Source organism: Candidatus Lokiarchaeota archaeon (assembly GCA_014730275.1).
Lineage (GTDB): Archaea > Asgardarchaeota > Thorarchaeia > Thorarchaeales > Thorarchaeaceae > WJIL01.
On the sequence record WJIL01000117.1, the window covers coordinates 1 to 57671 of the forward strand.

The following is a 57671-nucleotide window of genomic DNA, read 5'->3' on the forward strand; positions in this document are numbered from 1 at the left end:
CGTTGAGAAATCAGACATAACAAGGCAAAGAATTTTCGTCCCTCCCTGGCAATTGTTTCTATACGATCTTTTGGAATAGCGATTTCTCTGCGGCTTTCTGGACAGAACTGGTGGGCTTCTTCCAAGACTAGTAGAAACGGTGGTATTCGTCCGGATCGTCTAAGATAGAGAAGCTCGTTAGCCAAGTAAGATACGAGGATTTGCTTCTTCTTCAGACTCACGAAGTCACTCAAGTCGATTAGTAGAAGTTTGCCGGGGCGGATTGCTTTCTCGATTCTGGGGGTGGGTTCTTTGCCAAAAAGAGATGTATCGTCCAAATTGAGCAGCCATCCGATGAGGGCTTCTTTGGTGTTCGTATTGATATTATCGTCTTCTCGCACAGTTGTAATGACATCGCGGAGTGTGTATCCGGATCGCGAATGACTGCGCATCCTAGAAATTACTTTGCGGAGTTCGCGTCGCTGAACAGAGCTCATTCCCGCAACAAGAGCCCCAATAGCATCAGCACTGAGAGAAATAACAGGGATTTGGAAGTGGGATGCTCGAATGTGCTCGATATCGAGGTCCAAATTAGATTTCCCAAGGTCATCTCCACTCATTTCCTTCAGGTACGTATACTCGCCATGCACGTCAACAACTACAACAGCGAGTCTTCCTTCTTCTTTAGTTCGTGAGAGCAGCTCCTCGAGTAAGACTGAAACAAAGTACGATTTCCCAGCCCCACTCATTGCCAAGATTGCAAGATGCTTTGATAAAAGGCGGTTCATTGAAGGTACGAATTTGAGATCATGATGTCCAAGCGTCCCAAGATTCAGGCCGTCCTCTTTGTCCAATTTGAGGAAGGCATTCAGTATATCTTCATCTACTCTTGTGACCGTGGCTCCTGGAGGAACTGCTGAATACGGACGAATTGCCCGGTTATCAGCCCAGAATCCGATTACCTGTGTTTGAGCTATTGTATATTGCCAACGATCGGTTGGAAACATAGAACGGAGTGACTGACCACGTGACTGGTATTCTCGTACAGCCTCAGCATGTTCGAAGTAACGATTTGTTCGCACCAAATCATGTACACGAGCTATCACCGTCACGCCTTCTTGCACAACAGAAGAAACAAATTCACCCCGCCGCACAGAGGGTGTTTCATCTTCAAGAACGAAATCAAAAGCATTAACGCTAGGGCCATTACTTGTGCAAACAACGGTTCCAAGCTTTGTTTCTATAGGAGCGTAATCCATCTTATGAACCTCCAAAGGGATTTCGAGAGCGGCGTCTGTTGAGTGTAGAGTAGGTAAGGCCCGATAGGGCGATAAGACGATCAACTATCAAATCAGTTTCCGATTTGCCTATTTTCGCTCGGGCATCAGCTTCTAGAATCGGTGTGGGTACACCATATTCGGGATGCTGCCACGAAAGCGGCAAAATGGCAGACAATGCTTTCTCCATCTTCTTCAAGTCATCATTTTCATTGAGAAGAATCTCAACTCGAATCGGTAAGTCATTCCTTGCTGCTTTTAAATACGTGACCCAAATCGAAGAAGTCCAAGAAGATAAGGCGTGATTGTTATCTTTCCGTTCGTTCGTTATTTCTGCTGATAACGGAAAGGCGAAAGTGCGTTCTCCTTCTTCGAGAAACGTATCAAGGAGATCACAATCTCTTGAAATTTTAAGCAACCATCTGTAGTCTACTCCTTCCATGAGCTCGAAAAGAGCAGGATCTTTGAGAAGATGAGGAAGGATTTCTCCAAGAGTCTTTACAATCCGTGTTGATCGACTATCTTTTACGATCCCCAACAGAATTGTTCGCTTCTTGCTACTTTTATGGAAGAGCTGACGATAAAGCGCAGCAACTTCTTGGAATTTGGAATAAGCCAAAGATTTACGGTTGGGGCGGTCTCGAGGATGAAAAGAGAGGGACCCGTCCATAAGAACAAGATCTGCATGATACTCGTCAATTAGTCCAATGGCAACCTGTAGCTCACTTCGTATACGCTCAAGCGAGGCAATTTGATCCAGTTCTGAAGTTGATATTTTTTGCGTGAGAGGCCTAACTTCTGGATTTGGAAATGGCTGAGGGAAGAACTCAACATTTGGGCCTTCTTCGAATCCAAATCCAAATACTACACCAATTCCTCGAGTGAAAAGAAGATCCATTGAACGAAACCGTTTTCGAACTAACCCCCCATCAACACCTGCAACCTTAAGTCCTGAAAGACTAGTTGGTTTCACAGTATTGATTAGAACCGTTTCAGGAAGACCAGCAGAAACCGAAGGAAAACGAGCCAAATCAATATCATTCTTTATCTGATTCATGACCTCTCCGAAGGCTCTACGGGTTTTCTCGATCTGCTCTATCTCCTCGACTAAATCGGATAAAGCGCGATCAAGAGATTCATCCATAGCTACTTGCCTCTCTTTTTCCTTTGTTCTAGCGCGGCCTTAATGAACTGAACGTATAGTGGATGCGGTTCATCGGGGCGAGATTTAAACTCAGGATGATACTGAACGCCAATCCAGAAAGGATGCTCATCTATCTCTATAGCGTTGATTATTCTACCAGTTCCATCATAAGCAGAAACCACCAAACCCTTGTTCTTCATTTTATTCACATAACGGTCAATAAGATGGAATCGGTGCCGAAAACGCTCCCGCGTCCTTGATGTATTGTATACTTCGTGAAGATGAGTGCCTTCCACAATTCGCACCTCTTGGCCTCCAAGACGCATCGTTCCACCTTTGCTTTCAATTGATTTTTGTTCGTCCAAGAGATCTATTACGGGATAGAGACTTGCTTCATCTACCTCCGTAGTATGAGCACCATCCCAGCCCATTACTTCCCTGGCAAAAGCGACTGTGCCCAACTGAGCACCATAGCAAATCCCTAGAAACGGCATTTTCGATTCCAGCGCCACTGTAGCAGCATATATCATGCCTTCAACACCGCGTTCACCAAATCCAGGAGTCAATAGAACACCGTCTACCGAATCCAAATCTGATTCAATAGATTCTTTGCCAGAACAATCTTCCGTCTCAATCCACTTCCTTTCAACCTTGGCACCGAGAGCAGCAGCTGCATGTGATAACGCGACATTTATGCTCTTGTATGAGTCGCTAAGTGTGGTGTATTTCCCAGGCATGCCAATTACGACCTTCTTTGTTGGCGTTTCAAAGGATTGGACCATTTCTCTCCACATATCTGTTTGAGGTTCCTTTTGTTCCATACCTAGATGATCTATGAGAATGTTTCCAAGATTCTGTTCCTCAAAGAATAATGGCAAACGATAGATTACGGGGATATCGGGATTTGAAATCACTCGGTCTTCAGATACATTGCAGAATAATGCAATTTTGCTCTTCTCGGGTTCACCCAATTCGCTTTCTGCCCTGCAGACTATCACGTCGGCTTGTAGACCTAATCCTTGAAGTGTGCGAACACTGTGCTGGGTAGGTTTTGTTTTGAATTCACCAGTAGATTGAAGAAAAGGGACAAGAGTAACGTGGACAAAGGCAACTCGATTTCTACCAACGTCAATAGCCAATTGTCTGACTGCTTCTAGAAATGGCATTGCTTCAATGTCACCAACAGTCCCCCCGATTTCCACGAGTAGAACATCAGGAACTGGTTTCTTCCTAACTACATCCCATATTCGCGATTGGATTTGATCGGTTACATGGGGAATAATCTGAACGGTACGGCCTAAGAAACTGCCTTTTCGCTCACCTAAAATCACCGAAGTATAAATCTGTCCAGAGGTTATATTCTGTGAAGGGTGAACCTGCATACCTGTAAACCGTTCATAGGTGCCAAAATCTAGGTCGATTTCAGATATCTTAAATTCAAAATCGCCAGCTGGATTAAATATCCAGGGTTCGTCAGTAACAAAGACCTCGCCATGCTCAATTGGATTAAGCGTTCCGGGGTCAATATTGAGATATGGATCGATTTTGATTATTCGAATATTGTAGTCTCTGAACTGAAACAGCTTCGCTAAAGACGCGGTTGTTACACCTTTACCAATTCCCGATAGTACTCCACCCGTTACGAATACGAAACGTGTTTCAAAGCTTTGATTACTCAAACAAATATCCTCACATTCAGGGCAGGAATGTAGCTTCCCCGGTTTTACACTCGCAAACTCCTATTGCTGTTTAAGTTATTCGTTACTAGGTTATGCTCCAAACAATGTTTGCAACTCTAACTAGGTGAAGCCAGTAAACTTGAACGCATAGCGCTATCAAAAATCATTCTGAATGCCTGCATAATATTTGTTCCATCAAGTGCAACACTATGTAGTACCTCAACTGAAGGAGGTATGCCAAGCTTACTTCGAAATTCTGTCTCATGCACAGTATCTGGCAAGTCTTGCTTATTCAAGCATATTACAATAGGAAGCGATTTGTTTTCCAGATTAAGCATTGAGTTGAGTTCATGCCAGCTTTCTAGATTTGCGTCTAGTAGATGCCTTTGTGAATCTGCAATGAAGATAAGACCGTCTGTTCCCACGAGGACAGTTTCTCTTGTAGATCTGTAGAAATCTTGTCCAGTAGCAGACCATATATGAGTATCAATTTTCCAATCATTCTCTAACAGAAATGGTATGGAACCGTAATCGCAAAACATGGTTCGACCAACCGTATTTTCTATTGATGCGAGTTCATCAATATAGTCAAATGAAGAAAAAAGCCAACGGATTGCGGTTGTTTTGCCACTCATGGCAGGACCATAGAAAACAATTTTCAAAGATATCGTTTTTGAGCTATAATCAACAATCACTTCTGTATCACCATATCCATTGTTTTGTGTTTATCCGCCCCACATGCTATCGACCCAAGCACCGAGACCAGAGAATCGCCCGTTTCTTACACAGTCAGTGAAGTCTTCATGCCACTCTGCATGTATTAGCTGTAGAAGTGAATCTATGTCACCATCTTCCCAACCAATTGCCTCACAAAGGCTTCTGTAATTGAGAGTTGTAGGAGCACCTAGCTCCCTAGCAAGTCTAACTCTAGAAAGTATTGTAGCTGCTCGTCGTGCAGCATGAATGTACTTGTTTACCTCCTCATCAAATACATCACTTGTCAGTTTCTCCGCCTCATCCTCCAATTCCAAGACGATTCGCATTATATGATCGGACACATTCAAGTCACGGAGAGACTTGCTAAGCAATCTACGAATTCGCTCAAGAGATTGACTCCTCTTGAGGGTTATTTTCTTCACAATACTCCTTTCGAGCTCCAAATTGCCTTTGGGAGGGCGCGCAAGCGAGAAGGACATAACAGAGGGGGATTTCACTAAGAGTGTTCCAATGTTGCCGCAGTATTCCAACGCTTTCGTCTCAATAATTGAGACCGCATTCTTAGCGTGTGATTCAGTAACCGAATTTGACATAGGAACTGCGATAATCCAACTTGAGAAATTGGATATCCGTTCAATCATTAAGCCGATATTACAGGAGAAACAACAGAAAATGCTCCGGTCTACATGAGAATTATGTTTTTCCTCCGTCCAAACAGCCTGGAGTTCATCTTGGGTAGTGAAGTGGCGCCAAAAAACCATCTGGTGGCGCTGTGGACAAAGTAACGCTAGACTTGATACCAAATCGTCAAGCAATGCGGTATCTAGACCGCGTACCAATAAGGGAATTCTATTGAGAATAGTATTGAGTACCTGGGGAAACTGCTCATCGAGAATCTCAATTAGTTGCATCACAGAATAGGTCATTAGTCTCGCCTCGCCACCGTTAATTCACTATCGGGCCTCTTAGAGAAAAGCAAATCACGCAAGTCATCAGGTAGCGAGGGACTAGAAACAGATGCAGATTTCAAAGCTCGTCTGAGTTCCGCAATGTAATGCTTCAGAAGCAGTCGCATAAGACCAAGCTTCTGGCTTTCTTTTGAGACCCAGAGACTGAAGACACCATGGGGAACATCGTAGATGAAGTGACGCCGATTGTTTGTTTCACAAAGAACTGTATGGAGTTTGCTATTTCTCAATGTACGAATAACCTGTTCTGAAGTATCATGTAGGGCAAAAGACATCGCAGCAAGCCGATCGCTTGTGAAACCATCAAGTGATATCCGAACACCTCCACTTAGGGCAAGGAAAGTGGATTGGACATCCGAGATATTATCATGTACTTGTGCAAGAATAGCTCTTAGCTCAGAAGTCTGCCTCCTTGTCAACGAAATAACTTCCCGGCTAATCTGTTGCGTATCTTTCCGTCCTTCAGCAACCGAGAATCCCCGAAGTACATGTTTTGTTTCCTCTGAGCTAAAAGACCGCAAAGGGGGAAGAGAGCCGCTCATTTGCTCATTCAAAAGATAGGATATTCGAGAGAGCGTGCTACGCATTTCAATAAACAGGGCAGCCAAATTGACTCTTGGTGCAGTCGTAATGGTCAAGAAGTAATTGGGAGTCCGAGGGAGGGCGGCTAGGAAAACTTTGGAAGTATCTGATTCCATCAATAGGTACTTGAAATCACGGTGAACTAGCTTAACAACACCAAATATCCCACACGCTGCAGAAGCTACTGCGAACACCTCATCCTTGCTAAACCAAATGCCAGCACTCGCTACTGGTAAGCCGTCCTTCTGTATAAGGACAACATTTTCCACACCAGTAATTGAGCGAATATCCTGCAGTGAATCGTTGAGTTCGTCAGTCACAATATGGGCCCCTAACTATTGGATAGTTCAAAGTAGATTTTCCTACAGAAGTATTTAAGCTCCGACAGGAAGAAGTATCAATTGGAAAACTATCCTTTGACATGAAGGTTTCAAAATAAACGCATACAAAGATGCCAGATACTAGCTAATCCGGAGCGATGTTCAGTTACATATGAATCAGAGCAGCATCCGGCACCTCTTGAAAGATTTCTCTGGCAGCTTGACCTACTTTTGTTCTATGTTCGTCTGTGGTATATACGCGGATTACATCAAGATATACCTTCATCATCTCCGCAATATTCGAATAATCGGACAGATTACGAGAATGCCGCTTTCCGTCTATCAATTCGAAGATACTTACTTCCATAGGATCCAATTGATGGGGGTTATAAGGTACTGAAGGTAGTGTAGGTACATCAACGATTACTTGTGAAGGCGAAATATCGGCATTTGAAGCGATTTCTTGTTCTATACTTCCTCGAACTTTTGGTTTTGTCAGAATCTTGGAGACAAAATGGTCTTTTGTATGCAAAACTTTCTCAAATGCAGATTTATACAAAATACGATTGTCTAGAAGATCCACAAGTTCTGAAGCCTCTTGAGCTGCAGGTGAAGTGTTTTCATCAATACGACGAATCTGAGATAATACAGAATAGTCATGGAGTCGTAAGAATTCATTAGGTGTAGAGAAACTCGTTAGATTGAGGATGCGATCGGCAGCCTTCATCATTTGTATAAGCATAATCTCAACACTTCGAACGGTCTTGTGATAATACACATTTAGAAACATTTCATATCTTGCTACTAGGAATGATTCCAAGGCACCTCTAGCAGCCAAATCAAATTCAATCATACCTTTGTCCGAAACGAATATACTATTAGCTAGTCGGTAGATGTCAACAAGTCCATAATTAACTCCACAGTAGAAGGAGTCACGTATTAGATAGTCCATCTTGTCGGAATCTACTTGACCTGCAACAATGCCGCTAAGAACTGCATCTATCTTGTTATTCGCGCGACCACGTACTAAATCACAGATTCGGTCTTTGGAAGCAGTGCTCTCATCTAAAATGTCTGCAATTTCGCTCTCTCTTATCAGCCATTCTGTAACATCTTCATGATTTAACTCGCGCTTCTCACCAAGTACTTCTTCGAATACATGGCTAAATGGGCCATGTCCCAAGTCATGAAGAAGTGCAGCTATCCGGACATCTTGGAGTGTATCCTCAGGAATGCCCATTTGGCTGATGATTCTTCTACCAATGCGGCCTGCTATGTACATCACACCTAATGAATGACTGAAACGGGTATGCTCTGCGGTGGGATAGACAAAGTGACCTCCCGAAAGCTGCTTTACAAATCTAAGCCGCTGAAAAGCAACGGTATCGATGATTTCAGCTTCAGTAGCTGTGAGACTAATAAAACCATGAACAGGATCGTTAATATCAATATCAAACTCCAATTTGTAGAGTTCCTCCTAGAGCTTGGGCTCAAAAGATCTTATGTTCCTTATCAGAGCCTCCGTTGTTTCTAGCTCGGATATGCACAAAGGAACATGAATGCTGTCTGCGATTCTGACCGCCAAAGGATCTAATTCTTCTACTCCTTGGATGACAACAACTGCAGGTTTCACTGCTACCGATGTACCTATTTGGCTTGCCTTTATGGCTACCATCGGAGATCTCCCAGTAGAGACATTGGTAAGAATAGCTGCTCTCTGCGTAGTGCCACCATACAAACGGAGTAATTGTTTGGGAGTAAGATTAACTATTGCCTTTACGCTATCCAAAGCTGTGTACCCATATATATCACGATCGAGTAGGTTGCTATGAGTTAAGATTTTACAATCCAATTGATTCACTAATAGTCTGGCGGGAATAGGAAAACCAAATTCACGACTGTCTAGAAGAGCATCAGAAGCAATCTCTGGAGCTAAGAGCTTTTTAAAAGCTAATGCAATCCGGCTACCATTTTCTGCATCAATTTCAAGGAGACCCTCAACGAATCTGCGTATGGTGTCAACACGCGGAGATTTTCGCCGCCCACTTTCATAATCACTAATGACTGATGGGGAAACATCCAGATGTTCTGCAAGGCTTTTCTGGGAAATCTGAAATTTCTCTCGCCACCGTTTCATTACTGCACCAGGGTTATTTTCAGCTAGACATATTTCCCCGGCCATTGCTTCAGCCAATCGATGCAGTGAGTCTCCCGGTTCCATGATAATTAACAGAAGCTGTATTCACATAAGACTTTTGTAGTAGAAAGAGGGGAGATTTGCCAACCGAAGAACTCAAAGAGGTATCAGAGATTCGTCATCTTGGTTTTGTTGATGCTCTGGACATTCATTGTCGGTACAGCGGGTTCAGGAAAGTCTCTGTTAGCAGCATCCATGGAAAAATGGCTAACATCTTCTGAAATGAGTGTGACCGTAGTAAATCTGGATCCAGGCGTTGAATCTCCACCCTACACCAGCGACGTTGATATTCGTGAGTATGTAGATTACTGGGAGTTGATGGACAAGTTCAACTTAGGGCCAAACGGTGGCCTTGTAGCTTCAATAGATATGGCGGTAAATCAGATTGAAGATTTTAGGCAAGAGATACTGGATATGGGGCGGGACTATGTTATTGTAGACTGTCCCGGCCAGATGGAGCTTTTCGCATATCGAAATTCCGGCCCGCTGATGGTTTCCAGTTTGAAAGGTCAGGATATTGGTCTCTCACTCTATCTGTTAGATTCGAATATTGCTCGAACTCCAAAGGGTTACTTATCTTCTATATTGCTTGGCGTATCGATTAACATCCGTTTTGGTCTTCCTCAGTTGAACGTACTTAGTAAACCAGATATTCTCACGAAGGAAGAAGTTGACCGAATAGTAGAATGGTCAAGCAACCAATTCGTATTGGAAGAGGCCGTTGATGCCACCACGCAGGGCCTAGTACGTCAATACTCCAGATCCATACTGAGGCTTCTTGATGATACACAGCGGGGAGCAACCGTCATTCCGGTCTCTGGGAAAATGATGACCGGGATGGAGCATCTTTATGGGGAAATGCAGCGAATATTCGCTGGAGGGGAAGACTACAGTCCAGGATGGTAAGGTGTGCAATTGCCGCAGTTCTTTGTGTTTCTGAGCGGAGAAAACCAGTCGCTAGGAATAAATGAAACGGAAGCATTGCTAGAATTAAGGGGTGTAAATCCCGATATTTCTTGGTTTGGTAGACTGGGCGTTTTTGAAACTGAGGATGATCATACCAGGTTTCTTCGAAAAAGAGGGGCGATGCTCAAGTACAGTGGAGTAGTCATCGCAGAAATAAGAGCAGCAATTAAGGAAATCGAGTATATTTCCGAGTCAAAGATAGAATCCGTAATTGGGCATGAGCAATCCTTTCGCATAAGAACACAGTCCCTAGATTCCGATGATGATAAAGAATTGAGAAAAAGGATGACAGTTACTCTTGGTAGGATGATAAAAACGGTCACAGGAGCAAGCGTGTCTCTGGAAAATCCAGATGTGGAATTCCGGCTCTTTGTGCTGGGAGAGGTGGTGTTTGTCTGTAAATCGATTGAGTCTGATTTGCGTTCCCATCTTGTTAAGAAACAGTCTAAGAGGCTTCCATCATTTCATCCTTCAGTTATGAATGCGTTAGTAGCAATGTCAATGTGTAATCTAGCCAAGCTAGAAAGAAATCATGTAGTTTTGGATCCGTATTGTGGTGTTGGAGGAATACTGTTTGAAGCGTCAAGAATTGGCTGCAGAGTCATTGGGATGGATGTGGAATGGCTGCGTTTGAGGGGGGCCAAGAATAATCTCGTGAGCTTGGAAGATGGAGAATTCAACTTACTTCAAGGTGATGCCCGATCTATACCTTTGCGTGGTTGTGATAGAATTGTTACAGATCCACCGTACGGTCGGGCGAGCTCTACATATGGATCCAAAGTCAGTAATCTTCTTTCTACATTATTAGAACAGATACCCGAACTACTAAACAAAGAGGGGAGAGCTTGTATATGCAGTTGCAGCGAGATGGAGCTTTACAAGCTTGCAGAGGAGATGGGGTTTACCATTGAAAGAAAGGTTAGTATCAGAGTTCATCGAAGTCTGACCAGAGAAATAATCGTGTTGAAGAACTAAGCACCGATTATATCGCCTTCCTCCGTTCTAGGAGAAAACCATCGGAGAAAATCATCGAATTCACTTCGACTGACAAAAGACAAATGAAGACGTATTGAACCTAACGAGGGTTTGTGTTGCAGTTCATCTATTACTCTTAGTCTACCCGAGTAGGCAGCTTGTTTGTCTAGAAAAATATCAGTTTCCAAAGATTCGAGATTTCGAATTAATCTTGCGCGTACAACGTCAAGAATCTGCAAATCATAAATCAAATCCCGAATCAAATCAACCATACTACGGTTATCAGAAACGAAAACCAATGTTTTCACATGTTCTTCTGAGATGATTTCGAACGAAAGGTGTCCAAAAAGATTCGTTACTGAAGCTTCCACACGTTCAATTTCTTCTGTAGGATAGACTGGACATTCAACTCTTAGTTTCAACTTGATTTGAACACCTCAATTTTTTCTTGTGCTAGATTGCGAATTTCATCGATTGTTCCTTCATTTACCAGCATTATGTCACTTAACGCAATGACCCCACCAAGTCCTACTGAAATCTCTCGCAAGTCCCGTTCCCTGAAAGACTCCCAATCCAATGGAGCATCCTTTCGGTCACGATCCCGTAATCTCTTGAATCTTGTAGAGGGTGAAGCATGAACACAAAGAATCTTTACGGTTTCTGAGTAGTCCTCAAATACTTCAACCTCTGAAAGGCTTCTACAACCTTCGATTGTTGCGATATTAGATTCTAACTCATCGAGTTTAGGAATGCACCTCTTTGCGACAGCTCCGGGACCATCTTTTTGGCGCATATCGAGCATTACGCTTTTAGTATTGATTGAGTCGGGTTCCAATCCGCGCCGTCGGGTCTCCATTCTAATAACATCACCCATTGTAATAACGGGAATTCCAGCTTTGCTGAATTCATCAGCAACTTCGGTCTTTCCTGAGCCGGGCATACCCGCAATCAAGATTAAATCCATTGGTGTTTTATCTCCTTGAAAGGTAATCATAATAGGGGATTTTGGTTCAAAGGAGTGAATGTCACTCTTTTGATTTGCTGTATCCCTAATGGGTTTTAAGAATCAGGTATGTCCGCAGAATAATACAAGAAACTTCACAGGGACCAATGTATCCTAGGAAGGTATCCAATCTAAAGATTTGAGCAGATTTTGAGGTTCAAAAACACTATTACCCCCAAGCCAATTTTCAACTACATGGTGAATTGAGTTGAGTGATTCGGTGAGAGCCTTTCTAAGTATAGATATTGAGGATGAAGATTTGCTTTCTAGGATAAATCAAGTTCAATCGAAGCTCGACCAAGATGCTGCTAAGATGAAGCTTATGTCACAGGAAAATATCCATTTTACCTTGAAATTCTTTGGCGATACAAATCCTGGAAGACTCGACGAAATCAAAAAAAGTCTGGAGGATTTGAGCTTTCAACCTTTTAGAATTGGATTGGAAGGGGTTGGCGTCTTTCCCGCTCTTCGACGCCCAAGAATCATCTGGATCGGGGTTTCAAATAACTCGGAGAAATTCAAGCACTTGAAAAGGATGGTAGATGATAGAATTCGGAAATTGGGATATAAACCCGAGCGCAGGAAATATACACCCCATGCAACGATAGCACGGGTGCGTCATGTAAGAAACAAGCGCGATATTGTAAGCTGTATCGATGGTCTATCAGGGGTTACAATCGGTGAAATGATTATTGATTCCATTAAAATGAAGAAGAGCACCTTAACCTCTTCCGGTCCGATATACGACACTCTATGGGCAATAGAATCTAGCAGGGAGAATAGATAGGAGAAAGGTATGGTGGGCCGGGCGTGACTTGAACACGCGGTCTCATGCACCCCAAGCATGAATCAGTTTGGCTACCTGATAGTCTCAGGTAGATACCAAGCTAGACTACCGACCCGCGAGTGGTGTTCTTGCGGTGAATAGAGGGCAAGATAAAGATTACTTATTCAACAAAGATGTTTTTGGAATGTTACAACTGGTGGAATACACTCAATTGTGAGTGATTCATAAGACAAGAAATAGAAGTTTTCATGAGGGATACATTTTATGTCTACAGGTATCTTCTATCATCCCGCATATGAAAAGCATATGCTAAGTCCGGGGCATCCAGAGAGACCCGCACGTGTAAAGGCTATAATCGAAAATCTACAACAGGAATCCCTATTGAGGGATAACAGGGCACGGATTGTCACACCCTCGAAAGCACAGTTGGATTCGATATACAGCGTGCACGATGCTCAATATATCAGAAATATCAAGAATAAGTCTGAACAGGGGGGAGGATGGTTCACACTGGATACGTCATCTAACGAACACACCTATGAAGCAGCGTTACTATCCGCAGGTGGAGGAATAGATGCAGTGGAAGGGGTACTTAGCGGTTTATACGATAATGCATATGTAGTCTGTAGACCGCCAGGACATCATGCGGAGTATTCACGAGCGATGGGTTTCTGTTACATAAACAACATAGCAGTGGCTGCAAGCTATCTAATCAATGAAAAAGGACTTGATAGAGTTCTGATTTTGGACTATGATGCACATCATGGTAACGGAACACAGAATGCATTCTATTCGGATGATAGAGTTCTTTACCTTGGCATTCATCAGGATGGTAGAACACTCTTTCCTGGAACCGGTTCACTTGAAGAACTTGGAAACAATAGAGGAAAGGGGTACAACGTGAATTTCCCCATGTATCCTGGAAGTGGGGACCAGTCATATTCACTTGTCTTTGACAGCATAATTGAGGATCTATTTGATGTGTATCATCCCGAATTTCTGTTAGTTTCAGCAGGCTTCGACTGTCACTACAGCGATAGGTTGACTAACTTAGGCTTAACCATGTCAGGGATTGCAAATATCAATTCGAGGCTGGCTAAACTCGCTTCAAAACACACGGGGGGTAAGATAGCTTACTTCCTAGAGGGGGGTTATGAGCTAAATGTTCTTGCAAAAGGGTCTTCTAGCTTGGTCCGAGAGCTCCTTGATCTAAAAGGAAAATCACTGGAAAAAGGATACCAAGAGAAGAAAAAGACCATCGATTATACAAAGTCGTTGGTTGACGATGTTAGAAACCGCCTGCAAGACTTAATTTTCTGATGGCGATTCCATCTTCGGAAGGTTCCTTGTTGGGGCTTCAGCCCTTTATTCGCTCAATTTTGCCTTCGCTGGGACTATAAATAAGCCCCTCAGCGAGAAGTTTCTCTATTACCTCAACCGCTCGCTCTCGTGAAACTCCCATTTCTGAGACTCGTTGAAGTAACGCTTCTTCGCTAACAGTTGATGAATCATCCGATTCTAATTCTTTCATTGCATCGAGAATCTTGTCGGAAGAACTCCGCTGTGCGGCACTCATTGTTGAAACAAGTTTGTCGATATCAATTCTCCCCGTTCCATCCAGAGCTACCATGCGAAGTGATTCCTCCATGAGTCGGACGGCGGCCTGAGCGTCTTCTTTTGTTACTTCGGATCTCAAGCCCATTCTTGCTCTGGCCTCGGCCAGACGAACGAGTGATTCCAACTGACGTGCTGTAATTGGGACCGGGGCGCCTCCACCTTCTGCACTCTTTCGGAGACCAACGTAAAAATCCTCAATAACTTCCGCAGCCTCAGCTGTCAATCGCGGGATTACATATCTATTTGCATAGCCAATATATTTGCGAAGAAACTCTGGATCGATAGGAGGGACTCCTTCTTGGCTTTTTGTTTGCTTAAGTTGGTGCATCCCCAAAATGAACTGTGCAAGTTCGCGGTCCTTTTCTGCCTCAACTCGGTCTATGAGGATCCACAATAAGTCAAACCTCGATAGGATAGTGAATGGCAACTTGATGTTATCTTGAACCGAACGCTGGGGTTCATATCTACCAAGAGAAGGATTTGCGGCAGCCAGTATTGAGGTCCGGGCATTCAGAGTTGCGACAATACCAGCTTTAGCGATACTTACAGTATGCTGCTCCATCGCCTCGTGAATAGCAGTCCTATCATTCGGGTCCATTTTGTCAAACTCATCAATACAAGCAATGCCTTGATCTGCTAGTACCAAGGCCCCTGCTTCCAATGTCATAGCACCGGTGTCAGTATCATGAACAACGGCAGCTGTGAGTCCAGCTGCGCTTGTACCCTTTCCTGATGTATAGAGACTTCTTGATGCCAAGCTTGAAACGAATTTCAGTATCTGGCTCTTACCCGTACCAGGGTCACCAATCATCAGAATATTTGATTTGCCTCTTAAACGGGTTCCATCAGGCAGGGTCTTACCAACACCACCAAATAGGAGGAGGGCTATTGATTCTTTGATGCGTTCATGTCCATGAATAGAAGGAGCAATTGAGGCATAGATCCTCTCGTGAACATATGGGTCTTCAGCCAATTCCCTAATTCGTTTTTCATCTTCTTCAGTGATATCTACTTGTTCATATTCTTTCTCTGCGATTTCGATACCAACAGCATCAATATTGACATTGAATGTTGCCAGACGGCCTCGGCGTCTGGAAAAGTCAGGAGAAGTCTGAAGAATTCCCGTTATCCGCACCAAATCCCCGGGACGCGATAAATCTACGATATCACCTTCAAGAACAACATCCACCGACCGTGGCATTTGACCCGGTGGTAGTTCCTCGGGGGATTCTTGGATTCGGACTTTTTGCCAATCCATGAAACGGGATTTCTTCGGAAGCAGTCTCATCGAGGTTTTCTTTCCGCATACAGGGCAAATTGGAGGTTCGGTATAACGTCCGTCTTCTTGCGGCTGGGGAATTTCTTCATCACATAATCGGCATTTGAAGACAGCGTCAACTAGAAGGGGCTTAACTTCACTTGCACGCATCATAAGACCGCTAATCTGTATGAGACGACCAATATGTTTCGATCGCAAAGCCCTAAGAGCAACGTGCTCTGGATAGTTTACAATTCGCGCTCGTATTGTTCCTTCAGGGAGTCTTTGTACATAATCCGGGTCTTCAACTCTCAGAACCGATATTAGTCCATTGTTTGCTGTTTCTAAGAAGGAAGTAGGGTTCTCAGCAGCTTCGACCATGAACACATTATCGAAAGTTGAAAGGTCCTCAAAATCAATGCTTAGGCTTGTTTCATCATTGATGGACATCTGTTGAATCTGGCGCCAGTATATTAAGTTCCCGTGTTCATTCTTGTATGTTCGTAGAAACTCTTCGAAGCGCTCTTGGATACCATCTTTGGATGTTGCCATCAATTCTCACCTCGATAGATAATATGTAAGATGTGCGGCAAGGACTTACAACTGCTCCGCATTTTGCTAGTCCCGTGTTTGTGTATTTAAGCACCCGTGTTAGGCGCCCCACTCTCGAACAGCAGTCCTCCAAGAGGACAATAGTTCGACTAATTCTTCACAAAGCCACCTTTCTTCCATAGTCATGTATTCTCGCTTATCCTGATAAGCACCAGATTTGGCTACCCGAATTATTTTCGAGAGCCGTGTCTCTACCAATGAAGGAATCATACGCTGCATTTTCTCGATTTCGTCAAAACTACGCGGATCTAGTGATGTTTTATCGCTTTGGAGACGTGTCATCTTGCGTTCAAGTGCTGCATAGAGATGAGGGTGAAAAGATTGAAGTTTATGAGGGTGTCTATCTTCCGCGCGATATTGATTCTGAAGACGTCTAAGGGATTCCAATGCATCCTCTGGCGCAATGTCAACGATATCATTAGAATCAAGTTTCTCAATAATCCAGTTGGGAAGACGGGCTTCTTCGCCGGCTCTAAAAGGGCCAATCGTCCAATCTCCAATTGTTAGTTCTTCGAAATCTTGGCGGAAAATACACTTACGCTTCGCGTTGAGAAAAAGCATCAAATATCTTTGAACCATCTTTCGAGGAATATCATTCTCTGATATCAAATACAAGCCTCCATTTTCCTAGTATTGAGATTACCTAGAGGGACAAAAGCATTCCCATAATATCGAGGGATAAAGCCATCGTTCTCACGATGCCTTTAAGTTGGGTGAACTAACCACACGTATAGGTGGAACCAACACCCTCGGGGTGAATTTCTATTGGCAGAACAATAAAACAAAAAGCAACTGTCGAATTACCGAACAGGAGAAAATGTACGAATACATATTGGTATGACATTAACATCTGCAAAATTGGTTTCACCAATAAGGAGACAACGTAATAATGGAATTGGATCTCTGGACCGAAAAGTACCGCCCAAAAACACTTTCCGAAATCATAGGACAAGAATCAGTTGTACAAAGATTAATGCGATTTGTGGAAAATGGGGCTGTGCCTCATTGTCTTTTCGCGGGACCACCAGGAACCAGCAAAACAACAGCTGGGATGGCAATGGCTAGAGATTTGTTCGGGGATACCTTTGGACGCAATTTCATGGAATTGAACGCAAGTGATGAAAGAGGAATCGATGTAGTGAGAAATCAAATCAAAAGCTTTGCCAGATCCATACCTTCTGGTGATGCACCTTTCAAGATTCTAGTTCTGGATGAGGCGGACCATCTGACAGGAGATGCACAACATGCGCTTAGACGCACAATGGAATCATACGCTAGTTCATGCAGAATGATTTTGATTTGCAACTACTCCAGTAGAATAATACCACCCATTCAATCCAGATGTGCAGTTTTCAAGTTCTCGCCCTTGGATGACGAAGCCATCGTAGAAAGATTGGAATACATAGCAGATGCGGAGAATGTGAGTACAGACAAACAAGGAATTGAAGCAATACTGTATCTAGCAAATGGAGATATGCGTGCCGCCATTAATCTTCTGCAAGCAGCTTCTTCTACTGGCGAGAAAGTTACTGGTCCTGTTGTTTACAGTATATCTGGTCGTGCCAGTCCAAAGGAAGTTCGTGGTCTTCTCAAATCCTCCTCAGAGGGGAAATATGAAGAAGCAATTACTTCTATGAAGAGTCTAATTTATGAGAATGGTGTATCACCAATAGATTTGATTAGACAGATTCATCGAGAACTTCTCGGTCTAGATATGTCCAAGAAGAGGACTATGTCAACATTAGAGAAAGCAGCAGAGGCTGAATTTCGTATTTCGGAAGGTGCAAGTGGTGAAATTCAACTTGCAGCTTTGTTAGCGTACATAGGATTGGAGAATAATACTGATGAGTAAGGAGAGTCTACCTTGGCCAGAAATACATAGGCCAAAAACAGCTGAGAATCTAGTAGGCAACAGTAGAAGTATTCAAGAGCTGAGAAGGTGGATTCTTTCATGGAGGAACAACATACCTAGGAAAAGAGGGGCTCTACTAATAGGACCACCTGGTGTGGGTAAGACAGCTGCAGTGGGAGCTTTAGCCAATGACCTAAACATGGAATTAGTAGAATTTAATGCCAGTGATAAAAGAAACAAATCCAGCATAGAGAAACAGGTATGGAGAGCAGCTACCCAGCAAACTATTGATGGGAGACGACGGCTTCTCTTGCTGGACGAGGTAGATGGTCTTTCAGGTACTAGCGACAGAGGTGGTATTGGTGCAATTAAGAAAATCCTAGATCTGGCTGTCCATCCTATAGTTATGACAGCCAACAATCCCAAGAGTCGAAAGCTCAAACGACTGAGGAAAAAATCCCTCGTCTTGCATTTCAAGCCTATTGAGGCGGAAGATATGTTGATAGTCCTTGATCGCATAGCCTCCGCACACGAAGGAGAGATAAACAAAGGAACAATCAAGAGAATCTTGGAAAATTCTGAGGGGGATCTTCGTGCTGCGATTTCAGACCTTGAAACTGTGATGAAGGCAGGCTCAGTAGTTGGAATGAATGATGTTTCTCCAAGAAACGTAAGAAGGGATGTGGAAGATACACTAAGACGGCTATTCATGAGTACTGATACGAAATCTGCAAGACGAGTTGTATCTCAAGGGGATGTAAATTATGACGATTTGTTGCTTTGGCTTGAGGAGAATCTTCATCTCCATCTTAGAAAGAAACATGAACTAGAGGCAGGACTGGATGCAGTTTCGAATGCGGACCTGTTCTTAGGAAGAATAATGAGAGATCAAGAGTGGAAACTATTATCCTACGTGTATGATTTTCTTTCGGCAGGAATGGCAACAAGTCGAACGGAGACACCATTTCGTCGGGTGGAATACTCAAGGCCCTCTTGGCCACTTATGGTCTGGAAAGGTAACAGAAGTCAGAAGAAGTATTCGGATATTCTTTCCCGCGTATCGAATCTATCAAGAGTCTCTACACGAAGAGTAATGAAAACTCATGGAGAAGCCATAAGTACGATTCTCAAAAGAAATCCAAAGCTAGCAAAAGAATTCTCTGAATGGTTGAATGTGAAAAGTACCAATATTAGGAAAATGGCAAATCGTCATTGAGGCTATTCAGAGTTCTGGTTACCCGTTCAAGCATATCACTGTAATCGCGAAGTTTTCCCCGAATTCGATATAAAGCGCTAATATTCGATTTCATTTCCAGCGGTACCACCGATTCCATCAGAACAAGGCATTCTGGAGGGGCAGGATGGATTCCCCCCGAAATATCATTTCCGGATAATAGTCCACCAACAATTGAAGCGTTCATCTTATGCATTCCAACTTCAATCAATACACTAACAATCTTACGAACCATCTTCCATAGAAAACTAGTTCCATATATATCAGTCACAAAGAGTCCATTTTGGTTTCTGACAGCAATATTCAAGATGGTTGCGACATTCGTGCGATATGGGTCGGGCTTAGCGAAACCGGAGAAATCATGAGTTCCCACTAACTGCTGAGCAACCTGCTGCACCGTTGTCACATCAAGTCCTTCACTGGTTGGCCAATAATATCTATAGTGCCGAAATAGAATATCATATCGCACATTGAAATTCGGGGGCGCTTCAGCAGCTGCCCAGAGGACTATATCATCAGGCAGGATTCTATTCACTTCTTCGATTTCCAATTTTTTCTTCGTGTTAACAAGGCCAATTTGGCCTAGGCTATGAACGCCACGATCTGTTCTCCCAGCGAGCTGTATTGTCTTCGCTGTGTGTTCTTCGCCACTCCAATCGGAGAAAGCACAAATGAGCTCTCCTTGAATTGTTGCCAAATCAGGTTGTATCTGTGATCCATGGTAGCGGCTTCCCAAGTAGAAAATACGTAGTAAATATGAGGTCATGAAGTATTCACCTACTAGGATTGCCAAAGGTCAATAAGATTCTTGATAGACCGAGCGCGGAGGTCTTCGATTCTGTACCGGTAGATTTTGATTCTACCGAAAACCTTCTCTTCTACTAAATCAGCATCCATGAGGGCTTCTAAATGGGATTTCGTTGTGCTATGATTCAAGCTGACTCTCTTACAGAGTTCAGAAATGTTCAATTCTTGAGAGAGAGCAAGTTCTTTGATGATTTTCATTCTACCCTTGGATGAAAATACCTCTTCAATCGGGGGATTGGACTCGTGATCAGTAGTCATAATAGAAGCATAAGCCTCCTATTCATTCAAGAAGTCGAGCAAAAATGCTTCCAGCATTCCTGCGGGTACGTCTGAGAGACCAATAAGCGTTGTCTGCCCCCTTTGCCCTTCACCGGATCGTTTTGTGTCAATCACACCATGTGCATTCAAATCCTGAACCCATTCCCAAACCTGAGTGTGTGCGCGCGAATCTTCACCATATTCTTCACAGACAGTTCGATACATCTCTTCCACTTCACCCATTGTTACATATGCACTTCGTACTTCTTTCAGTTGGCGTGCAGCAGCCAACAACAGAAGCTTATTTTGTAGGGGCAGAGTTGAGAAAACCTCCTTTCGTAGCTCCGGGTGTGTATCAGCTTTAGCTTTTCGTGCAAAATCAGGTATTACGACATCAGAGCGCTCTGTATCAGCTTGTTTGCCAGCACGCCAAAGAATCTCTATAGCGTATCTCGCATCACCACGTTCAGAAGCTATGTCAGAAATGACCTGAAGGGTTTCTTCCATTACAGTATTATCTTTGAAAGCCATTTCTGAGCGTTGATTAATGATGTCGTAAAGTGCTTCTGAGTCATATTTCTCAAAGCGAAGAATATTGCGCTGTAAGGTGCTCAGTGTACTAGAATCGAATGCAGATTCATCTAGAGGTATATCTCGCCCAATACCAATCATTGAAAGCCTTTGGGGAGAATTGAGGCGATCATCATTCAACCGCGTCAAATCGTAGACTATGCTTCCACCCTTTTGTGTTATGAAATAGTCAAGCTCGTCAAGGATAAGCAGAAGGTATCTATCTTCAGAATCAAGAACATCCATTATGAGTTGAAGTAGCTCCTCGGGCGAATGACCTCTCCGAGGAAATTTTGGTTTGAATTCCTTGAGGATTCGCAGATAAACTAAGTACTTGCTCTTGTTTACTCTACAGTTTACATGTATTTTGTGTAGGTGAATGTTTCTTCTTCTCGCAGCACGAATCATTTGCTCCGCAAAGCGTTTTGCAACAGCTGTTTTGCCAGTACCAACAGGACCTTCAATTATGAATTTGTGGCTGGTCTTTCCAGGGGAGGTTATCAGCGTTTTGAAGCTCCGAGCTAGTGTCCGAAGCTCATTCTCTCGATGAGGTAAAGTTTCTGGCACATAGTCTATTGATAGATATTGCTCCGATTTGAATACTGTATGTCTGCTGAGTTCATCTTCAACAAAATCTACCGGCATTACATTCAAAGAATTTTGAGGGGCAGATACTTAAAAGCATTTTGTGGTTTATACGTTTAATCGAATACTCGTATAGGAGGTGACCGAAAGTATTAGTGGCGAGTTCCTCACTCAAGATCCATATCATCGTCACAAAGACTCATTGGGGTCATAACAGTCATCACTCGCCTAGAAATCTATAGAGGGTATTCCCTTAAAGATGATGAAAAACGAAAATGGTGCGGCCGCCGGGATTTGAATTCCCGCGGGCATAACATTCCCGTCTCGGGTCGGAAGCTTGGGAAGCTTCAGTCCTAACCATGCTAGACCACGGCCGCCAAAATGGCTGAATTCAGGATTGTGATAAAAGCATATCGAAAGACACTAATGAATATCCAAGAGGTTGAATCCATGACAAGCAAAGAAACGGGTTATGGCCACCATGTCAAGCCTTATGTGGTGCTCACATTAAATCATTTTTTGAGTGTCACATAAATGTCCTCTAAGAACCTTTCAGTAAAGTTCTGGCAAGGTAACAAAGCCTGTGCTGAAGGGGCTCTCGCTGCAGGTTGTCGTTTCTTTTCAGGATACCCAATAACCCCCGCATCAGAAATCGCAGAGGTAATGTCGGAAAGACTTCCTGAAGAAAATGGGGTGTATCTTCAAATGGAAGACGAAATAGGCGCCATCTCAGCAATTATTGGGGCTTCCTGGGGTGGAAGAATGTCGATGACTGCCACGTCGGGGCCGGGTTTCAGTTTGATGCAGGAGAATCTCGGATATGCTATTATGACCGAGACACCATGTGTCATAGTAAACGTTCAGAGGGCGGGCCCTAGTACTGGTCAAGCTACTAAGGCAGCTCAAGGAGATTTCATGCAATCTAGGTGGGGAACACATGGAGATCACGAGAGTGTTGTCCTAGCTCCAAATTCTGCACAAGAAATGTATGATCTTACGATTAGGGGATTTGAAATTGCAGAAAAACTGAGACATCCAGTAATCGTCTTGGCTGACGAGGTGGTCGCACATTCTAGGGAGAGAGTCCAAATTGATGATACAATAGATAGGACGGTATCACGAAAACTGGCCAAGGAGGGCAACTTGCCATTCGGAGCAGTAGATAAAACGGGGCATTCAATTATGCCGAGATTTGGGGATGGGCATAAATTGCTAATAACCGGATCGACTCACGATAGAAAAGGATTCAGGGAAACTGCAAACCCGGAAGTTCATGATAAGTTGGTTCGGCGAATAACTACGAAAATCAGGAACAATTCCCAGTTTCTCAAGGACACGGTCATCACAGGTCCGGAGAGAGCAGAATGGGGTATAATCTCCTTTGGATGTACTTCAAGAACAGTAGAACAGGTAATTACAGAAAACCATGAACAAGTTTCATTAAAATCTATGAGACTTAGAACACTCTGGCCATTTCCGGATGATGAGGTTTTGAAGTTTGCATCCACGGTAGAACAACTATTGGTTCCGGAGCTGAATTTAGGACAATTGAGTCGAGAGGTGTCTCGGGCAATTGATGGGGAAGTCAATGTAGTACCATTGAGAAAAATCGGTGGAGGTCGTGTGATAGACCCATCTGATATATTGCGCAAAGTATCCTGATTTGTAACAGGAATCGACACAGGTGATCCTTGAGCTTTGATTGTAGTAATTGTAATACGTGTCTCCATCCATATAACTATCTGCGTAGATATAGTCTGATTGACGCGATAAGGATGACAGACATTTAATAAAAGCTGATGGGGACCCGGAGAAAGATGCAAAGGTAAGCCGATTTGAATAGTGGGCGCTTGGGTCAGATTCGCGAAAATATTGGTTGCAACCCGTACGCCTTCAATTTCCGCAGAAACATAAACTGTAGATATGCTTGTATTATCCCAATCAACCATTAGCAGGTCAAATGATAGCTCATCATTATACCTAGCTTGAAAATTAGAACAGCTTGCATTCATATCGTCTATTACTATAAGCGTGAAATAGGAGGGGTTTCTGAACATGTAGCTTGTGTTGAGGGATTCATAACTGATTTGATATGGACCTAAGGAAATATTGGTGGGTATGTTCAAGTTTGCAATTTTTGTTGAATTCATAGAGACTTCGATTGATAGATTGCAGCGAAGATTATCATTGGTTAGTAGAATATCAATTGAAGTAGGAAATGTGCTTTCAGAAACTACTTGAAAGGAAAGGGTCAAAGTTGAGTTTCTAAAGGCATCTAGAGAAGAATTTTGTAACTTGAAAACTAGTGAATGATGGAGATCGATTGTATGCCAGTACATTCGTTCTTCAGAATACTTGGCTGGGGAAGATCCCAAGTGAAAGCAAAAATCATATGGGCCGGTGGAATAGGAAGAGTACACTATCCAGCTGAGAGTAGCTACGCCTTCAAAATCGGTCAAAGCCGTTGTCAAAGTATTATTCAGATAATCAGTTACTACAATCTGAATATCAGTTAAGGGCATATTCATTGGATTTAGGACAGTTGCATTCATTGCTATTTCGCTATCCAAAAAGGCCTGTGTCACATTTTCCGTAATGATAACTGGAAGATAATAGATAGTGAAATTATAGGAGAATGTGCGGCTAGTATAGAATATTGATTCATTGGAAATAATCAGAAGAGAGCTTTCGCCCCACAATTCCTGAGGGATTGAGTAGTTGTAACATAAAATTCCGGATTCATTTGTATATAACAAAGATGTAGATACGGAGTAGTTGTTGTTTGTAATCTCTAATGAAATAGGATGGTTTGCCACGTTTTCATTAGTCAGTAAATCTTGGAAAGACAAGATGAATTCAACATTTTTTCCTGCCAGCGCCTTACCTTTTATGGAAATATTAGAGTCAATAGGTCGAGTTTCAGCTTCAATTATCAAACTCGTATTTACGGATGCATAGTTTGGATTGGTTGCTTGAATAAGAACGCTATAGTTACCGGGAGGAACTTCAAAGGGAATAGAACAATTGTATTTGCCATCCTGCAGGTGGTCTATTGTTCCGTTTGAAAAGGCGGTTGACCACGTAAGCGAGCTATCAGTAATTGCTTTGTTTTTTCCATTGACGTGTTGAACAACTATATTTGCAGAATCAGAATGGTTTCCGTTAGAAGATAGGCAATATACAGATGGATCAGCAGATAGAACAGTAAGTGAAGAGTTGGCAGGCAAAATAGACACAATGAAAGAATCAGAGAAAGGAACGAAAGAATCGGTACCGTTGCTTTCTAGAGACAAGTTGTAATCTCCAGTCGGAAGACTTGCATTATTGAGATCGAAAAGGATATGGCCGGTGGCATTTACTGTCGGTAACCAGTTGGCAACACATCGATTGCCAGAGTCATATAGCTTTGCCATAACAGGAACACCTTGTTCAAACACGTCTTGATTGTACCTAGACCCCAATTTGAATACAAATGTATGATTCAATCCATATTCGAATTCAAGTGGATTGATTGGTGAAGCCAACAGATTGCCTCTTGTAAAATTGATTTGAATGGTTTCACTTTCGCCATGAGTGTACTTGTCATACATTTCAACATCGAACATAGCATGTCCAGTACTGCCATTGACACCAGGTGAAACGGTATTCGGGGTTAATACAAAAGAAGACTGAAGAATTCTAGGGTCGGGAGACGGAGGAATAAAATAAGCGTCTTCATAAATCTGCTGTGAATCCTCAGATACAGTAAACGACACATAACACCAACCATCACTCCCAAAATCTGCAGTAAGCTTCGCGGCCATTTCGATAGTCTCTCCGACTTCATAAACCATCTGATCTGTCTGGAAGTAATCGAGTTGGAAATAGAAGGCTGAAACTGGCATAACGAAAGCTAGAAGGACAACACATGATATTTGAATGAGTAGCAGGGGCTTAACTTGCATTGCTTCCACTATAGTTGATTTGTATGCTCTCTAAAAAAGGCCCCAAGCTGCTAACGACAAGTTTAATTCGGACCCCAAACGAGGGTTATTCGTCTCGATTATGGAGAGCTCTGGATATGGTTGTTAAACTTGAAAATGCCAAAATTAAATCAATGGAAGAAACTGAAACAAAGAATCTAAGGCTTTTAGAAATATCTTCACGTAAAGGGGAGGCAAATCTGACTCTTGAATTGCCAGAAGTGCTTTGCGAGACATTAGATTCAGAAGAACCAGTAGATGTGCACATCTCACCACGAGAAACAAAGAGGGGGAGCCAGTCCAGTATCTATGCCAAAGGCACGATTTTCAAAATCGAAGGCGAGGAGGATCTAAGGGTGGTAGGTTCTATTGGGGGGTTAAGAATGGTGATTAGCATTAAAGGAGCATCTTCAACTGAAAGACGATCATTTGAATCAGAAGAATTCTATATAGCTATTTCGTAAGCCTTGAGGGGAAAAGAAAAATCGAAAACAATTGAAGCGGTTTTTGTTCGTTCCCCTGGCATAGCATTGATAGTTGGTATCATTGGTAGGACTAAGAGTTTTTGGAGAATAGTTTCGGTTCACCCCCATTCCCAGTAGGCCGTCTTTGACTGGTAATAGGTAAGTAGAGATATGATTGAATGTATAATCCATTGTTTTCTCCGTACAAAGAAGTTGTGAAATCCAAAAGGGGATAGACTACACAGGATATAATCGGGTATTACGCTTTGACAGACAACTCTGCTGATTCATATCGAGAGCTTCTTGGCACTTGTCCGGATTGTTCTGGTGCTCTCGCAACAAGTGATGGATATATCGTCTGTCTAGACTGTGGACTAGTAGTATCAAGAGAATACGTAAATCCTTCATATCAGATGGGGCAACAGAAGTCAGATGATAGCCCCGATGCAGCGATGTATGTATCGTTAGGAAATAGAATGCATATAGTAGATGGGCTGGGAAGCTATATTGGATTTCACAGGGACAAATACTTCCGTGATTCTAAAGGTAGTGCATTATCAGGAAGGATTCAGAAGAAATTCCAACGTTTGAAGAGTGTATATAGTACTAGAATCAGAATAGGGGACGATGAAGCTAAGTATCGGGCACTACGAACGCTCAATCGCGTTTCTAAGCTCCTGATGATAAGCGAACAAGTTCGAAATCGAACCGCCTACTTGTACAAGAAACTGGTAAACGAAGCAGAAGACAAGATGACTAACAATATCATCTTAATTGCAGTTTGTCTTCTTATGGCCGTTAGGGAATTCAAAGAAGAGGCTCCAATAACGCTCGAGGAGATAGCCGAAACTTTCGATAAGTGTGGTCACAGGGTCAGTGTTCGGACCATAGTCAGGGAAGCGATTAATCTTCGGTCAGCGACCGGATATGTTCCAAGAATTCGAAAGCCGAGGGAATATGTGCCCAGAATACTATCTATGTTAATGAATAAGTCAGAAGTGGTTGAGAGAGTTCAATCAAGAGATTGGGAACCAAAGGAATACGAGAACAAGCTGAGGAAAATTCTAATGAAAATTTTGAGGGGATTTCCATCCTCACGAAGAGGGGGCAGAAATCCATTTATTTTTGCTGTGTCCGCAGCCTATGCTGCTGACAGAGTCATATCTATCAAAGCAGGAAAACAATCGGTATTAACACAGAAACTCACTTCTGAAGCAACTGATGTGGCAGAATATAGCATTCGTGATCATTTCGGAGTAATCAAGAAATGTATTAGGATAACAAGTCAGTAGTGTATCCAATCAGGAGGCGCAACTCAAACTAGATTTCTCAATTTGAAGGGGGGCTTAAATCCGTAGCCCTAAACCGGTGATGGGAACTGGAATCATCTCTGACTTCATTTCGCGGCGTGATAAACAACTAACATTGGTTCGTATCTTGATGTGAAAAACAATGGGCTCTGATACAGTTGATAAGAAGATGATGTCAAGAAACAGGCAAGATGTAAAACTATTGGAATGTCCTAAAACCCGTTGTGTTGAATGTGAAAGTTACAAAGAGGGGGAATGTCAGAGAATTCGCCAATGGAAAGAGCAGAAAGAATACGACACTCGTTTAGTACTACTTGAAACTGAGAGAGGCTATATTCATCTTGCGCCTTCAAATAGGAAACAAGTGAAAGGCCCCCCTTGGTTAACAAAGGGATGGGACTCGGCGTATTTGAGTCAAAGCGCGAGGCTTTCTTTGTCAGGAATTGTGGATGCATATCGAGTAGGAGCGTATCTAGTCTATTTCGTTAGAGGTGATCATAGCAAGGCACCAGTTCATCATGCAATACCAATGCTAAGAACACCGCTCGAACATTCCCTGTTTGAGGAGGTTTTTATGGAGTACCCCCAGATAGAAGGGGAGAGTCCCTTTGTAAGGGGGGGTTTGAATGATAGGCTAACTAACGAGAAGGAAATCATCTTTGATCATCTTTCTGAAATCATTCCTGAAATGAATAATGATATGAAAACACGAATTTCCCATATCGTTGCTCATCGCAAATCTGTTCTTGCTCCTATTTTCCCCCTCCTGTTTGACGAGGAGGTCGAAGAGGTTTTCTTGAGTAGACCGGGAGCCGATATCTATTTCGATCATTGTCGACTAGGACGGTGTGATACCGAAATTACCTTTGAGAATGAGGATGTTAATCGGTTTATGACGTTCATACGAGCTGAAAGCAACTTCCATCTTGATCATAACAATCCGTCATTGAAGACAGAAATTGGACTTGCTGATGTGCTCTTGCGGGTATCAGCTGCTATTCCCCCATTAAGCCCAGATGGACTAACTCTAGAAATCAGGCGTGCACGTTCGAATCCCTTTACCATTGTAGATCTTGTGAAGAATAGGACTCTCTCGATAGGAACTGCAGCTTTTTTGATATCGGCAATACATGCAAGAGCGAACATAACAATTACAGGTGAGCCAGGTAGTGGAAAAACTACTCTCCTCAATGCCCTTGATATGATGACTCCTCCCCACTGGCGGAAACTGTATGTTGAGGATGCAATTGAAAGTCGTCTATGGAAGAACCATAAACAGACAAGATTCAGGGTTTCGCCTTATGATGAGGGGAAAGCAGGGCTAAGTAAGACCCATGAAATTGTGAAATGTCTACATCGCTCTCCAGACTACATGATTCTTGGAGAAATTCAGACGTCCGAGCATAGCTCAGCTCTTTTTCAAGCATTAGCCGCCGGACTGCGAACCATCCAAACTTGCCACAGTAGGAATTCATCATGTTTGATATCGCGTTGGAGAGATTCACATGGAATTAGTGAACACGAGATTGCAATGATGGATTTGATAGTTACAATGAAACAGAGAGAACCAGGTATTTCGGACCGACATGTTGCAGAGGTAGCGAAGATTCAACGAAAAAGAGAGAATGGTTTGATAGTTTTTGACGGTTTGACCGTTCTCTATGAGAAGAGTGGTAAATCAGATTACGCTAATGTTCTCGAACTAGATGAAAGCTATATTCCCAAAAACAATGAAGGTTCGATTGAAGAGAATCTTGAAATGTTAGTAAGCGGGCATCATAAGGATTGGCCGCGAATTTTCGGTGAAATATGAGAAAGAATCTATATGCCTGGGGGATCTTGTTTCGGGGTCGATTTTGGCAGGTGAACGGTGAGACATTAAATATTCACACGGTTCCCAAAACTATAGGAAATGGTTTGTCATGATTTTCGAATATCAAGAGAATAATCCGACTCTGTTGGGTTAAAATAGTGCATTAACAACTTGCTATTGAGAATGTTGATAATGACAGGAAGAAGCAATCCTCTGCAAGATACTAGAGGCGGCCCCCTTGTTGAAGAGAGTCTATTGTTGGGAATAGCGGTTGTTACAGTTTCTATTGTAATTGCAGTTATATTGCAAGCTACTGGATGGGCTCAAGAGGTCATCTCGGATCTGCTTGGATTGTTAGAAGACAGTTGGAGCAATTTATCAGATCTGTTGAATCCCTAGCAATTTGATGTTCTTTCCTGAAAGCGAATCCCACTATTCTTTGCTTGCTTCTTTGTAAATGCAAGGATTCTTCCTCAACATCACAAATGTGAAATACTGCAGTAGGAGTTATTGGAGATTGATTAGGAAAATCAAATGCCGTTGAGAAAGGCTTATTTGAGCTGAAAATGGTGCTGTCCCGCTCCGAGCTGGCGCAACGAAGCTCCGGTAGAGGTCTTGGGTATTTGCCCTAAGGCTACCGAGTGTAGTCCGGCCCAGCATGAGGGACTCTCGATCCCTCGACCCGGGTTCAAGTCCCGGCCGGAGCACCAATTATTCCTATCCTAGGAGATATCTCTTTCTGAGAGGGGGCAACAAGACCAGTGAAAATGAGAAGGCTATGGATAAGGTGAAAGGAAGCAAACCAAAACCATTCGATTTACTAATATCGAAACCCGTTACTTCGATTTCGAGAAAACCATCGTAGTCTTTGATTCCTTGAGTTGATTCTATATGGTATTCTAGGGTGTAAGTACCTGGATGATTAGGAATTCCAAGCGAAAGATCCAACAAGCCACTTTTTGACGTTCTGGTGCGGTAGCTCTGGTTTAACCATTTATAGGTAGTCTGTAAGCCCTCAATCATAGAGCCATTGAGGGCTAGCAGCATCATTTTGACAGAAATTCGCTTCTCCATCGGTATGAATCGGGATGAAATAGACCATGGAACAACCGGGATGCTATGCGATACGTTAATCTGGAAGATTCGGGTTCTATTTAGAATGAAGCCAGATTTGTTTCCTCCATAATGCAGAGCAATGGAGTGGTAACCTTCTTTTTCGGGGATAGTGATGCTGCCCGAGATTTGGCCATTTCCATCACTATGAACTGCTCCGTACTCATTGTTATTCATCAGGATCTGAACTTCACTGTAAAATATAGGACCATATGAATCAGTCAATGAAACTAGAAAGGAGATAGTCTGTCCGGGTGCTGCATAACCCATTGTACTACAATATAGGAATTCGAATTCGGGCTGAGACCAAACATAAACTTGGAAAGAATAAGTATGATTCAATAAATAGGGCATATCGTAAATGTGAAGCAAAAGGTCTCTGCTTCCAAGTTGTTTTGTAAAGAAAATAGTAAAAGAATAAATTCCGTTTTCTTGTCGAATTCCTGAAGCATTCTCTCTTGAAATTGTATCAGTTATGGTTACATTTGCGCGTGGAATTGGGCGATTAAAAGCGTCGCGTAACTCCATCGTTATTATATTAGGGGAATTCACAGTCAGTGTTTCTTTCTCATCAAAATCTACGAAGCAAGGGCTTGATAATATGATTGTTCGAAAAGAGTCCGATGCTTCATACCGTTCACTACCATGATAGTGTATACTCATTGTATGATTGCCTACACTGAATGACTCATTGAAATGAACGTCTACGAAAGCAGTGCCATAGGTTGTAGTGAATTGAGTGTCATAATATTCATTGTTGATTCTAATCTCAATACTTGCATTTCTTACTGATTCTTCTCCTGATGATAGGGTAACAGAAAAGCGATGGCTATCGTTAAGTCTGCTATAGAGTGTGGTATTATCTGAGATGAAAATTTTCGTTGCCTTTTTCTCTAAAGTAAAACCAACACTTGAATGACTAGGCTGGAGATACTCAGTGGAGTTTCCGCCGTACATTATGTTGATTGTATTATAACCAAGATTAGCCCAAGATAGATTGCATTCTAAAAAGAGTTCGAATGAACCATTCTCGCCTGTGAAAGTAGATTGAATTGTTTGACCACCGCTCAAAAGCCTGATTAGTTGAGAATTCAAAGGAAATCCTGTATCGTCAGTCAGGCGTACAGACATGTTAAGAGTATCAAACGGATGTAGACTGTTGTTATGAATGGTTGGTGTGATAGTAGTAGATGATAGTATGGTAATAACCGTCCATTGTACTGATGGAGAAAGGGCCAAGGTTTCGTTCCCCCGGAAGGTTATGTTGAGGGTTGTTTCGCCTAAGGGATGGATAATCGGTATTTGCCATTCAACAGATGCAAAACCATTTTCGTCGGTTATTGAGGAACCAATATAGGTGTCGTACGTTTGGTCAAAAAATTCTACCTCTTGATTAGAAACTGGATCGCCGTAGGTTCCATTTTGAAGAAGGTAGCATTCAATGGTAATCTTTTCGCCTCGAGCATAAGCGGGAGTTTCACTTCCTTCGACCGGAACTGAATTGCATGACAAAAAGATGAAAAGCAATACAGCTACTATCATCACGAATCTTGATTCTGCTGAATCAAAACTCATCCTGATTTCTTGAGATGTGCTGTTCAACATTTCCAGATTCCAACCCAACTCATAATTTGACATGACTCTATTAACCTCGTACAATTCAGAGCGGGTGTATTTTGGGAAACGAGATTAGCGCGAAGATATGAATATCGAGTATTTGGTGACTTCATATTACTTAGTACGGTACATCTCAACAGGTCATCCTGATAGATTTAGCTTCTAAATGCGAATGGAGAGAGAAAGAATTGCAAACATGCTTGAAGGCCTGTGGGGTATCTTAGGAAATGGATATCAAGTTTTCAAAGTGTATACGAATCATATGGCCAATTTCAACCGTATCTTCAGTATTTTATTTTGTAATGGCATATATCCTACCAATCACAGACGTTGCGCCGCCATTAGCTGTACCTATGAGAGCCTTGGTCGAAAGTCTTCTTCTTCTATTTCCTCCGATTACTGGGGGCGTTGTGATAGGTTCTAGAATCAAATCTCAGAAGATATCCACGTCGATAGAAAATGATATTCTTGTTGTACAGCTGGACAGGTCTATCCTTGCAACCTGTGTTCTTCAACTCAATTCGGTTACCGAATCTGTGAAGATTGACGAAAAGGGAGAGCACAAATACGTAGTATCAGCACTTCTTGCACTTCGTGAAGGTATGGATGATTATACGTCTATGGCATATGAAGTGGGTACTATCAATCAAGAACCTTTCATCCGGCTATTCATAACAGCGCGGGGAGATTCAGTCACAAGCCTGCGACAGCAGCTCCAAATCGATTCTACTAGATGCGAAGCTATCTTACGCAGCACGCTCAATACAGTTGAGGTAAGAAGATTAAGAGGGGAAGAACTAAGAGAAGCTATTGAGACCATGCGTGAAACGAATCTAGAAACGCGACGAGATGACCGAACTAGCCGGGATGAAACTCATAAGAGAATCATTGTTGTTACTGGAACTCCGAGTGTCAATCCTAAAGAAGAAACCTCACAGATAGGAACGTTTCTAGTAGGTCTTCTAAGACAAGGATACAATGCAAGTCTGACTTGTGCATTCAAGCCTGCAAATCCCGGAAGGGAGAAGAGGGCATTGGAAAATCGCTGGAAGAAAATTCGTAGAAAGGAGCGTGAGAAGAGGGAATCGCTCTCTGATTATGCTATGAAAGAGAGGTTGCTGGAGGAGTACAAAGAAATAGGTAATGTTGACGCATGGTTTGAAGCGGGGATCTACGTAGTAATACAAGCTAACTCGCCAAATGAGTTGAGACTTGTTGAAGAAGGCGTTAGGGGGCTTCTAATATCGATATGGGGGGAGAAGGGGTCTATTTCACTAGAATCCGCGAAATTGGGAGGTAGAAACAGCTATCGAGTATTGAACAGACGAGCTGTGAAAAGTTCCAAAATACATTTGAAAAGGCTTGTTGCCTACTTCAACACACCGTCTCAGCAGCTGCCAGTAGTGTCAGGAAAGGCTGCACCATTCTTTTCTATTCCGGAAAATGAGATTATCGAAAATGAGTTGGTGATTGGACGAGCAGTATTCAATTCTCGATGTCTTGGTAAGGTAGGATTAAAGAAGGATTGGCTCAGAGAGCATATAGCAGTGATGGGAGCAACAGGCACAGGAAAAACCACATTGGTAAAGAGACTCATTGCCGAGTTAAGTATCAAAACGGAAGTCCCATGGTTAGTATTCGATGTAAAGGGTTCTGAATATTCGGATCTTCAAGAAGGCGGATTTGGGTCGGTTGATGTTTTGATCCCTGGTGCGGAAGATGATTTCGTTCTGAACCTTTTTGCGCCAGAAGGAGACAGTCCCGAAAGGCACGCACATATTACTTTCACCATTATCAGAGAGCTATTGAATGAGAGGGATGTTTCATCTGAGCTTTCACCAGCCATGGAAAGACTTCTACGAGAATCTGTGGAGAAAGTAGTCCTAGAAGAAGAGGAGAAGACAGTGGCTTCTCTTGAACGAAGAATCTCGTCTTTGGATGCCAGAAGCCGCATTTCCGAAATGACTAGGGATGCATTGATAAACCGACTTCAAGTCTTGTTCAGAGAGCCCTTAGCTACAGTTTTTGGACCGGGGAAAAGGACGTTAGAAATTTCAACATTACTTGACAGAAGAGTCATTGTAGATTTGAGTTATGTAGCGCGGATTGGCGGCATGGATGCAGCGAGGCTCTTGTACAATGTCATTGTGAAAAGAGTCTTTGATTCTGCGATGCAGAGAGGTGTAACTGAAGGGCTTCGACATGTTGTGGTTCTTGAGGAGGCGTACAATTTGGTGCCGGAGAGTTACACGAGAAGTTCAGCTGCAGATGTCACAACGGGAGAGTCCATGGTCATGCTTCAAAGAGCAACTGGACAGGCTGTCGTGGTGGTTTCAACAAGACCGAACATATCATCGAATATTCTAGCCAATACTTCTACGAAAATCACTTTTAGATTACCCTATGATAGCGCTGTTGGTAGAAAATATCTTTCTCTAGATGATAGACAGGAGGAATATTTACAGTCACTTAGCGTAGGCAATGCTTTGATTAAATTGCCAGATGTGAGTGTCTTTGAAATTGAAACGCTGATGCCGCAATATGGTCAGCAGGAATCTACATCACGTATTTGCAATCAGATTGACAATAAGATCAGTAAAGGGGCTGATTCTGTTTGTGTTGAAAAGGGAGAGGCACCTAAGAGAAGAGAACATGTCTTAGGAGAGATATCTGGATTAGTAACTGGGTATCTTGCATCCCATGATTTTGTAACGAAAGGGCAATTGGAGGAGTTCTTGGCCAATCTCAACTATGGTGACATTGATATGACACAGGAAGAGCTCATCGAGGAGCTCATATCACTTTCAATAATCCAGAGGGAGGCACTTCCTGTCGTTAAGGGGGGCTTTGTATTCTCTGTCCCGGGTAACGCCAACGAATCAATAGAAGCAGCAATATCAGAGTACATACTGGAGAAATCGAATGAGATACGCAAATTCGAACATGATGGTTCAGAAACCTCTCCTAATTTTCTTGTGGAGAGTAACGCCATTTTGATAGTACCTGAACGGATTAGAATATCATCTATTGAAGAAATACTTAGTACAATTAAAAAATGTATGAGGAAAATGGGGAATACAATTGAAGAATTGTATGTAATAGTTAGAGGAAGCATTGCGGCAGCGAAAGTTCGTGAAAGAATTGAAGGAATCGATGGATTCGATTCTGTAACCATCATACCTGCGTTTCAGAGCTCAATTGATAGAATGATCAGTACGTGCACGGGTTCCCAAATGGGTGAGAAATCGACTATTGAAAAGAGCCACGAAATTGAGTCGCCTTTGGAGCAGTCCAACAAGACAATCAAGAAATCGAAAGCAAGCATTGGTGGAAGAATCTGGTTTGGTTTATTGCGGGAATTCCTTTCCGTTTCTGGAGGAGCAACTGAGTGGGGGGATTTTCTCAGGTTCATTAGTACAACAGCCATTCAATCAAAAAAGGCAAGATCCGTTCCATTACATGAAAGCGATGGCATGCGAGCTCTTTCCCAGATGATCAAGGCAGGGGAGTGTCATCTTTTGAGATTGACCAAAGAGTCGAAACTGCACAATTTAGGGCCAGGTCGTTGGGTACTTGGAGCGAAGAAGTTTCGAAACATCAAGTCAATAGCTTTAGATAGTATTGAGCAAAAATTGAAAAGTATTGAGAGAAAAATCGTGTCGAATCATTATCCTTTCGATTTTTGTGTAGGGAACAAGTCTTATGCGATATTGCCTGAAAAAAGCAGACTGAAACGTATAATCAGTTCAAATTCAGAAGCAACCTGCGATTCATGTGAAACACATGAGGCGGTATGTATTTTGGGAGATTCCAGTGTAGTGGAAGATGATGCTACTATACCAGACAATGTAACAATTAGGTATTGGAGAGAAGGAATTTCTTCCAATTTAGGGAGTTTGTTCATGGTTGAATGAGTGTACAAACCGGTGTTTTACCTTTTAGAAGATCAGATAACCTGCCAGAGATATTCAAATTGAAGATGGCAATTCTTGTACTTTGATTTATGGTGAGTAATTCCCTAACTTTATTGTTCATACCCCCAGTGACATCTACAGATGAAGATGGGCCAGTGCTGGATAAGACTTCTTTCATCTCCTTGGAGTGTATTACAGGTATTACTTTTGCATGGGGAGTATTATCGGGATTTTCATCAAAAACGCCATCCACATCTGTTCCGATGTAAACCCCCAGTGGATTAAGTCTGTTGGCCAAGTATACTACAATTGTATCTCCACTCAATATGGAAGCTCCCAGAGTCTCATCAAAACATACATCACCATGAGTAACTACGAGGAAATCGGAATTCAGTGCTTTTTCAATCAACGAACAGGGAAAATGCCGTATATTGGTATCTCTGAGATAAGTGAAAGCGAAAGGTGGAAAAGCAACAGCCGGTAGACCTGAATCCTGCAAAGAGCCAACTACTTCCGAAGAAAGAAGTGACATATTCTTCCGGATTTTGGGTATACCAGCCAAACGTTTTCGCCTTGGCGTGTTAGGGTTGCCAAACCCATAACGACTAGCTGGTTGATGACCGTGGGCCCCACCGCCCAGCACAGCTATCATTGGGCCGTTGTGAATGCTTAGTTCTCGTGCTATTCGATTTATCCGATCCTTGTTGACAGATGGGGGATATTCGCCCTTGTTGGTAATTACTGAACCGCCGAGCTTCACAATCATTAGGTCATTCAAGAGACTAGCCTACCGGTATTTCCTGGATACGGAAACCAAATAACGTCTTTTACTCTTTTCTTTTGTTTCAAGGGACCATGCATAAGACAAGCTTTTTATCCAGATTGAAAAAGGTTGCAGAAGACACCTACCAAGACGGGTGCGATTCCAAATGTCACAAAGAGCAAGAATAAGGTTGTCAAGTACGAGCACTGAACATCTAGATGATGTATGCAGTCAGATTAAGCGCATTACCCGCAAGACAGGTGTCCGTATGGCCGGACCCATTCCCTTACCTACTAGAAGAATGGTTGTTCCTACTCGAAAAACTCCGTGTGGACAAGGATCCCAATCTTGGGACAAGTGGGAGATGAGAATCCACAAACGCTTGATTGATATTGATGCGGACGAAAGAGCCATTAGACAAATCATGCGTGTAAAGATACCAGATTCTGTATACATTGAAATAGAGCTTACTGGTTAATGGAAAGCTTTCCCAGATTGAAGCTTCTTATACGCATTGGCTTCAGTATTTGAAGTTGAACAACGAGATATCAGGAGAATTTCAGCGTGTGTGGTATTGTAGGTGTCGTCCAAAAGCGTGGAGAAGTTGCACCTTTTCTTCATCAGGCATTAAAACGACTCGAGTATAGAGGATATGATTCAGTAGGTTTGACAACCATCTACGAAGGAAAGCTTCACACTAAGAAGGATAAGGGAAAAATAGACGAGGTTCACAAACGACTGAATCTCGATGATTTGCCAGGAAAGATGGGAATAGGCCATACTAGATGGGCAACTCATGGCGTTCCTTCTCTTGTAAACGCACACCCACATTTTGATTGTGATAACAGAGTTGCTGTTGTGCACAATGGTGTAATAGATAATTTCATGAAGTTAAGAAAAGAATTGAAGAAAAACCACGAATTCGAATCGGAAACAGACACAGAAGTAATTCCTCACATGATTGAAGACCTACTTGAACAGGGTTACGATTTGAAAGAAGCTGTTGCTGAAGTCACGACAAGAATAGATGGCACATATGCAATAGTAGCTATGAGAGTAGAAGAACCAAATCGTATAGTTTGCACAAGAGATGGGAATCCCCTGGTGATTGGGAAGGGAGAAGATGCATCATATGTCTCATCAGATATTCCGGCTTTTCTTCCTATGACAAGAGACATGATTCTTCTGTTGGACGGAGAAATTGCGACAATTACTCAACAGGATATTGAAATTGAGAAACTCTTTGATGGTTCTAAAGTTGAAAGGGATGCTGTAAAAATCAGCTGGACTGCTGACCAAGCCGAAAAAGCGGGTTTTCCTCATTTTATGCTGAAGGAAATTCATGAGCAGCCGGATGCCGTACGGAACACTCTCAGACTCCGCAACGAAACAATTGAGAAGGCCGCAGAGATGATTTTCAATTCTGAGCGGATTTATGTAATAGCGATGGGAACTTCAGGTCATGCAGGAATGGCCTGTAGACATATGTTTGCATCGATATCAGAAATCGTTCCGGTTTTTGAGCTAGCAAGCGATTTTGAAGACACAATATATGATACCTTGTCTGAAGACGATTTAGTACTAGCAATTACTCAGTCAGGTGAAACTACTGATACGGTGAGCGCAGCTAAGTATGCGAAGAAATTTGGTTCAACTGTTATTGCAGTGACCAATGTTGTAGGTAGCTCAATCACGAGGGTAGCAGATCACACAATAATCACACAAGCGGGACCGGAAATTGGAGTGGCTGCTACTAAAACATTCATGGTCCAATTAACTGCGTTGGCCCAGATTGCTATTGAGCTAGGTCGTTTTTCCGGGTCAAAAAAGGAACTCATTGAGAGAAAGGAAAAATCCCTTGAGGAAATCCCTGAGGTAATATCCACGGTAATAGCTACAGAAGAAGAAAAAGCAAGGAGCGTAGCTGGAGTATATTATGATGTTCCGAGTCTTCTATTCTTAGGGCGTGGTATATCTATAGCAACAGCTCAAGAAGGTGCACTCAAACTAAAGGAAATTGCGTATAATCATGCAGAAGCCTATAGTGCAGGGGAATCCAAACATGGTCCAATAGCATTGGTTGAAGAAGGATACCCAGTCATTTTTGTTGCCCCCAAAGACCAAACAAGGGAAAGGCTTGTTGGAAATATCATGGAAATGAAAGCGAGGGGAGCTTCTATCATCTCAGTGATTGAAAAAGGAGATGAAGAATTGAAGGACCTTTCGGATCATGTTTTCGAAGTTCCTCAAGGCATTGAGCCTGAGTTTTCAGTAATGCCTTTTGTGATACCGTTGCAGCTATTCAGCTACTACATGGCTACAAGAAAGGGATATGATCCAGATAAACCGCGTAATCTGGCCAAATCTGTAACAGTACTGTGAGAAATAACATCGTAGTATGGCGGGAATATGTACACACTTCACACTATCTACACATATTCACATTGATTTACTGTGAATGGCGCCAAGAATGTGAATACAATTTTTCTAACAAAGTGGAAACAGTTCTAATATCAAAATAAAGAGCCCATAACTTTGATTACCCATGTGAATAAGGCCACCCCTTCGTTTCCACTGGAGATTGGCTACCAGAGTTATGAAGCATTATTTCAAGTATTCACAAATCCGATAACAAAGTGAACACACGAAAAATTGGAGAGATTTTCTTAAAACGTATTTTAGTAGTTATAGGGTTCATTTTTACCCAAAAAAGGTCTATAATGACTTATTTTATTCTTTCAATGGAGACAGAAAGTTTTTTGGTAGTATATTGCGCTATGGAGCTACTATCGAGGTATATATGATTCACATACTCACACTTATTTGCAGAGTCAATTGTAAAGATGTGAATGGCTTCCTAGCAGGAGCAACATCGACAAAAATGGAGCTGTGGAATTATCTTGGATGAGAGCGATAGAACACCCTATGTATACGAATTCACATACAGCTCTGGTCCAGGTTCAAGAGAGATTTTTGAATGCAAGTATGTTCAACCGGATGAAGCTCTTAATAGATTCAAGAAGATTTTGAGACTTACTGAGAATCCCTTTGATTTCAAGATTCTAGTACATGATGAGGCCACAGGAGAAGAATCGAGTTTCCAAATCCGAGGTTCTGTGGATGAAATGTTTGAGAAATTCCGGGTGTTTCTTGAGACTAGCACAGGTTATGAATTTCACGAAGAGGAAGCAGTGCAAGAATCGATACTAGATGAAATTCATTTCGATTCCATGAGCAACTTCGAAAAGATGCAGATGGTAATCTATGCATCGTTCAAACATGGGAAATTCTCTTCATTGGACGTTGCAGAAATCTATGAAACTACTTTTGGCGAAAAAATGCCAAAAAGCACTGCCTCAACATACCTTGCAAGAATGTGGGACGATGGGGAAGGAGATGTAGAAAGGTATGGAAACAGGACAGGGTACACATATAGACTCAAGACTGAACTGAATCAGGTTCAAAGCGATATCAAACGAGCTGAAAAAATCCTGTCGACATTCCAGATACAAAGAGAGTGAACTGAAGATAGTGAAAGGCCAGTGCTACTCATACTGGTTTCTTTTGTTCTTCAAATTCGATATTATGCTTCTCCAGCTCATTCAGGATTGGATCGTATATTTCCGGAACAGTGGGGCGGAATACTCCTTTCAGATTGATTTCATTTTGCAAAATCATATGACTGGCAATAGCAACCGGTAATGCAACTGTTCTCGACATAGAAGAAGGACCACCAGGATGTCCATAGTCAATTAGTGTGGAGGTAATTTCCTCTTTCTTGTCATCATAGTCAACAAGAAATTGATGGCGCATAACTATCATGTCACGTTCATTTGGACCGTATTGCAGCTTCTCCTCAAATAGGTTGCATAACGCATCTAAGGGCGTCGGGGTCTCCTTAGGGATGGTCTTGTCCTTGAACAGACCAAGCCATTCTAGTCTATCGAGTACAGGACTATCCGGATCTAAATTTGCAGCTCCTGTAACAGCTGTTCTCAAATTATCTTGAGAAGAACCAGTCAAATCACGGACCAAGTCGTTATAGGTCATTCCATCCAAATCTTGTTCTTCGAGGCTGAGGAGACCCAAATCAGTAATTGCCTTAAGAGTTCTGCACCAACCGGGATAGCGCAGGGTCCCTCGAATCATTGTCTTTGTCTCAGGGATGGAGTAAATATCAATATAGGAGATACTATCTCGATTCGGATAACCTTCAAAGGTTCCTAATCCTGGAATCTCCATTTGTTCACAGTTTCCGAAAAGCTCAGAAGCAGGAATATCAACTTCCCCACCATCGCGGAGGAAATGAGCATCGTTAGTTCCTGCAAGAAGCACGCCTCTTGGACTCCAAGAAAGTTTGTAGCCAAAGGGATTATCATTATCATCGGGCGCAGGAAGCCCACCTGTATATGAAGTGAAACTCTCAATCTTGCCACCTTGGTTGTGAACCGCGTCGATGATTTTTTTGGCGCTCATGTGATCAATACCGGGATCCACACCACATTCATTCAACAGAATGATATCGGCTTCTTTGGCATCATCGTCTAAAGCCCACATTTCATCAGAGATGTAAGAAGTGGTACAGAAATGAGTTTCATGCAAGATCGCAACTTTCGCGGCTTGCACGTGGAAAATATAGGGCAGAAGCGAGCAAACTAAATCAGCACTTGAAACCATCTTTTCTAATAGTTCATGATCTGTTTTGATATTGAATCGTTTCGCCTCGGCATTATCATAGCTACCAACGAGTTTCTCAGCTTTTTCTTTTGTTCTACTAGCCACAACTACATTGTAACCATGGCCGCATAAATAGTCAACATATGGTTTTGCAACAAGACCTGCACCCAAACATAAGATTTCTTTCACGTCTATTCCTCCGGTAGATGTTCTTTCAGATATTCAAATTCGTTTGTTAAATCTCCTTTGTAGACAATAATAGCATCCCTAAGTTCACGAGGAAGCTCTAGGTCTGTGTAGGACGATGAAAAATCAGCTGAAGCAAGAGAGGGGACAAAAGGTAAGAGAGTTTCGCTGAAGGAATACGAGGATTCCTTGGGTAATTCTGCAGGAAGATTGTCTACAGCCACCACTACAGGACCCTCACCTTTCACACTGTGTACAATTCTATCTTCTTTGACAATATATGTGAAGGCAGGTTTGTTTGGTTTGGTAGAAGTTTCAGTAAATTCTATTGCGCCATTTATATCACAGGATATATCTCCAACAATCCTGAGTTTGTCAACACTTTCCTTCCAATGTTCTCTCATGAAATCCTTCGTTAAAAGTCGAGGATACTTGGGACTCCAATATATACAGTTCATTAACACAGTAAGATACGGAGCATACCGATGAAATTTGCCCTCATAGGCCTTCGAACCTTTCGCATAATAATCCTGTAAATCAAAATCAGTACTTTTGTCGATAGGTCTGACCATATGTTCTTCCCTGAAAACACACTTGTACAAGGTATGTTCAAGTGGCTCTAGATTGTCCAGATCTTCAGGATTTACGGTCTTGTGTGGAAGAACGTCAAAGAGTTTCTGTGCTCCAGAAGAAACATTTCCATATCCAGCGAAGCCCACTACAAATGGAAGAGTAGATTGGGGAAGACCCTGGTTCTCTATTCTTTCACCCAGTTTCTTGAACTCTTGTCGAAGCTCGCCAAGCCCATCGCAATCGAGAGTTGCCTTTAACTCTAGAAATGGATTAGGATCGAGTTGTTCATACTGAAGTCTTTGACCGAGAAGCCTCAGTGTATCAGAGATTCCAGCCATGCCAGCCCAGTTGCCAAAATAGACGAGCCGCGATCCTTCATCATTGACAATAAGCTCATAATCGAGAAGTGTTGCGCCAGTATTCATTATATGTCTGAGCATGGGCATATTATGTTCTTGACCTTTGATTGTATGACTAAAGAAAGCATAGACTTTGTTAGGTTCAAAAACAGAATCGGGCATCTCTTTAAGACCAAGGATAACCGATGCGTCGCTACCCTTGACTTTTGATAGAGTTGCGCCTACATCTTTGTATTCTTTGTCGTCGAAAGCTCGTTGGTCACTCGGTTCAACAATAAAATCAATGCTTTCATCTGAAATGAGCTTGCCTACATGTTCAGGTACCAGAGGGGTTCTAGCTTCAAAAGCTTTCTCTTCCTTGCGAATAGCGAGAGTAACCATGCATTCACCAGCTTTCAACAAATGTCTTGGTGGATATTGAATGTCGCTAGAAACATCGATTTAACATTTTCCTCTCAGAAACATATTACAGACTTTGAAATTTGGAACAGGTGTTCTACTATTTCTGGTGAGCGCAGTGAAATTGTACCTATTTCTATATGATTGTAATAGCTCAAAAGGGGCAAATTCCAAAAGGGTTTCATTCACAAAGAAGCTATATGGCTACAAGTACAAATGGAAAACTACGGGAGGATATAAGGAACGTAGAAAACCCGGTCTTCTCGACACGTGCAAAGATGCAAGAAGAGTAAATGATTCTGCTATAGTAGTTCCGGAGATATGTTACCAGGAATGTTTAGATCTCTTCAACAGATTTCAAGATATACTTGAATTCCGTATTTTTGAAGTAGTCAACGAGATATTACAATGAAAGAATATAAAGTTGTTACACGTGTTCCACTTTTCTCTATGACCCCCTTGTTTCATGTAGAAAAAATAAGAAGAAATAAGAGGGTCTATGGAAAGGTATATATATAAGTTAGTCTATATTCATTTTATCTCCATTTTTCTAAAGGATAGACAACTAGCTTTTCAGCTTCTCCATTTTTCATTTCCACTGGAAATAGAGGGGAGTTACTCATGTATTACAGATAATACAACATTAGAACACGTGTAACAAATCTTCATTCACCACAAGACTGATAGCGTAACTTAATTTTTCCTGAAGTTGAAGTAGCCTTGGCCCAGATCGGAGGCAAATAATTGACAAAAGTTGATACTCTTTTGGAAGATACACCTGGAAAGGAAGTTCTACTATTGGCTAACGAAGCCATTGCAAGAGGGGTACTCGAATCTGCTGTTCGTCTTGTGGCATTATATCCTGGAACCCCAAGTAGTGAGATTGGTAACAATCTTGCCAGAATGGCACCTCATCTTGAAAACTTCTACTTTGAATTTAGTTCGAATGAGAAGGTAGCCATGGAAGTTGCAGGTGCTGCCGCCATTTCTGGAGCAAGATCCATGATGGTTTGCAAGGGACCAGGACTTAATGTTGCAGCAGATCCATTCTTCTCGCTAGCATATGTGGGTGTCAGGGCTGGCATGGTTATTGTCGTAGCTGATGATCCAAGTATGTGGAGTTCCCAGAATGAGAACGATTCGCGATACTATGCCTTAATGGGAAACATGCCAATGCTTGAGCCTGCTGATCCTATTGAGGCGAAAGAGATGCTTCATAAGGCGTATGAATACTCTGAACGTCTCGAATTACCCTTTCTTCTTCGTACGACTACTCGTGTTAATCATACGCGTGCCCCAATCATTTATGATGACATTCCAGCTCGTCCTGAAACGGTATCTTTCGAAAAGGACCCTTTCCGTTTTGTTCCCGTTCCAGCTGTGGCTAGGAAACGACATCCATGGCTTTTGGAACAAATAGAAAAAGCTCGAGAAATTTCCAACTCCTCCGAACTCAATTTCTTTGAGAGTTCAGGAGACTTCGGTATCATTACTAGTGGAGTCTCGTATAACTATGTTCTTGAAGCGTTATCAACAATGGAAATCGATGCTGAGATACTAAAGATTGGGATGTCACATCCTGTTCCAGATGAGAAGATTAAGGAACTTCTCGGTCGACATGAACGAATAGTCATCGTTGAGGAGCTTCAGCCTTTTCTTGAAACTCATGCCCGAAGAATAGCCCAGCTACAGGAAATTAATGTAACCATCCTCGGAAAAGAACAAGATTACTTCCCTGAGGTATACGAATATACTCCTAAGATTGTAATGAATGCATTTTCAAAAATGATGAATCGGGAGTCACCTGTTGACTGGGAAGACATCGAAGATACCAAGAAGGAGTTACCAGAACTCCCTCCTCGTCCCCCTCTTCTGTGTCCCGGTTGCCCTCACCGAGCAACTTACTACGCAATTCGAACTGCTACTCGTGGAAAGGCCATCTATCCTTCAGATATTGGCTGTTACACGTTGAGTATTTCTCCTCCCTTGGAAACAGCTGATATCCTCTTTGATATGGGTTCTTCAGTTACCACGGCTTGTGGAATTGCTCGCGTAACGGATCAGGATGTTGTTGCTTCTATAGGTGACAGTACTTTCTTTGCTTCGGGTTTGCCGGGTATCGCCAATGCTGTCTATAATCAGCATCCAATAGCCCTTGTAGTACTAGATAATAGAACTACTGCTATGACTGGACATCAACCCCATCCTGGTACAGGCTTAACTGGCATGGGGGAACAGGTTCCCGGTTTGGATATAGAAAAAGTCTGCGAGGGTCTGGGTGTTCGATATGTAAAAACGGTCAATCCTTTTGATTCAATGGCTGATCTTGTAGCAGATATCCGACAGATGTTGGACTGGATACGTGAGAATCAAGCACCTGCTGTGATGATTTCAAAGGCTCCTTGTGCGCTTCTTACAGCTGCAGAACGAAGAAGAAAAGAGGAGCGCCCTTCCCCCTATTACGTCGATGAAGAGACTTGTACGGGGTGCAAAAGATGTCTCAATCGCTTGTCTTGTCCTGCCATGTATTTGGATACGGAAACAGGCAAAGCAGCCATTGACAAGGATCTCTGTAACTTCTGTGGTACTTGTGTGGATGTATGTCCTGTAGGAGCCATTATGCAGGAGGAATAAAGATGTCTAGTAATAATCGTAATACAATAAACATAGTGATTTCAGGTGTCGGAGGACAAGGTGTTCTCACCTTAGCAGAACTGTTGGCGAAAGCTGCCCTAAACGAGTCATATAACGTACGAGTCGGAGAAATTCATGGAATGGCTCAGCGGGGGGGACATGTAGTTTGTACTGTGAGGATTGGGCCAATGGCAAAAGGTCCTATCGTTGATGAAGGCTTTGCTGATATTTTGGTTGGCTTTGAGCCAGTAGAGACTCTTCGAGAAATAAGTAGAATCAAAAAAGATGGTCATGTTTTGATGAGTTCACATATTCAGTATCCGGTTGCGGTGTCAATGGGGAAGGCTGAGTATCCTTCAATTGATGAAATAACTTCGAACATAGAGAAGCTCACGAGCAATATTACTGAACTCGATGCAATGAATCTTGCAAAAGAAGCGGGAAGTTCTCGAGCAATGAATATGGTTCTTTTCGGTGCTATAGTAGCTACTGATTTGCTACCAATTACGAAAGAAACTGCAATTGATGTTGTGAAGAAGAAATTCCCTGGCAAATTCGAGGAAATCAATGTAAAGGCAATTGAATTGGGATTCTCTAAAGTTGTGAACTAGATTTAACTGATTCTAGATTTAAGAACTTGATCAATCATTCACATTCGAGTATCTACTCTGCTTCGCGAATAGCGGCAACAGCAACTTGCCCAAGTGAAACCCCTGCGTCTCCCGGAGGGACCTTTTTATGTATCAATGGTGTTTTCCCTACGGCTTCGATTTGTGATACTATTGCTTTTGTAAGAATACGATTTAGAGCAACGCCTCCTGAGAATCCAATGTGTTGTATATCTTCTTTGTCTGCTGTTCTAATAGCCAATTCAGCAAACCCCTTTCCGAGCGACCATTGAGCTGCATATGCGATTTCTCGCGGATCATATCCTTTTTTCTTCAATTCTACTACTGATTTCAAGAATTCAGTAGTATCCAGTTCTCTTCCTCTTCTTGTCTTTAAGTACACCGGTTCAATTTTCAAATCCGTCTCTCTTGCGTGAGCTTCAAGTTTCATTGGACACTCGCCATCGTAAGTGTTCTGAGAACAGACTCCAAGCGCCAATGAGATTGCATCTAGGACTCGTCCTGTACTGCTACTTGCTAAGGTGTTTATCTCATTCTCTATCATATCGATGAGCACTGAGATAGAATCTTTGGTTGCTATAGTATTTTTGCTTATTCGTGCATTTCCCACTAACCCAATGATTTCATCAATCGGAATCGAATTATGGAGAATACTCAAGAGCGCTCTCGTGCTGAACTTGGCTGAAAGATCCCCTCCCGGATATACTTGCTGCATTAAGCCGGATTCTCGCGAGTAGTCCAAAGCGTTACCTAACAGAATTTCCCCTCCCCATCCACTTCCATCACGTCCGTATCCATACCCATCGGCTGTAATACACACAATACGCGTATCAAGCTCTAATTCATGATCGACAAGTATGGAGGCTAGGTGGGCATGGTGGTGTTGCACGCGTTGTAGCGGTATGTCATTCATTCTGGCTTGTTCCTCGGCATATTCTGTACTTAGGAATTGAGGATGCAAATCACATGCGATAGCATCTAGATTTTCAATTCCTAGAAGATGTATCATATGTTGAATGGCTTCATCGAGAAATTCTAAGCTTTCAAGGCTATTTGTGTCGCCTATGTGTTGGGTCATATAGATATTGCCTGATTTAGAAATTGATGCTGTCGCCTTTTCTTCTGGTCCGACTCCCAATATGTTTATTTCTTTGAATGATTTCTTCAACGGAATTGGATTTGGAACAAAACCCCGCGAGCGTCTTATGAAGACCGCATTCTCTTTGTGAACGACTTTCAAAACAGAATCGTCGGCTCGTTGATCAATCTCCCGATCATGAACCAGAAAGTAGTCAGCTATATTGGTAAGCTCTGAGAGAATAGTCCTTGGGTCTTTGTACATTGGTATGCCACTTGGATTGGCACTTGTCATTACGAATGCAGGTTCTTGACTGAAATGAAAAAGTAGATGATGTAGCGGTGCATAGGGCAACATAACCCCCACTGTATCCAACCCAGGAGCTATTTCTTCAAGCGACTTGGCTGGTATTTCGCTAATTGCTCCATGATTTTTCATTATTGGTATTTCTTTCTTTTTGATTAGTACAATAGGCCGCCTCCATGACTCGAGTAATTCCCTTTCATATACTGAAGGAACAAGGAATTGATTCATTCTCTCTATGCTCTCTGTCATGATTGCAAAAGGTTGATTTCGCCTTTGTTTTCTGCTTCTCAATTTCCTAATTGGTTCCAATTCCGTAGTTTTTGTAGCAAGATGTGTTCCTGTAATCCCTTGTATTGCAACAATAGATCCGTTTGCTAGTAGTCGAACAGTCTCAGATACTGCTTCATGTCCGCGTGCAATTTCTTTTTCATTGCTTACGAGTTTGTATGTGGGACCACATTTGGGACAAGCTGTAGTTTGAGCATGATACCGACGATTTAATGGGTTGGTGTAACCTGTATTACAATTATTACAAAGTGGAAATTCATCCATGGTTGTGTTTGGCCTATCATATGGCAAGTCGGTTATGGTGGAGAATCTAGGTCCACAAGCTGCACAAGCTGTAAAGGGATAAAGGTACCAACGCGAAGAGGGATCTAACATTTCCTCTATGCAATTATGGCAAACAGCTATATCTGGTGGAATCTCGGGTGCTGCATCTTCGCTTCTTTTTTCCGATGATTTCACGATTTCAAAATCACTGTATTTATCTTCCGCTTCTCTCCATTCAATGTCAAGCGATTCAATGCGGGATATCGATGGTGGATTATGGTTCAATTCATTGATTAGATTCAGGATACTCTGGCGATTACCTTCTGCTATTATCTTTACACCAGCATCTCCGAGGTTCAAAACATATCCTTTCAGAGATTCTCTCTTGGCTACACGGTAAATGAATGGCCTGAATCCCACTCCCTGTACAATTCCAGTGACATGGATTTCAGCCCTTACTGTCAATCTTGGATGGACCTCTGTTGAATCTATCAATACTCATGATATTAATTCAATGAAGTGGCAATAGCATTCGAATCTAGTCTGTTATGGTTTTGTGGTGTACTGTCCACTATTTTTGTTATACATGCTCTTAAGGTTCAATGCGTATATGATAACTGATTCGCATTGACTGGTCGTGGAACGAAAAACAATATACACATCAATAGAGGAAAACCAAAGGCAACACCCTCCATCCTTGCATCCATACCCCAATGTCTGCGCACAGCACTCATGGAGAAAATAGATGAATCGAAAGAGTGCAAGAATTCCCTTTTGATATCGAGCAATACTCTTGCAAATCGATTCATTCTTAATCAGTGGGGCATACGACCATCTCAACGCAGGCAGTACACGAATCTCTTCTCAGTCGTTCGTGAGAGATGTAGAACTCTATTCAATTACTATTCAAAAAGACGAAAAATACAATGGAACGATGGCGAAAAGAGTTACTATTTCGGTGTTCATCGTTTTGATAAGGTTCGGGGGAATGTGATTCTTCGATTCGTGTCAATTCCCCCTGATAGACAATGGGCCTTTTAGCTTTTTGTATTATCTGTATTACAAACTATTTTGAGAATCTTAGATTCCATCTTTTCTTCTTGTGAGCGATTAGCTTAAGTTGATTAGGAAGAATCCCGTATACGGAACTGTATCCGTAGAAACACACAGATGTTTGCCCCATCAATCAGCACTCATAACGCCTTAAATTCAAAATGAGGATTTATGAACGGTGATACAAAAAACCACGTGAAGAAACAACATCTGGTCCACTGAGGTTGAATTAAGTTGAGCGAAGAAGAAGAACTGAAACACATTGCCAGGAATGCGAGACAGGTACTGAAGGAACCCCTTCTCAAATCATTGTTACCGAAATCCAGTCTTACAAATACGCAACTGGAGACACTACTCATCGATATTGTTGTAGAAGACAAGTATGGAGATCACATTACCTATGATGAAAAGGCCAATTTGAGATCTAATTCAACAAGTGAAGGAATGGGTGTAACAAGAGGGGCTTTCAATAGAACACTGAAGCAAGCACGACGAAACGTTACTGAATGTCTATACACCATGCTTCTTCTAGCCTATCTAGGTCTCTTTGATTATACGATTTTCAGACCTTTTGAGGAAGTAGCAACCAGAATCGGCAACTACCGGAGGATTAGGGAAACGCTAGCTGGGAAGCGAAGTATTTCAGAAGAAGAGCTAGAGAGTTATACAGCTACCGAGAAAACACTCCAAAATGCTATAGATCAGCTAGCTAGCTCTCTACCTATGAAAACAACTCTCTCTAAAAAGCAATCTAACTTATCAGAATGAGATGTACTAATGACCGTATTAAACGTATTACAACAAAATACTGCGATAAACATCAAATTTCTTTCCCAGCTCGATTTCTATGGAACTGGTACATATGTTAAAACTAGCCGGATTACAACAGTCGACTTACGAAGAAAAATGCTCGAGTGTGCCAAGTCGATGATGGTGCCGGATTACCGGAGCTCTGCCCATCAACTCTTCGATCTCGCTATTGGAACTTCTTAGAGGTATGTGGTTTGTTGAGGAGATAGAAATGCCAACATCGTATACGTAGAGTCAAGGGGAACTAACCTGCATCCGGTTAGGTTACCACGCATCAATCTGACACACTCAAGGAATACTATGGAAAGAGGGTAAATAGTTCTAATCTTAGAACGAGGTATTTTTGACTATTTTGAAAACCAACCAATTCTCAAAATAGAATGAAAGGACAAAATACTGTTCAATAAATCCTCTCGTATTAGTTGTATTACCATTTCTGTTGCTAGCTTTTTCGTTTATCGAAATAATGTTTTATTATAGACACTGGTGCATTAGATGTTGGAACGAATGAATTCTGAAGATAGATTTCACGAATTGCGTGAGATGATCCAAAGGGAAATCGAAGTTGGTCATTTCAGAAAGATGAAAGAGCTCTTGGTTCGAGCAATAGCGGATCGAAGAGAAAAAGATACAATGGATATTCTAGCTGGAATTGAAATTGAATCGGATTGGTCAACTGCTTGTGATCTTCTTTTGGAAGTAGAAGACGCCACATACGTTTGTCCTATTGGAATTGAGAACCCAGTAACTGAGTTGGAGCCTCTCAAATACAGAGAAGTGATTTTCTCCATATTCTATTCGTCTGGACTTGAGCCAGTTGATATTCCCACAAAGAAAATGATCAATGAAGTGAGGGCTTGTGAATCTATGTCGTCAGCATGCAATAAATTCAGTAGTATATCTATGGAAACAGCAAGGAAGCAATTTGATAGCGGGGATACACTATTCTTTAATCCTATGAGTTTTGCTGAGTTGGATGGAGAATTTTTGAATAGACTACATTCTACTCGACAAGCAAATTTGATTCGAATCAATTCATTGGATCCTAATAGTCCATTGGACATTACTCCACTATGGTCTGATGAAATTTGCAGGCGACACCTCATTGATTTGGGAATTACAGGACGATTCATTTCCGACGAAGATTTTAGTGATGTATTATCCGTAATACAACAAGTCAGTAAAGGACCTCCCGATAGTGAAACCATTGGTTTGAGCGAAGAATTCCAGTTATCATCTCCGAGCAACAAGAAGTATCATCAATTACATGAGGCGCTTATTGACCAGAATATTGCAGATATCAATGCTCTTGGAAGTAAACATGCAGTACCCGTTTTAAAAAACGTAACTGAATCTAACCTGCTAACTTACCGAACGGAGGAAACCAGTCGAAGATACAGAGAGTTCCTTGATTCAATTAATTCACATGTTATTGTCCGTTCAAACGATTCCATAGTAGTCTTTCAGAAGATTATTGAAGAAGATTTCCCACGCATTTTGACTCCTGTAATAACTGCACTATCAAATTTCTATGACGGAAGCTCTGCTTCGGTAATAGCATCTATTCTTTGTAGGACAATTTCTCCTACAATCTTGGAGCATTGTGTTCGATCCATAAAGAATCTCTACACAAAATGTCCCGAGGTTCTTCCTCAAGTGAAGTCAATGCTGAATGAAGACTGTCACAATCATCAGAAACTGGAAAAATTGGTGAAAGAATTTTCTAAGCGTGAATCTGGGTGGTATTACAAGTATTACTAAGAGTTAGTTAGTTATAAAACGTCAAACAAATGAGATTCCAGTATGCAGCCCAATTTGACGTACGATGAGATTGATGATTTCTTCAATCCCCGAAGTGTCGCTCTTGTTGGAGCTTCGGCTGATTACAGAAAGCTGGGGAACTCAATTCTTTCGAATCTTCTGGCCTCAGAGGTAGAGGTGTATCCAGTTACAAGGAGTAGAGAGAAGGTCTTGGGTAGTACTGCTTATTCGAATCTAGAAGAGATTCCTGAAGATGTTGATTTAGTTATTATTGCTGTAGCAGCAAAGTACTGCCCCCAATTAATGCATGAAGTAAGAGCTGCTGGTGCTAGGAATGCTGTTATCATATCCGGTGGATTTAGTGAAAGCGGAGAAAGAGGAACTCAACTAGAACAGGAATTACACCAAGCTGCTAGAGAATCAGGCGTGCATTTCATTGGTCCTAACTGTGTAGGTGTGTCCAATTCGCGTCTATTCAATGGCACTTTTACTATGATGCCTGAACGAGGGAATATTGCTCTAATTTCCCAGAGTGGTGCCTTAGGTGGTATGCTAATTTACACGACAAAAGCTAAACGGATTGGAATGAGCAAATTCGTGAGTATTGGAAATGCAACTGATATTGGATTCACTGATCTTCTCGGTTATCTGGCTGAAGATTCCCAAACAAAGGTCATAACGGTATACGTTGAGGGAGTAGAGGAAGGACGCTCATTCTATGAAGCCCTTAGTTCAGCATCCAGAAAAAAACCAGTAGTTGTATTGAAAGGTGGCACAAGTGATGCCGGCAGTCGTGCTACTCTTTCACATACTGGATCTCTGGCTGGTTCCCCTCAGGTCTTTGAAGGTATGATTCGTCAGTCGGGTTGTGTTACTGCTCCAACTTTCGACAGCTTGTTTGAAATCGCAAAGCTCTTTGACTATCAGCCCCTCCCAAAAGGTTGTAATATTGGTATTATTAGTAATACAGGCGGTGCTGCAGTACTTGCAACTGATTCTGCCTCACAACTTGGACTTAACATTCCCCCTCTGAGTCCTTCAACACGGAATGAGTTATCTAAACTGTTGCCTCCGATGGCCAGTGTGGAGAATCCTGTGGATGTTGTCGCCAGTGGGGGTCGTAGAGAATACAAACTAGCGACTCGGCTGTTACTGGAAGATTCTGCCATTGATATACTTCTGGCTATTTGTGGTGTTCCGACCTTCGCTGGTATGACACAGACTGAGCATGCGGCGGGCGCCCTTGAAGGGATAAGAATAGCCAATACTGGCAAACCTGTTGTTGGGGTCTGGCTTGCTGGAGAAATCGGAAAGCCCGGGAAGGATCTCTTAGAGATGAATCGAATCCCTTGCTACGACGATCCAAATATGGCGGCACTTTGTTGTGCAAAGATGAGTGAATATGCCCGGATGCTTAATCGCAATGATTTGTAGCATCGAACTAGCGTATTACGAGTATTACGAAACTACGACTTGAGGTGTTGTCCTGCAATTTTCGGGAATTTATCTGATACCGCTTGTCTTAGTTGTTGATCGACCCACATGCTCAAATTAATGGCATTCTCCTCTCTCACCGCTTGAAGACATGATCTCAAATCGGCACCAATTGAGAAGGAGACTATTGGGCTCTTCCTTTCACTGTTAGGAACTGACTCTCTGTCGTCCTTCGTTTCCTCCTTCTCTGCCTCCCCCTTCTCTGTTTCCTTTTCCTCTTTCTTTCGGTATTTTCCAAGAACACTCATTCTTACCTGACCTCCTTGAGAATTTCAGAATATGCATCAGCTACGGTTTCCGCAATATCAACAGTAACGGTTGGATCTCCTGATTTTCTTAGATTCTCTGCTGCGACTTGTTGACATGCTCTTGCTAACATTCTAAGATCTCTCGGATTTCCATTCGCCGCCTCGTTTATTATCTCGATAGATGTTTCTTCAAATGGTTCTAGTTGGAAATCATCAGAATTGAACTGGTCGATATCTCCTCTTGCATAAGCAAGTCTTCTGCCGATGAACTCGCGTGCTTTACTTCCATCCAGTGGGGGCACATCTAAAGGTTCTGTTCGGTTTGCTATCTGGGGAAGAAAAGAAAGCATGGCATTCCAGTATAGTTTGGTTCCTGACATTATCAGGGTCACAATTGGTTCATCAAGTCCTTCAGGATGATCATCAACCATCTCCTCTGTTGGCAGGTCTGCCAAGAAACGAAGCTTGTGAAAAGCCGCCTCTTGGTTATCTGCTACATCTTCGATGAAAAGCGCGGTACGACAGTCTTCTTCAATGTACCTTCGCAAGCTTTCCTTTGCTACAGCTTCAATAATCTGAGTTGACTCCCACGATCTTCGATACTTGATTCTAAGCGAATCAGCAATGGCTGCTGACATCTGCTTTTCATATAGGCCCGTCATGCCCACATATCCTGTGACGAATCTGTTCCCTCGCCTATCCGCAAGAGTAGGTAGGTCTCTTAAGGCTAAGAGCATAAGCGTACTTTTTCCGGATCCTACTGGTCCTCTCAAAAATATGTGTCTTTCATTGATTAGCACTATATCTACTAGTGTATCAAGAAAATCCGGATGCTCGACATAGAGACGAGCATCTGGCATTTTGAAACCTCGAAACGGCGAAAACCTCATTCCAAGCTTCTCTTCCCAAGCTCTCAAGGCTTCCTTTCTCGTATTGAAATGTCTAATCAATGCACTTTCGTGAACTGCAATCGTCATGAATTATTGTACACTCCTGTATTACGGGTATTAGTACATCCTACAATACACAGTGTTGTAATACAATTATTGTAGTTATAACCCTTTCTAGCAAATTTGCGACTTTTCTTAGCAACGTGTCCACAACTTTTTTCAGCAATCGATAGGCCCAATGACACCAGTCATAGAAGAAGAGTTTCCACCAAATAAGGGAAGCAGGAAATTATGGAATTAGATAGAATTCAAAGAATACTCAACTCATTCATGGCAATCAGCTTTCTGGTTTTCGTCGGCCTTGCAGGCTATATTTTTCTCAGAGACATATCTCTAACTAACCAAACTGTAGCACTCCCATTTGCATTTCTTTATCTTAGTATAGTTACTCTGATTACTACTGCCCGAATTGCAGAGAATCCTGATGGTCTGAGCGATTACCTGCGCGGATGGGTGGCTGTTTGCGCTTTTGGAACCCTTATCAGCGCACTTGCTTTCATGGTTCCGTAGAATCATTGCTGAATTCATAGCCGTTTGGATTAGTTAGTTCAACATACATTCGAGTGTGAACCTGTTTGACGGATATACTGCCAGGAACAAAAACCACGCGCATGGAACTACTGAATCTCCGAAAGCGAAAGCAGCTAGCTGAGCGTGGCCACGATCTTCTGAAAGAGAAAAGAGATTCTTTGATAATGGAATTTTTCAATGCGATTGCTGAAATAAGGGAAGCTCGGGCTGATGTAGAAGATACTCTTTCCGAGGCGTTCTCAGCATTGACACAAGCAAAGATGTTGATGGGTCCTGAACGCTTGGTTGAATTTGCTCATACCAGTAGGGCGGAAACTGAGCTTAACACAACTACGCGTTCAATGATGGGTGTAACTGTCCCCATTCTTTCTCTTCGTCAATCTGCTCCTGATATGCCATATTCCCTTCCTGATTCAAGTGCAAAGCTGGATACAATGACAGAGAAATTCACAGAAGCATTGAGGGCCATCGTTCGCCTTGCAGAAATAGAATCTACTGTAAAGCGTTTGGCTCATGAAATAGAAAGCACAAAAAGGCGCGTATCAGCTCTTGAGACGGTTGTCATTCCGAGATTGGAGGCAACTGCAAGATATGTCAAATTAGCACTTGAAGAACGTGAACGCTCCGATTTCTATCGAACCAAACTCGTACGGGATCAGATTTCCGATTCTTAACCGCTCTTCAATTTCAGTATGGCTGCTGCCAAATCTCCCTCAGTTTCTTCGAGTGCCTTCTTGGCTGCCTCGATGCTCACACCAGTTTGATTTGAAACTAGAGCGGCATCTTCCATAGGAATCTCGACCTTCTTTTTCTTTTTCTTGCTTTCCGTCTTAGAGCTTTCTTCTCCTCTTGGACGCTCTTGCCTATCTCCACCAATCTGAAAAGTTTCACTTCCAGATTGCTTTATCATGGTCACTTCCGGTTTTGGAAAATACCACTCCTTGTCGTCAAATCTAATGATGACTTCCTCTACTCCTTTGATTTCTTCTTGTTCTATGCCCATCTTCTTCATCATTCTGGCTAGCTGTTTAGGAGATAAACCTCTGAATCCCATTTGAATTGACCTCTTTTCCTTTCAGTCATCTTAGTTGAATAAACCCATCCATTAAATGCTTGCGTTATCGAAGAGGAAAACTAAATCAAAGCCAAAACCAAATCCCCCTTTGCTTATAGATTGCGTTGTATTATCAGTATTACAAATCATTTCGTATTAATAGTATTACAAGAGATAGTTCCTGAGAATCACAAATATGAATGAAACTCTACAATTGGCGTTGATATCCTATTAATGGGGTATTAGAAAACATGCTGCCTTCTCAATGCATTTCTCCCTTCTCTAAGAAATCCGCCGGAGTGACCAGCTAGTTTCATTGTTCAATCGGCTTTCATCTAAGGATTTGTTGCTTGATAATGGGCTAGCAATACATATTGCTTGGCTGTTCCCTCTCATTTCCTCTATTGCCTACCTTGGAGATAGCATTACGGAAATCAGATTGTTTTACACATGTCCTGCCTTCTCGAATTGCAAACATTCCTGCTTCAGTACAAATCGCCTTGATGTCTGCACCGGTTTGTCCCTTTGTTGCGCTGACTAGTTGGTGAAGACTCAACTCAGAATGGAGATTCATACCGCGGGTATGAATCTTGAAGATTTCTTCTCTACTGATACTATCTGGCAGTGGGAAGTCAATTATTCTATCAAACCGTCCTGGTCTTAGCAGTGCTGGATCTAATATATCGGGCCGATTTGTGGCACCGATTACTGCTACCTCCCCTCTTGCTTCAAACCCATCCAGTTCACTCAGAAGCTGCATCAATGTTCGCTGGACTTCTCTATCTCCTGAAGTTGCAATATCTAGCCTATGGGAACCGACTGCATCAAGCTCGTCAATAAAGACAACCGCTGGAGCTTTTTCTTTCCCCATCATGAATATCTCTCTTACGAGCCTTGCACCTTCTCCAATAAACTTCTGTACAAGCTCCGAACCTATTACTCTGATGAAGGTAGCATTTGTTTCGTGAGCAACAGCCCTCGCAGACAGCGTCTTTCCTGTTCCTGGCTTTCCAGTCAGGAGCACACCCTTCGGAGGTTCAATTCCAACTTCTTCGAACAACTCTGGCTTCAAGAGTGGAAGTTCAACAGTTTCCTTGATTTCCCTCAGCTGTTCATCAAGTCCACCGATATCTTCGTAGGAAACGTCTGGCGCTTCTTCAATTTCCATAGCTCTTATCATCGGATCTCGAGATGGAGGAAGCTCCTGAGTCACAGCAAATGATCTTTGATTGAGTGCCACACGCATTCCTGATTGCAGCTTCTCATCTGGAATGGATGAAGCCACATGCACAACAAAGCTTGGCCCCGTTGAGCTCTTCACAATTGCCCTGCCGTCTTCCAATATATCCACAAGAGTCGCCGCTATCAATGGTGACTGTCTGAGCTTTTCTAATTCTGTTCTAAGTGTCTGTGTTTCCTTCTCTAGACGACTACGTTCTGCATGGAGTATTTGCTTCTCGGTTTCTAGTGCACGTAGACGTCTTTCCAAGTGCCGAGTGTAGTTGTCTGCATACCCTGATTCTTCGACGCTCTTGTCGTCTTTTGCGTCAGTCGTCCCCGGCAATTTATGACACCTTGAATGGCAATTAACTGGGTCTTAAATTAAGTTTATTCATAATGACTCATAATACGGGTGGAGTTAGAGATGACATCTCAACTTCAAGCATGTTGACTCGGATATGTTTATCTATGAAGACTTCGAACATTCATATAACGAGGTAACGATTTTTGCCAAGCTGCGAACTTTGCGGCAGAGAAATAAAAGGTCGAGGTCGCAGGACAAAGATTGATGGTGTCCCTATGCTAGTTTGCTCCCAATGTGCCTCTCAATTCGGTCAGAGCAAACCGGCCTCAACGACTAGTAAATCATCAAGATCCAAACGAAGCACTTCTTGGGTCAAAAGTGGAAGTTCAGCATCTCCTTCTCAGAAAAGACTCAAGAAGAAAAAGAAGAAGCCCCAACGAAATACAAGAAGACGAGGGGTGTTGCTTGATGATATGATGGTAGTAAAGGACTATGCAGAAAAGATTCGA

49 protein-coding genes and 3 tRNA genes (1 of these 52 running past the window's edge) are annotated in these 57671 nt (G+C 42.4%); 26 read left to right on the forward strand and 26 right to left on the reverse strand.

The features are described 5' to 3' along the window. The 8 genes from GF309_12715 to GF309_12750 all read right to left on the reverse strand — a co-directional run. Positions 1-1238, reverse strand: a 1238-nt coding sequence (locus GF309_12715) for a DUF87 domain-containing protein (GenBank protein MBD3159647.1), incomplete at its 3' end; no start/stop codon positions are given. Position 1239: 1 nt separating this feature from the next. Next, entirely contained in the window at positions 1240-2400 is a 1161-nt protein-coding gene (locus GF309_12720; GenBank protein MBD3159648.1) for a hypothetical protein, read from the reverse strand. Between the two features lie 2 nt (positions 2401-2402). Then, positions 2403-4079 carry a CTP synthase gene (locus tag GF309_12725; protein MBD3159649.1) on the reverse strand — a complete coding sequence of 559 codons (1677 nt, stop codon included), beginning with the start codon at positions 4077-4079 and terminating at the stop codon, positions 2403-2405. A 116-nt stretch (positions 4080-4195) separates the two neighbouring features. Then, positions 4196-4774: a hypothetical protein gene (locus tag GF309_12730; protein MBD3159650.1), complete on the reverse strand. Its 579-nt coding sequence runs from the start codon at positions 4772-4774 to the stop codon at positions 4196-4198. A gap of 30 nt (positions 4775-4804) precedes the next feature. Next, positions 4805-5722: a hypothetical protein gene (locus tag GF309_12735; GenBank protein ID MBD3159651.1), complete on the reverse strand. Its 918-nt coding sequence runs from the start codon at positions 5720-5722 to the stop codon at positions 4805-4807. After that, positions 5722-6666, reverse strand: a complete 945-nt coding sequence (locus GF309_12740) for a hypothetical protein (protein MBD3159652.1) — start codon at positions 6664-6666, stop codon at positions 5722-5724. The genes GF309_12735 and GF309_12740 overlap by 1 nt, the downstream gene beginning before the upstream one ends. A 166-nt stretch (positions 6667-6832) precedes the next feature. Further along, positions 6833-8128 carry an HD domain-containing protein gene (locus GF309_12745; protein MBD3159653.1) on the reverse strand — a complete coding sequence of 432 codons (1296 nt, stop codon included), beginning with the start codon at positions 8126-8128 and terminating at the stop codon, positions 6833-6835. A gap of 15 nt (positions 8129-8143) precedes the next feature. Then, complete coding sequence (locus GF309_12750; protein MBD3159654.1) at positions 8144-8887, reverse strand: helix-turn-helix domain-containing protein; 744 nt, start codon at positions 8885-8887, stop codon at positions 8144-8146. Between the two features lie 99 nt (positions 8888-8986). Between GF309_12750 and GF309_12755 the strand changes: the two genes are divergently transcribed. Then, complete coding sequence (locus GF309_12755) at positions 8987-9769, forward strand: GTPase (GenBank protein ID MBD3159655.1); 783 nt, start codon at positions 8987-8989, stop codon at positions 9767-9769. Positions 9770-9772: 3 nt separating this feature from the next. Then, complete coding sequence (locus GF309_12760; protein MBD3159656.1) at positions 9773-10804, forward strand: methyltransferase domain-containing protein; 1032 nt, start codon at positions 9773-9775, stop codon at positions 10802-10804. On the opposite strand, the gene GF309_12765 is transcribed toward GF309_12760, so the two are convergent. Together GF309_12765 and GF309_12770 are read right to left on the reverse strand one after the other, a co-directional pair. Further along, complete coding sequence (locus GF309_12765; protein MBD3159657.1) at positions 10801-11232, reverse strand: hypothetical protein; 432 nt, start codon at positions 11230-11232, stop codon at positions 10801-10803. The two genes, GF309_12760 and GF309_12765, sit on opposite strands and share 4 nt — an antisense overlap. Further along, a complete protein-coding gene (locus GF309_12770) occupies positions 11223-11768 on the reverse strand; it encodes an AAA family ATPase (protein ID MBD3159658.1) in 546 nt (181 codons plus the stop codon). Before GF309_12770 ends, GF309_12765 begins: the two co-directional genes overlap by 10 nt. 241 nt (positions 11769-12009) lie before the next feature. Here GF309_12770 and thpR point away from each other — a divergent pair, with 241 nt between their 5' ends. Continuing rightward, complete coding sequence (gene thpR, locus GF309_12775) at positions 12010-12594, forward strand: RNA 2',3'-cyclic phosphodiesterase (GenBank protein ID MBD3159659.1); 585 nt, start codon at positions 12010-12012, stop codon at positions 12592-12594. 10 nt (positions 12595-12604) lie between these two features. On the opposite strand, the gene GF309_12780 is transcribed toward thpR, so the two are convergent. Continuing rightward, positions 12605-12709 (reverse strand) — tRNA-Pro (locus tag GF309_12780). A 149-nt stretch (positions 12710-12858) separates the two neighbouring features. On the opposite strand from GF309_12780, the gene GF309_12785 reads away from it, so the two are divergent. Further along, complete coding sequence (locus GF309_12785; GenBank protein MBD3159660.1) at positions 12859-13914, forward strand: histone deacetylase; 1056 nt, start codon at positions 12859-12861, stop codon at positions 13912-13914. A gap of 37 nt (positions 13915-13951) precedes the next feature. Here the strand turns inward: GF309_12785 and GF309_12790 are convergent, their stop codons facing one another. Together GF309_12790 and GF309_12795 are read right to left on the reverse strand one after the other, a co-directional pair. Then, positions 13952-16021: an AAA domain-containing protein gene (locus GF309_12790; protein MBD3159661.1), complete on the reverse strand. Its 2070-nt coding sequence runs from the start codon at positions 16019-16021 to the stop codon at positions 13952-13954. Positions 16022-16120: 99 nt separating this feature from the next. Beyond that, positions 16121-16690, reverse strand: coding sequence for a hypothetical protein (locus tag GF309_12795; GenBank protein ID MBD3159662.1), 570 nt, complete (start codon positions 16688-16690; stop codon positions 16121-16123). 280 nt (positions 16691-16970) lie between these two features. Here GF309_12795 and GF309_12800 point away from each other — a divergent pair, with 280 nt between their 5' ends. After that, complete coding sequence (locus tag GF309_12800; protein MBD3159663.1) at positions 16971-17933, forward strand: replication factor C small subunit; 963 nt, start codon at positions 16971-16973, stop codon at positions 17931-17933. Beyond that, positions 17926-19149: a replication factor C large subunit gene (locus tag GF309_12805; GenBank protein MBD3159664.1), complete on the forward strand. Its 1224-nt coding sequence runs from the start codon at positions 17926-17928 to the stop codon at positions 19147-19149. Before GF309_12800 ends, GF309_12805 begins: the two co-directional genes overlap by 8 nt. On the opposite strand, the gene truA is transcribed toward GF309_12805, so the two are convergent. The 4 genes from truA to GF309_12825 all read right to left on the reverse strand — a co-directional run bounded on the left by truA (position 19124) and on the right by GF309_12825 (position 21764). Continuing rightward, a complete protein-coding gene (truA, locus tag GF309_12810; protein ID MBD3159665.1) occupies positions 19124-19933 on the reverse strand; it encodes a tRNA pseudouridine(38-40) synthase TruA in 810 nt (269 codons plus the stop codon). The two genes, GF309_12805 and truA, sit on opposite strands and share 26 nt — an antisense overlap. Positions 19934-19947: 14 nt before the next feature. Then, positions 19948-20232, reverse strand: coding sequence for an ArsR family transcriptional regulator (locus GF309_12815; protein ID MBD3159666.1), 285 nt, complete (start codon positions 20230-20232; stop codon positions 19948-19950). Positions 20233-20250: 18 nt separating this feature from the next. After that, on the reverse strand, positions 20251-21447 hold the full coding sequence (locus GF309_12820) for an ORC1-type DNA replication protein (GenBank protein MBD3159667.1): 1197 nt from the start codon (positions 21445-21447) through the stop codon (positions 20251-20253). A 216-nt stretch (positions 21448-21663) separates the two neighbouring features. Further along, positions 21664-21764: transfer RNA gene (locus GF309_12825), tRNA-Gly, on the reverse strand. 157 nt (positions 21765-21921) lie between these two features. Between GF309_12825 and GF309_12830 the strand changes: the two genes are divergently transcribed. From GF309_12830 to GF309_12860, 7 genes are all read left to right on the forward strand, one after another. Continuing rightward, positions 21922-23049, forward strand: coding sequence for a 2-oxoacid:acceptor oxidoreductase subunit alpha (locus tag GF309_12830; GenBank protein MBD3159668.1), 1128 nt, complete (start codon positions 21922-21924; stop codon positions 23047-23049). 665 nt (positions 23050-23714) lie between these two features. Further along, positions 23715-23903, forward strand: coding sequence for a hypothetical protein (locus GF309_12835; GenBank protein MBD3159669.1), 189 nt, complete (start codon positions 23715-23717; stop codon positions 23901-23903). A 1544-nt stretch (positions 23904-25447) separates the two neighbouring features. Then, positions 25448-25813, forward strand: a complete 366-nt coding sequence (locus GF309_12840) for a hypothetical protein (GenBank protein ID MBD3159670.1) — start codon at positions 25448-25450, stop codon at positions 25811-25813. Between the two features lie 266 nt (positions 25814-26079). Then, a complete protein-coding gene (locus GF309_12845; protein MBD3159671.1) occupies positions 26080-27105 on the forward strand; it encodes a hypothetical protein in 1026 nt (341 codons plus the stop codon). Between the two features lie 160 nt (positions 27106-27265). Beyond that, entirely contained in the window at positions 27266-28936 is a 1671-nt protein-coding gene (locus GF309_12850; GenBank protein MBD3159672.1) for a hypothetical protein, read from the forward strand. 192 nt (positions 28937-29128) lie between these two features. Then, entirely contained in the window at positions 29129-29335 is a 207-nt protein-coding gene (locus GF309_12855; GenBank protein MBD3159673.1) for a hypothetical protein, read from the forward strand. A gap of 234 nt (positions 29336-29569) precedes the next feature. After that, positions 29570-29646 (forward strand) — tRNA-Glu (locus tag GF309_12860). 7 nt (positions 29647-29653) lie between these two features. Here the strand turns inward: GF309_12860 and GF309_12865 are convergent. Next, positions 29654-31687, reverse strand: coding sequence for a hypothetical protein (locus GF309_12865; GenBank protein MBD3159674.1), 2034 nt, complete (start codon positions 31685-31687; stop codon positions 29654-29656). 206 nt (positions 31688-31893) lie between these two features. Here GF309_12865 and GF309_12870 point away from each other — a divergent pair, with 206 nt between their 5' ends. Next, positions 31894-35580: a DUF87 domain-containing protein gene (locus GF309_12870; GenBank protein ID MBD3159675.1), complete on the forward strand. Its 3687-nt coding sequence runs from the start codon at positions 31894-31896 to the stop codon at positions 35578-35580. On the opposite strand, the gene GF309_12875 is transcribed toward GF309_12870, so the two are convergent. Then, positions 35567-36346 carry a hypothetical protein gene (locus tag GF309_12875; GenBank protein MBD3159676.1) on the reverse strand — a complete coding sequence of 260 codons (780 nt, stop codon included), beginning with the start codon at positions 36344-36346 and terminating at the stop codon, positions 35567-35569. The two genes, GF309_12870 and GF309_12875, sit on opposite strands and share 14 nt — an antisense overlap. A 163-nt stretch (positions 36347-36509) precedes the next feature. Here GF309_12875 and GF309_12880 point away from each other — a divergent pair, with 163 nt between their 5' ends. The 3 genes from GF309_12880 to GF309_12890 all read left to right on the forward strand — a co-directional run bounded on the left by GF309_12880 (position 36510) and on the right by GF309_12890 (position 39864). Then, a complete protein-coding gene (locus tag GF309_12880; protein MBD3159677.1) occupies positions 36510-36821 on the forward strand; it encodes a 30S ribosomal protein S10 in 312 nt (103 codons plus the stop codon). A gap of 86 nt (positions 36822-36907) precedes the next feature. Then, the gene (gene glmS / locus GF309_12885; protein MBD3159678.1) at positions 36908-38725 is read left to right on the forward strand and encodes a glutamine--fructose-6-phosphate transaminase (isomerizing); all 1818 of its coding nucleotides are present in this window, start codon (positions 36908-36910) and stop codon (positions 38723-38725) included. A 518-nt stretch (positions 38726-39243) separates the two neighbouring features. Continuing rightward, a complete protein-coding gene (locus GF309_12890; protein MBD3159679.1) occupies positions 39244-39864 on the forward strand; it encodes a hypothetical protein in 621 nt (206 codons plus the stop codon). Positions 39865-39892: 28 nt separating this feature from the next. On the opposite strand, the gene GF309_12895 is transcribed toward GF309_12890, so the two are convergent. Continuing rightward, positions 39893-41209, reverse strand: a complete 1317-nt coding sequence (locus GF309_12895) for a saccharopine dehydrogenase (GenBank protein ID MBD3159680.1) — start codon at positions 41207-41209, stop codon at positions 39893-39895. Positions 41210-41211: 2 nt separating this feature from the next. Further along, a complete protein-coding gene (locus GF309_12900) occupies positions 41212-42519 on the reverse strand; it encodes a hypothetical protein (protein MBD3159681.1) in 1308 nt (435 codons plus the stop codon). A gap of 762 nt (positions 42520-43281) precedes the next feature. On the opposite strand from GF309_12900, the gene iorA reads away from it, so the two are divergent. Continuing rightward, a complete protein-coding gene (iorA, locus tag GF309_12905; protein ID MBD3159682.1) occupies positions 43282-45171 on the forward strand; it encodes an indolepyruvate ferredoxin oxidoreductase subunit alpha in 1890 nt (629 codons plus the stop codon). 2 nt (positions 45172-45173) lie between these two features. Continuing rightward, the gene (locus tag GF309_12910) at positions 45174-45782 is read left to right on the forward strand and encodes an indolepyruvate ferredoxin oxidoreductase subunit beta (GenBank protein ID MBD3159683.1); all 609 of its coding nucleotides are present in this window, start codon (positions 45174-45176) and stop codon (positions 45780-45782) included. A 52-nt stretch (positions 45783-45834) separates the two neighbouring features. On the opposite strand, the gene hypF is transcribed toward GF309_12910, so the two are convergent. Further along, complete coding sequence (hypF, locus tag GF309_12915) at positions 45835-48231, reverse strand: carbamoyltransferase HypF (GenBank protein MBD3159684.1); 2397 nt, start codon at positions 48229-48231, stop codon at positions 45835-45837. A gap of 132 nt (positions 48232-48363) precedes the next feature. On the opposite strand from hypF, the gene GF309_12920 reads away from it, so the two are divergent. The 4 genes from GF309_12920 (at position 48364) to GF309_12935 (ending at position 52794) form a co-directional block, all read left to right on the forward strand. Next, positions 48364-48777: a hypothetical protein gene (locus tag GF309_12920; protein ID MBD3159685.1), complete on the forward strand. Its 414-nt coding sequence runs from the start codon at positions 48364-48366 to the stop codon at positions 48775-48777. Positions 48778-49023: 246 nt separating this feature from the next. Further along, complete coding sequence (locus GF309_12925) at positions 49024-49557, forward strand: hypothetical protein (protein ID MBD3159686.1); 534 nt, start codon at positions 49024-49026, stop codon at positions 49555-49557. A 549-nt stretch (positions 49558-50106) separates the two neighbouring features. Further along, complete coding sequence (locus GF309_12930) at positions 50107-51360, forward strand: hypothetical protein (GenBank protein MBD3159687.1); 1254 nt, start codon at positions 50107-50109, stop codon at positions 51358-51360. A 42-nt stretch (positions 51361-51402) separates the two neighbouring features. After that, on the forward strand, positions 51403-52794 hold the full coding sequence (locus GF309_12935) for an acetyl-CoA synthetase (protein MBD3159688.1): 1392 nt from the start codon (positions 51403-51405) through the stop codon (positions 52792-52794). A 32-nt stretch (positions 52795-52826) separates the two neighbouring features. Here GF309_12935 and GF309_12940 read toward each other — a convergent pair whose 3' ends face one another. After that, the gene (locus GF309_12940; protein MBD3159689.1) at positions 52827-53102 is read right to left on the reverse strand and encodes a hypothetical protein; all 276 of its coding nucleotides are present in this window, start codon (positions 53100-53102) and stop codon (positions 52827-52829) included. Positions 53103-53104: 2 nt separating this feature from the next. After that, the gene (locus tag GF309_12945; GenBank protein MBD3159690.1) at positions 53105-54079 is read right to left on the reverse strand and encodes a hypothetical protein; all 975 of its coding nucleotides are present in this window, start codon (positions 54077-54079) and stop codon (positions 53105-53107) included. A gap of 204 nt (positions 54080-54283) precedes the next feature. Between GF309_12945 and GF309_12950 the strand changes: the two genes are divergently transcribed. Continuing rightward, a complete protein-coding gene (locus tag GF309_12950) occupies positions 54284-54562 on the forward strand; it encodes a hypothetical protein (protein MBD3159691.1) in 279 nt (92 codons plus the stop codon). Between the two features lie 65 nt (positions 54563-54627). Continuing rightward, the gene (locus GF309_12955; protein MBD3159692.1) at positions 54628-55257 is read left to right on the forward strand and encodes a V-type ATP synthase subunit D; all 630 of its coding nucleotides are present in this window, start codon (positions 54628-54630) and stop codon (positions 55255-55257) included. Here the strand turns inward: GF309_12955 and GF309_12960 are convergent. Further along, the gene (locus GF309_12960; GenBank protein ID MBD3159693.1) at positions 55254-55637 is read right to left on the reverse strand and encodes a nascent polypeptide-associated complex protein; all 384 of its coding nucleotides are present in this window, start codon (positions 55635-55637) and stop codon (positions 55254-55256) included. The genes GF309_12955 and GF309_12960 overlap by 4 nt on opposite strands. A 361-nt stretch (positions 55638-55998) precedes the next feature. Then, complete coding sequence (gene pan, locus GF309_12965) at positions 55999-57201, reverse strand: proteasome-activating nucleotidase (GenBank protein ID MBD3159694.1); 1203 nt, start codon at positions 57199-57201, stop codon at positions 55999-56001. Between the two features lie 164 nt (positions 57202-57365). Here pan and GF309_12970 point away from each other — a divergent pair, with 164 nt between their 5' ends. Further along, a protein-coding gene (locus GF309_12970) for a TIGR00270 family protein (GenBank protein ID MBD3159695.1) crosses the window boundary here: on the forward strand, positions 57366-57671 show its 5' portion. Its footprint extends 276 nt past the window's final position; 306 of the gene's 582 nt are visible here — the first part of the coding sequence; its start codon is at positions 57366-57368; the stop codon falls past the right edge of the window.

Excerpts from the sequence above, each read along its gene's own strand:
- GF309_12800 (MBD3159663.1), top strand. The coding sequence starts at position 16,971 with ATGGAATTGGATCTCTGGACCGAAAAGTACCGCCCAAAAACACTTTCC.
- GF309_12770 (MBD3159658.1), bottom strand. The coding sequence starts at position 11,768 with ATGGATTTAATCTTGATTGCGGGTATGCCCGGCTCAGGAAAGACCGAA.
- GF309_12750 (MBD3159654.1), bottom strand. The coding sequence starts at position 8,887 with ATGGAACCGGGAGACTCACTGCATCGATTGGCTGAAGCAATGGCCGGG.
- GF309_12850 (MBD3159672.1), top strand. The coding sequence starts at position 27,266 with ATGGGCTCTGATACAGTTGATAAGAAGATGATGTCAAGAAACAGGCAA.
- GF309_12785 (MBD3159660.1), top strand. The coding sequence starts at position 12,859 with ATGTCTACAGGTATCTTCTATCATCCCGCATATGAAAAGCATATGCTA.
- GF309_12945 (MBD3159690.1), bottom strand. The coding sequence starts at position 54,079 with ATGACGATTGCAGTTCACGAAAGTGCATTGATTAGACATTTCAATACG.
- GF309_12880 (MBD3159677.1), top strand. The coding sequence starts at position 36,510 with ATGTCACAAAGAGCAAGAATAAGGTTGTCAAGTACGAGCACTGAACAT.
- GF309_12855 (MBD3159673.1), top strand. The coding sequence starts at position 29,129 with ATGACAGGAAGAAGCAATCCTCTGCAAGATACTAGAGGCGGCCCCCTT.
- GF309_12950 (MBD3159691.1), top strand. The coding sequence starts at position 54,284 with ATGGAATTAGATAGAATTCAAAGAATACTCAACTCATTCATGGCAATC.
- GF309_12820 (MBD3159667.1), bottom strand. The coding sequence starts at position 21,447 with ATGCCGGTAGATTTTGTTGAAGATGAACTCAGCAGACATACAGTATTC.
- GF309_12735 (MBD3159651.1), bottom strand. The coding sequence starts at position 5,722 with ATGACCTATTCTGTGATGCAACTAATTGAGATTCTCGATGAGCAGTTT.
- GF309_12935 (MBD3159688.1), top strand. The coding sequence starts at position 51,403 with ATGCAGCCCAATTTGACGTACGATGAGATTGATGATTTCTTCAATCCC.
- truA (MBD3159665.1), bottom strand. The coding sequence starts at position 19,933 with ATGACCTCATATTTACTACGTATTTTCTACTTGGGAAGCCGCTACCAT.
- GF309_12840 (MBD3159670.1), top strand. The coding sequence starts at position 25,448 with ATGGTTGTTAAACTTGAAAATGCCAAAATTAAATCAATGGAAGAAACT.
- GF309_12720 (MBD3159648.1), bottom strand. The coding sequence starts at position 2,400 with ATGGATGAATCTCTTGATCGCGCTTTATCCGATTTAGTCGAGGAGATA.
- GF309_12870 (MBD3159675.1), top strand. The coding sequence starts at position 31,894 with ATGGATATCAAGTTTTCAAAGTGTATACGAATCATATGGCCAATTTCA.
- GF309_12815 (MBD3159666.1), bottom strand. The coding sequence starts at position 20,232 with ATGACTACTGATCACGAGTCCAATCCCCCGATTGAAGAGGTATTTTCA.
- GF309_12930 (MBD3159687.1), top strand. The coding sequence starts at position 50,107 with ATGAATTCTGAAGATAGATTTCACGAATTGCGTGAGATGATCCAAAGG.
- GF309_12900 (MBD3159681.1), bottom strand. The coding sequence starts at position 42,519 with ATGGTTACTCTCGCTATTCGCAAGGAAGAGAAAGCTTTTGAAGCTAGA.
- GF309_12960 (MBD3159693.1), bottom strand. The coding sequence starts at position 55,637 with ATGGGATTCAGAGGTTTATCTCCTAAACAGCTAGCCAGAATGATGAAG.
- GF309_12805 (MBD3159664.1), top strand. The coding sequence starts at position 17,926 with ATGAGTAAGGAGAGTCTACCTTGGCCAGAAATACATAGGCCAAAAACA.
- GF309_12790 (MBD3159661.1), bottom strand. The coding sequence starts at position 16,021 with ATGGCAACATCCAAAGATGGTATCCAAGAGCGCTTCGAAGAGTTTCTA.
- GF309_12865 (MBD3159674.1), bottom strand. The coding sequence starts at position 31,687 with ATGTCAAATTATGAGTTGGGTTGGAATCTGGAAATGTTGAACAGCACA.
- GF309_12940 (MBD3159689.1), bottom strand. The coding sequence starts at position 53,102 with ATGAGTGTTCTTGGAAAATACCGAAAGAAAGAGGAAAAGGAAACAGAG.
- GF309_12875 (MBD3159676.1), bottom strand. The coding sequence starts at position 36,346 with ATGATTGTGAAGCTCGGCGGTTCAGTAATTACCAACAAGGGCGAATAT.
- GF309_12910 (MBD3159683.1), top strand. The coding sequence starts at position 45,174 with ATGTCTAGTAATAATCGTAATACAATAAACATAGTGATTTCAGGTGTC.
- GF309_12835 (MBD3159669.1), top strand. The coding sequence starts at position 23,715 with ATGCCAGTACATTCGTTCTTCAGAATACTTGGCTGGGGAAGATCCCAA.
- GF309_12830 (MBD3159668.1), top strand. The coding sequence starts at position 21,922 with ATGTCCTCTAAGAACCTTTCAGTAAAGTTCTGGCAAGGTAACAAAGCC.